Source organism: Modicisalibacter luteus DSM 23508 (assembly GCF_000378505.1).
In the GTDB taxonomy this organism is placed as follows: Bacteria; Pseudomonadota; Gammaproteobacteria; order Pseudomonadales; family Halomonadaceae; genus Modicisalibacter; species Modicisalibacter luteus.
Genome location: NZ_KB899994.1, coordinates 115,343 through 171,490 on the forward strand (window position 1 = coordinate 115,343; position 56,148 = coordinate 171,490).

At 58.8% G+C, this 56,148-nt stretch carries 53 protein-coding genes (2 of these 53 only partly in view); 44 read left to right on the forward strand and 9 right to left on the reverse strand.

Translation table 11 applies throughout. From position 1 onward, the window contains the following. The 3 genes in view from F568_RS0110315 to F568_RS22670 are tightly spaced (at most 14 nt apart) and all read left to right on the forward strand, a layout consistent with a single transcriptional unit that may run on beyond the window. Positions 1 to 689 carry the end of a cytochrome c oxidase subunit I gene (locus tag F568_RS0110315; RefSeq protein ID WP_019018643.1) on the forward strand. 925 nt of this gene lie to the left of the window's left edge, so 689 of the gene's 1,614 nt are visible here — the last part of the coding sequence; the start codon falls outside the window, past its left edge; it ends in the stop codon at positions 687 to 689. Continuing rightward, positions 661 to 1,323, forward strand: coding sequence for a cytochrome c oxidase subunit 3 (locus F568_RS0110320; RefSeq protein WP_019018644.1), 663 nt, complete (start codon positions 661 to 663; stop codon positions 1,321 to 1,323). The genes F568_RS0110315 and F568_RS0110320 overlap by 29 nt, the downstream gene beginning before the upstream one ends. Before the next feature lie 14 nt (positions 1,324 to 1,337). Beyond that, entirely contained in the window at positions 1,338 to 1,694 is a 357-nt protein-coding gene (locus F568_RS22670) for a cytochrome C oxidase subunit IV family protein (protein ID WP_019018645.1), read from the forward strand. On the opposite strand, the gene ligB is transcribed toward F568_RS22670, so the two are convergent. Both ligB and F568_RS0110335 read right to left on the reverse strand, forming a co-directional pair. After that, entirely contained in the window at positions 1,691 to 3,463 is a 1,773-nt protein-coding gene (gene ligB / locus F568_RS0110330) for an NAD-dependent DNA ligase LigB (protein WP_019018646.1), read from the reverse strand. The two genes, F568_RS22670 and ligB, sit on opposite strands and share 4 nt — an antisense overlap. Before the next feature lie 61 nt (positions 3,464 to 3,524). Continuing rightward, positions 3,525 to 5,588: a carboxy terminal-processing peptidase gene (locus F568_RS0110335; protein WP_026300470.1), complete on the reverse strand. Its 2,064-nt coding sequence runs from the start codon at positions 5,586 to 5,588 to the stop codon at positions 3,525 to 3,527. A gap of 125 nt (positions 5,589 to 5,713) precedes the next feature. On the opposite strand from F568_RS0110335, the gene F568_RS0110340 reads away from it, so the two are divergent. Further along, positions 5,714 to 7,012 carry a M18 family aminopeptidase gene (locus F568_RS0110340; protein ID WP_026300471.1) on the forward strand — a complete coding sequence of 433 codons (1,299 nt, stop codon included), beginning with the start codon at positions 5,714 to 5,716 and terminating at the stop codon, positions 7,010 to 7,012. A gap of 81 nt (positions 7,013 to 7,093) precedes the next feature. On the opposite strand, the gene rne is transcribed toward F568_RS0110340, so the two are convergent. Next, entirely contained in the window at positions 7,094 to 10,144 is a 3,051-nt protein-coding gene (rne, locus tag F568_RS0110345) for a ribonuclease E (RefSeq protein ID WP_040476168.1), read from the reverse strand. Between the two features lie 672 nt (positions 10,145 to 10,816). Between rne and F568_RS0110355 the strand changes: the two genes are divergently transcribed. The 3 genes from F568_RS0110355 to sppA are packed head-to-tail and all read left to right on the forward strand — an operon-like array spanning position 10,817 to position 13,537. Continuing rightward, on the forward strand, positions 10,817 to 11,761 hold the full coding sequence (locus tag F568_RS0110355) for an RluA family pseudouridine synthase (RefSeq protein ID WP_019018651.1): 945 nt from the start codon (positions 10,817 to 10,819) through the stop codon (positions 11,759 to 11,761). Between the two features lie 28 nt (positions 11,762 to 11,789). Then, on the forward strand, positions 11,790 to 12,440 hold the full coding sequence (locus F568_RS0110360; RefSeq protein ID WP_026300472.1) for an HAD-IA family hydrolase: 651 nt from the start codon (positions 11,790 to 11,792) through the stop codon (positions 12,438 to 12,440). Between the two features lie 20 nt (positions 12,441 to 12,460). Next, positions 12,461 to 13,537, forward strand: coding sequence for a signal peptide peptidase SppA (sppA, locus tag F568_RS0110365; protein ID WP_019018653.1), 1,077 nt, complete (start codon positions 12,461 to 12,463; stop codon positions 13,535 to 13,537). Between the two features lie 24 nt (positions 13,538 to 13,561). On the opposite strand, the gene F568_RS0110370 is transcribed toward sppA, so the two are convergent. Further along, entirely contained in the window at positions 13,562 to 14,152 is a 591-nt protein-coding gene (locus F568_RS0110370; protein ID WP_019018654.1) for a Maf family protein, read from the reverse strand. Between the two features lie 125 nt (positions 14,153 to 14,277). On the opposite strand from F568_RS0110370, the gene F568_RS0110375 reads away from it, so the two are divergent. The 16 genes from F568_RS0110375 to F568_RS0110450 all read left to right on the forward strand — a co-directional run bounded on the left by F568_RS0110375 (position 14,278) and on the right by F568_RS0110450 (position 28,080). Next, positions 14,278 to 14,805, forward strand: a complete 528-nt coding sequence (locus F568_RS0110375) for a YceD family protein (RefSeq protein WP_019018655.1) — start codon at positions 14,278 to 14,280, stop codon at positions 14,803 to 14,805. Positions 14,806 to 14,837: 32 nt separating this feature from the next. Then, positions 14,838 to 15,008, forward strand: coding sequence for a 50S ribosomal protein L32 (gene rpmF, locus F568_RS0110380; protein WP_019018656.1), 171 nt, complete (start codon positions 14,838 to 14,840; stop codon positions 15,006 to 15,008). A gap of 30 nt (positions 15,009 to 15,038) precedes the next feature. Then, positions 15,039 to 16,136 carry a phosphate acyltransferase PlsX gene (gene plsX / locus F568_RS0110385; protein ID WP_019018657.1) on the forward strand — a complete coding sequence of 366 codons (1,098 nt, stop codon included), beginning with the start codon at positions 15,039 to 15,041 and terminating at the stop codon, positions 16,134 to 16,136. A gap of 12 nt (positions 16,137 to 16,148) precedes the next feature. Beyond that, positions 16,149 to 17,102 (forward strand): ACP S-malonyltransferase, encoded by a 954-nt coding sequence (gene fabD, locus F568_RS0110390; protein WP_019018658.1) that lies wholly within the window; start codon positions 16,149 to 16,151, stop codon positions 17,100 to 17,102. A gap of 26 nt (positions 17,103 to 17,128) precedes the next feature. After that, the gene (fabG, locus tag F568_RS0110395; protein WP_019018659.1) at positions 17,129 to 17,872 is read left to right on the forward strand and encodes a 3-oxoacyl-ACP reductase FabG; all 744 of its coding nucleotides are present in this window, start codon (positions 17,129 to 17,131) and stop codon (positions 17,870 to 17,872) included. Positions 17,873 to 17,971: 99 nt separating this feature from the next. Next, positions 17,972 to 18,205, forward strand: coding sequence for an acyl carrier protein (gene acpP, locus F568_RS0110400; RefSeq protein WP_011506901.1), 234 nt, complete (start codon positions 17,972 to 17,974; stop codon positions 18,203 to 18,205). Between the two features lie 184 nt (positions 18,206 to 18,389). Next, complete coding sequence (gene fabF / locus F568_RS0110405) at positions 18,390 to 19,628, forward strand: beta-ketoacyl-ACP synthase II (RefSeq protein ID WP_019018660.1); 1,239 nt, start codon at positions 18,390 to 18,392, stop codon at positions 19,626 to 19,628. An 8-nt stretch (positions 19,629 to 19,636) separates the two neighbouring features. After that, on the forward strand, positions 19,637 to 20,440 hold the full coding sequence (gene pabC / locus F568_RS0110410; protein WP_019018661.1) for an aminodeoxychorismate lyase: 804 nt from the start codon (positions 19,637 to 19,639) through the stop codon (positions 20,438 to 20,440). A 16-nt stretch (positions 20,441 to 20,456) separates the two neighbouring features. After that, positions 20,457 to 21,458 carry an endolytic transglycosylase MltG gene (gene mltG, locus F568_RS0110415; protein ID WP_019018662.1) on the forward strand — a complete coding sequence of 334 codons (1,002 nt, stop codon included), beginning with the start codon at positions 20,457 to 20,459 and terminating at the stop codon, positions 21,456 to 21,458. Beyond that, on the forward strand, positions 21,458 to 22,129 hold the full coding sequence (tmk, locus tag F568_RS0110420) for a dTMP kinase (protein WP_019018663.1): 672 nt from the start codon (positions 21,458 to 21,460) through the stop codon (positions 22,127 to 22,129). Before mltG ends, tmk begins: the two co-directional genes overlap by 1 nt. Further along, positions 22,120 to 23,103: a DNA polymerase III subunit delta' gene (locus F568_RS0110425; RefSeq protein ID WP_019018664.1), complete on the forward strand. Its 984-nt coding sequence runs from the start codon at positions 22,120 to 22,122 to the stop codon at positions 23,101 to 23,103. Before tmk ends, F568_RS0110425 begins: the two co-directional genes overlap by 10 nt. An 84-nt stretch (positions 23,104 to 23,187) precedes the next feature. Further along, on the forward strand, positions 23,188 to 23,523 hold the full coding sequence (locus F568_RS0110430; protein ID WP_019018665.1) for a PilZ domain-containing protein: 336 nt from the start codon (positions 23,188 to 23,190) through the stop codon (positions 23,521 to 23,523). A 111-nt stretch (positions 23,524 to 23,634) separates the two neighbouring features. Further along, the gene (locus F568_RS0110435; RefSeq protein ID WP_019018666.1) at positions 23,635 to 24,462 is read left to right on the forward strand and encodes a TatD family hydrolase; all 828 of its coding nucleotides are present in this window, start codon (positions 23,635 to 23,637) and stop codon (positions 24,460 to 24,462) included. 23 nt (positions 24,463 to 24,485) lie between these two features. Continuing rightward, the gene (locus F568_RS0110440; RefSeq protein ID WP_019018667.1) at positions 24,486 to 25,046 is read left to right on the forward strand and encodes a DUF1285 domain-containing protein; all 561 of its coding nucleotides are present in this window, start codon (positions 24,486 to 24,488) and stop codon (positions 25,044 to 25,046) included. After that, entirely contained in the window at positions 25,043 to 27,226 is a 2,184-nt protein-coding gene (locus F568_RS0110445) for an ATP-dependent helicase (RefSeq protein WP_019018668.1), read from the forward strand. The genes F568_RS0110440 and F568_RS0110445 overlap by 4 nt, the downstream gene beginning before the upstream one ends. A 14-nt stretch (positions 27,227 to 27,240) precedes the next feature. Beyond that, entirely contained in the window at positions 27,241 to 28,080 is an 840-nt protein-coding gene (locus F568_RS0110450) for a sulfurtransferase (protein WP_019018669.1), read from the forward strand. Positions 28,081 to 28,148: 68 nt separating this feature from the next. On the opposite strand, the gene F568_RS0110455 is transcribed toward F568_RS0110450, so the two are convergent. Then, positions 28,149 to 29,804, reverse strand: coding sequence for an electron transfer flavoprotein-ubiquinone oxidoreductase (locus tag F568_RS0110455; RefSeq protein ID WP_040476205.1), 1,656 nt, complete (start codon positions 29,802 to 29,804; stop codon positions 28,149 to 28,151). A gap of 432 nt (positions 29,805 to 30,236) precedes the next feature. On the opposite strand from F568_RS0110455, the gene F568_RS0110460 reads away from it, so the two are divergent. The 8 genes from F568_RS0110460 to F568_RS0110495 all read left to right on the forward strand — a co-directional run bounded on the left by F568_RS0110460 (position 30,237) and on the right by F568_RS0110495 (position 37,243). Next, a complete protein-coding gene (locus F568_RS0110460; protein ID WP_019018671.1) occupies positions 30,237 to 30,989 on the forward strand; it encodes an electron transfer flavoprotein subunit beta/FixA family protein in 753 nt (250 codons plus the stop codon). Then, positions 30,986 to 31,915: an electron transfer flavoprotein subunit alpha/FixB family protein gene (locus F568_RS0110465; protein ID WP_019018672.1), complete on the forward strand. Its 930-nt coding sequence runs from the start codon at positions 30,986 to 30,988 to the stop codon at positions 31,913 to 31,915. Before F568_RS0110460 ends, F568_RS0110465 begins: the two co-directional genes overlap by 4 nt. 171 nt (positions 31,916 to 32,086) lie before the next feature. Next, entirely contained in the window at positions 32,087 to 32,896 is an 810-nt protein-coding gene (locus F568_RS0110470) for a DUF3450 domain-containing protein (RefSeq protein WP_244874808.1), read from the forward strand. After that, a complete protein-coding gene (locus F568_RS0110475; RefSeq protein ID WP_019018674.1) occupies positions 32,893 to 34,287 on the forward strand; it encodes a MotA/TolQ/ExbB proton channel family protein in 1,395 nt (464 codons plus the stop codon). The genes F568_RS0110470 and F568_RS0110475 overlap by 4 nt, the downstream gene beginning before the upstream one ends. Further along, positions 34,271 to 34,816 (forward strand): MotA/TolQ/ExbB proton channel family protein, encoded by a 546-nt coding sequence (locus F568_RS0110480; protein ID WP_019018675.1) that lies wholly within the window; start codon positions 34,271 to 34,273, stop codon positions 34,814 to 34,816. Before F568_RS0110475 ends, F568_RS0110480 begins: the two co-directional genes overlap by 17 nt. Further along, on the forward strand, positions 34,809 to 35,213 hold the full coding sequence (locus F568_RS0110485) for an ExbD/TolR family protein (RefSeq protein ID WP_026300474.1): 405 nt from the start codon (positions 34,809 to 34,811) through the stop codon (positions 35,211 to 35,213). The genes F568_RS0110480 and F568_RS0110485 overlap by 8 nt, the downstream gene beginning before the upstream one ends. Then, positions 35,213 to 35,977 (forward strand): energy transducer TonB, encoded by a 765-nt coding sequence (locus F568_RS0110490; RefSeq protein ID WP_019018677.1) that lies wholly within the window; start codon positions 35,213 to 35,215, stop codon positions 35,975 to 35,977. The genes F568_RS0110485 and F568_RS0110490 overlap by 1 nt, the downstream gene beginning before the upstream one ends. Before the next feature lie 3 nt (positions 35,978 to 35,980). Continuing rightward, a complete protein-coding gene (locus F568_RS0110495) occupies positions 35,981 to 37,243 on the forward strand; it encodes a tetratricopeptide repeat protein (protein WP_019018678.1) in 1,263 nt (420 codons plus the stop codon). Positions 37,244 to 37,246: 3 nt separating this feature from the next. On the opposite strand, the gene xthA is transcribed toward F568_RS0110495, so the two are convergent. Together xthA and F568_RS0110505 are read right to left on the reverse strand one after the other, a co-directional pair. Further along, positions 37,247 to 38,062, reverse strand: coding sequence for an exodeoxyribonuclease III (xthA, locus tag F568_RS0110500; protein ID WP_019018679.1), 816 nt, complete (start codon positions 38,060 to 38,062; stop codon positions 37,247 to 37,249). Further along, the gene (locus F568_RS0110505; protein ID WP_019018680.1) at positions 38,062 to 38,307 is read right to left on the reverse strand and encodes a hypothetical protein; all 246 of its coding nucleotides are present in this window, start codon (positions 38,305 to 38,307) and stop codon (positions 38,062 to 38,064) included. The genes xthA and F568_RS0110505 overlap by 1 nt, the downstream gene beginning before the upstream one ends. A 157-nt stretch (positions 38,308 to 38,464) precedes the next feature. Here F568_RS0110505 and rhlB point away from each other — a divergent pair, with 157 nt between their 5' ends. Both rhlB and dinG read left to right on the forward strand, forming a co-directional pair. After that, a complete protein-coding gene (gene rhlB, locus F568_RS0110510; RefSeq protein WP_019018681.1) occupies positions 38,465 to 39,739 on the forward strand; it encodes an ATP-dependent RNA helicase RhlB in 1,275 nt (424 codons plus the stop codon). An 8-nt stretch (positions 39,740 to 39,747) separates the two neighbouring features. Then, positions 39,748 to 41,886 carry an ATP-dependent DNA helicase DinG gene (dinG, locus tag F568_RS0110515; protein ID WP_019018682.1) on the forward strand — a complete coding sequence of 713 codons (2,139 nt, stop codon included), beginning with the start codon at positions 39,748 to 39,750 and terminating at the stop codon, positions 41,884 to 41,886. A 98-nt stretch (positions 41,887 to 41,984) separates the two neighbouring features. On the opposite strand, the gene F568_RS0110520 is transcribed toward dinG, so the two are convergent. Next, the gene (locus tag F568_RS0110520) at positions 41,985 to 43,061 is read right to left on the reverse strand and encodes a 3-deoxy-7-phosphoheptulonate synthase (protein ID WP_019018683.1); all 1,077 of its coding nucleotides are present in this window, start codon (positions 43,059 to 43,061) and stop codon (positions 41,985 to 41,987) included. Positions 43,062 to 43,347: 286 nt separating this feature from the next. Here F568_RS0110520 and rpoE point away from each other — a divergent pair, with 286 nt between their 5' ends. The 11 genes from rpoE to pdxJ all read left to right on the forward strand — a co-directional run bounded on the left by rpoE (position 43,348) and on the right by pdxJ (position 53,847). Then, on the forward strand, positions 43,348 to 43,953 hold the full coding sequence (gene rpoE / locus F568_RS0110525) for an RNA polymerase sigma factor RpoE (RefSeq protein ID WP_019018684.1): 606 nt from the start codon (positions 43,348 to 43,350) through the stop codon (positions 43,951 to 43,953). A 189-nt stretch (positions 43,954 to 44,142) separates the two neighbouring features. After that, a complete protein-coding gene (locus tag F568_RS0110530) occupies positions 44,143 to 44,841 on the forward strand; it encodes a sigma-E factor negative regulatory protein (RefSeq protein ID WP_019018685.1) in 699 nt (232 codons plus the stop codon). Between the two features lie 47 nt (positions 44,842 to 44,888). Next, a complete protein-coding gene (locus tag F568_RS0110535; protein ID WP_169338671.1) occupies positions 44,889 to 45,824 on the forward strand; it encodes a MucB/RseB C-terminal domain-containing protein in 936 nt (311 codons plus the stop codon). 4 nt (positions 45,825 to 45,828) lie between these two features. Further along, positions 45,829 to 46,284, forward strand: a complete 456-nt coding sequence (locus F568_RS22675; protein WP_019018687.1) for a SoxR reducing system RseC family protein — start codon at positions 45,829 to 45,831, stop codon at positions 46,282 to 46,284. A gap of 159 nt (positions 46,285 to 46,443) precedes the next feature. Next, positions 46,444 to 47,865 carry a DegQ family serine endoprotease gene (locus F568_RS0110545; protein ID WP_019018688.1) on the forward strand — a complete coding sequence of 474 codons (1,422 nt, stop codon included), beginning with the start codon at positions 46,444 to 46,446 and terminating at the stop codon, positions 47,863 to 47,865. 173 nt (positions 47,866 to 48,038) lie between these two features. Continuing rightward, positions 48,039 to 49,856: a translation elongation factor 4 gene (gene lepA, locus F568_RS0110550; RefSeq protein WP_019018689.1), complete on the forward strand. Its 1,818-nt coding sequence runs from the start codon at positions 48,039 to 48,041 to the stop codon at positions 49,854 to 49,856. Positions 49,857 to 49,870: 14 nt separating this feature from the next. After that, a complete protein-coding gene (lepB, locus tag F568_RS0110555; RefSeq protein WP_019018690.1) occupies positions 49,871 to 50,674 on the forward strand; it encodes a signal peptidase I in 804 nt (267 codons plus the stop codon). A 51-nt stretch (positions 50,675 to 50,725) separates the two neighbouring features. Next, complete coding sequence (gene rnc, locus F568_RS0110560; RefSeq protein WP_019018691.1) at positions 50,726 to 51,415, forward strand: ribonuclease III; 690 nt, start codon at positions 50,726 to 50,728, stop codon at positions 51,413 to 51,415. Beyond that, positions 51,412 to 52,311, forward strand: a complete 900-nt coding sequence (gene era / locus F568_RS0110565) for a GTPase Era (RefSeq protein WP_019018692.1) — start codon at positions 51,412 to 51,414, stop codon at positions 52,309 to 52,311. Before rnc ends, era begins: the two co-directional genes overlap by 4 nt. Positions 52,312 to 52,316: 5 nt before the next feature. Next, entirely contained in the window at positions 52,317 to 53,021 is a 705-nt protein-coding gene (recO, locus tag F568_RS0110570) for a DNA repair protein RecO (RefSeq protein ID WP_019018693.1), read from the forward strand. Positions 53,022 to 53,046: 25 nt separating this feature from the next. Next, positions 53,047 to 53,847, forward strand: coding sequence for a pyridoxine 5'-phosphate synthase (pdxJ, locus tag F568_RS0110575; protein WP_019018694.1), 801 nt, complete (start codon positions 53,047 to 53,049; stop codon positions 53,845 to 53,847). A 6-nt stretch (positions 53,848 to 53,853) separates the two neighbouring features. Here the strand turns inward: pdxJ and F568_RS22680 are convergent, their stop codons facing one another. Next, positions 53,854 to 56,148, reverse strand: partial view of an ATP-binding protein gene (locus F568_RS22680; protein ID WP_019018695.1) — the 3' portion only. 105 nt of this gene lie beyond the right edge of the window; only the last 2,295 of its 2,400 coding nucleotides appear in the window; its start codon lies beyond the right edge, outside the window — the gene reads right to left on this strand; the stop codon is at positions 53,854 to 53,856.

Consider the following 56,148-nt stretch of genomic DNA (forward strand, 5'->3'; position numbering starts at 1 on the left):
GCCAGAGCCTGTATGCCGGGCTGATGTTCTCGCTGTTCTCGTTTTTCGTGGCATTGCCATCCGCCATCAAGACCTTCAACTGGACAGCGACCCTGTACAAGGGAAAGCTGATTTTCTCGGCCGTCATGATCTATGCGCTGTCATTCGTCGGTTTGTTCACCATTGGCGGGTTCACGGGCATTTTTCTGGCCTCACTGGCCGTCGACGTTCACGTGCATGACACTTACTTCGTGGTCGCGCATTTCCATTACATCATGGTGGGTAGCATGGTCACGGCCTATATCGGTGGGCTTCACTTCTGGTGGCCAAAAATGACCGGGCGCATGTATCCCGAACTCTGGGCCAAAGTGGCAGCGCTGGCACTATTCATCGGCTTCAACCTGACGTTTTTCCCCCAGTACCTGATGGGGTATGCCGGTATGCCTCGACGTTACCAGACCTATCCCGAGGACTTTCAGATATTGCATGTCATGTCCTCGCTGGGTGCAGGGGTGCTGGCTATCGGCTACCTGCTGCCGTTGGTCTATCTGCTCTGGTCGCTGCGCTGGGGCAAGCGAGCGCCACCCAATCCATGGCGTGCCGCCGGTTTGGAGTGGCGTACGGACTCGCCACCGCCCAAGCACAATTTCCTGGAGCCGCAAACCGTGACAGGACCTCCTTATGACTACGACACCATCGACAACAAGTAAGGCGGTACCCGACGAGCAGTTCGACGACCTGACCCAGCAGCGTCAGGCAGTGTTGATGGGCATGTGGATTTTCCTGGCCACCGAGCTGATGTTATTTGGTGGCATATTCACGGCCTTCACCGTCTACCGTTTCGCCTATCCCGACGTATTCGCCGAAGCGGCAACACATCTGGATCTCAAGCTGGGCACCCTGAATACAGTGCTGCTTGTCACTAGCAGCCTGTTCATGGCGTTGGCGGAGCGGGCCGTCAACGCCGAGCGGCGTCGGCTGACCCTTACCTTCCTGCTCGTCACGATATCTATCGGTGTGATCTTTCTGGGTATCAAAGGCTACGAGTGGCATCACGAATACACTGAAAAGTTGATGCCGATCCTGGGGTTGGAGTTCATATATCCAGGTGCGAATCCTGACCGAGCGGAGATGTTCTTCAACTTCTATTACGTCCTGACTGGATTGCATGCCGTGCACATGAGCATGGGGCTCGTCATGCTGACCGTGCTGGTGGTATTCACCATGCGCTGGCGCGATCCCCCTCGGCTGGGTCGCCAGATTCAGATCAACGGGCTTTACTGGGCCTTCGTGGATGTCGTCTGGGTCTTCATATTCACGACTCAATATCTGCTGCGCGCATAAAGGAGGGCTGCACTATGAAGGATGTTAGGGCGCCAATCCTTGCTTGGGGGGCCTATCTGGTCGTGCTGGGGGCCAGTGTCGCCGCAACGCTTCTGGCGCCGGGTCTCATGGGGCATATATTCAGCTTGCTATGTGCCGCGATACTGGCCTCATTGATCCTGATGTTCTTCATGGGGCTCAGGGCGGCGGACAACCTGCTACGCGTCTTCGCACTGGCTGGACTTATGTGGCTGACGATCATGGTGTCACTGACCATGATGGACTACATATCACGCGATATTAACGAATGCCCCAATGCCCAAGCAGACGACGTGGCTATAAATACTCAGGAGTGCCCACTCGACAGTGCGCGTTCCTCCGATAAATCTTAACCGGCATCCTCAAGGAAATGAGTGATGCCCCTCGTCTGGAGCGAATGCCGCGTCAGGATCTGTTCGTTCTCCAGTCGACGAAGCATGGCTTTGACAGTAGAGTCAGCGAAGAACGCTTCGAGCTGCGCCGCGCGTACTTGTCCGATGCCTGGGTATTGCTGCCACTCTCGTGCCTTGCGTGCTTGCAGGGCTTGTACGTTGAGATCGGCGGGCCATGTTTCCTTCACGCTGGCAGGCAGCGGCGGCATGCCGAGGGCCAGCAGCCAGTCGATGTCGGACCCTTGACGCGCCCGGCTGAAGGCGGTGAGCCATGCCTCGGCTCTGGCATCGCCAACGCCGGGTAGCGAAATGAGCTGGGCTTTTTCCAATGCCAACCAATCCAGCAAGTCATCAATGATTCCGTGCTCCACCAATTGGCGCCAGGTCGCTGCTCCGATACCGGACATGTCGAGGCCGTGGTCGCTCCCCAGCCATTCCAGTCGGGCCAGAAACTGTGCTTTGCATGATTGCTTTACCAGGGCCAGGCAAGTCAGCGGACCATAATCAGCGTCGTTAGGGGGCTCGATATCCGGCCGGGAAGAAGCGGAAAGAACGACCGAGTCCAGATGGGGGATGGTCAGGCCGGCCAAGCGGACCAGTACTTGGTCGCCTGGGCGAACGTCGAGCTTTCGCCAGTGGCTCAGTGATCCCAGGCTGACTCGAGTGACCGTCCGGTCGTTCAACTCGACCGGCTGCAGCCTTGCCACTGGTGTAATGCGTCCCGTACGTCCTATGGAGAAGTCGATGGACTCGACCTGCGCCAGGCGTTGTTGGGCAGGATGTTTCCAGGCAATGGCCCAAGCAGGTGGTTGTGCCAGCCAAGTCTCGGGCGGTGGCCGTTGTGCCTGGCGTACGACGATGCCATCGGTAGCAAAGGGCAGAGCGCCGTGATACCAGGCATTTCGCTGCCTGGCGATCTCCTTGATAGTAGTGACCGGCAGAGTGTAAGCGGCGGTATCCAGTCCCCAGCCCGTGAGCATGGCCAGCCGGGCTGGCATGGTATCGGGGCCGTCGGGCCAGTCCCATACGAACAAACCGATACGCCGACCATCGCTGGCACGTAATGCATGGCGCGCCATGAGTCCGATCACGGCTGAACGAGCACCCGCCGTGCCATCCTCGGCTTGGATATGGTTCGGCCTCTCCAGGTAGAGTTCCCCCTGGAGCACTACGTGGGACGGCGCATTATCCAGTTGCTTGGGGATCGCCGGGATCTGTCCAGCTTGCATCGACCAATCCTGGCCCCGTTCACCGTCGCCACGACTGATGGCTGCCGTTAACACGCCCTGTTCATAGACCAGAGTGATTGCGACCCCATCGACCTTGGGCTGAACCCAAAGCGAATGTTGAAGATGGGCTGTCAGCCACTCGGCCAAAGCCTGGCGGGAGTCAGCCTTGGCCAAGCCGGTTTGAACGATGGGGTGAGTGATGCCGTCGTCTGCAGGAGTGGGTAGTGAGGGTGTTACTGTCGGCTGGTCTGTCAGGCCGAGGCAGGTGCGCCAATGCTGTTGGCGTCGCTTGGCGGCGTCGTAAACGCCGTCTTCTACCAGGCGTTCACCGCGCTGATAGTAGGCTTCATCCCAATGTTCGAGTTGTGCCTGCAGGCGGTCGAGAGCGAGGCGGAGGTGTTGTGGGCTTCCGGCGGGGCAGGTGGGAGGCGTTACCGAGAAGGCGGGAGGCGCCCAGGACAGTGCCAGCAGCACCAGGATGAATCGGTACCGGAAATACATTGACATTCCTGGCCAGCCTGGAAAAGGGCTCGCCCGGCCAGTTCACCGGGCGAGATGAACATTATGCCGCTTCGGTCTGTGATAGTCGGACGTAATCGAGCAGAATTTCGGCGCTTTCTACGATTTGTGCACGATCAATAGGCTCGCTGTCTTCACCTTCGGCAGTCTGTTCGGCCTCTTCTTCCCGGGCATCGATCCAGTTTTCCAGCGGGTCCAACCCCAGGGCCTGACGACGCTGGTTTTCCAGAGAAAGCTGCTCATTTTCCTGAGCATCCATTTCGCGCTGGCGCTGTTCGCGGTTGAGACTGATCGAGGTCTGCTGCTCACGAAGCTGCTTGATCAGTGCTGCTTGGCGTTCCAGGTAAGTGAAGTTGGGTTCGTTGGCGATGCGCGCTTCATGGAGGTTTTCCAGTGTTTCCAGATAGCGTTTGGGTTCACCGTATTGGCGATATTGCACGGAGCGAACCGTGTCCCAAGGCAGGGCATTTTCGAGACTACTTTCGCCGATCACGTCCGGATCGACCAGGCTGGGAAACAGCAAGTCGGGATAAACGCCACGGTGCTGGGTGCTTTCGCCAGTAATGCGATAGAACTTGGCCCGAGTCAGCTTGATTTGTCCATGGCTCAGGTCGTTCAGCGTCTGCACGGTGCCCTTCCCGAAAGTGCGGCTTCCGATGACGAGCCCGCGGCCATAGTCCTGAATGGCTCCGGCGAAGATTTCCGAAGCGGATGCCGACAGGCGATTGACCAGTACGGCCAAGGGGCCTGAGTACAAGCTGCCGCTGTCGGTATCGCCGTACAGGCTGATACGCCCCTGAGCATCCCGAACCTGGACGGTCGGGCCTCGGTCGATGAACAGACCGATCAGTGAATTGGCTTCCTGCAACGCGCCGCCGCCATTATTGCGCAGGTCCAGCACGATACCCTCGACACCGGCGGCCTTGAGCTTTTCGACTTCCTTGGCCACGTCGCGGGTAGTACTTCGGTAATCCTCTTCACCCGCCTGCCAGGCATCGAAATCGACGTAGAAGGTCGGAATGTCGATCACCCCGATACGATGCTCGCCATCGTCACGGGTCACTGTAATTATTTCGCTGTTGGCAGCCTGGTCTTCAAGCTTAACCGTGTCTCGCACGATCTTGACGACGTGGGAGCGAGTTACGTCAACAGCCTTGGCGGGAATAATATCCAGTCGGACAGTCGAGCCCTTGGGACCTCGGATCAGATCCACGACCTCATCGAGCCGCATGCCGACGACATTGGTAATTGGGCCTTCCTCGCCCTGACCCACGCCAACGATGCGATCCGCCGGTTGCAGCACGCCACTCTTGTCGGCCGGCCCTCCCGGGACCAGGCTGGAGACCTTCACATACTCGCCTTCGGCCTGTAGCAGGGCACCGATACCTTCGAGTGATAGACGCATCTGGATATCGAAGGACTCTCCCTGACGCGGCGACAGGTACTCGGTGTGAGGATCGGTGGTGCTGGTAACGCCTGCCATGAACAGACCGAACACGTCTTCGGAGTTGGTCTGGCGAATACGTGTCAATTGACTGGCGTAGCGATCATGTAGTGTCTCCTCGATCGCCTCCGGGGTCTGACCACTCAGCTCAAGCGACAGAGCGGCATTCTTGAGCCGTTTTGTCCAAAGCGTATCCAGTGCCGACTCGCTACCCGGCCAAGGTTCGTCGCTACGTTCGACGGCCAGCCGCTCGCTGGTGGTGTAATCGAAATTCAGGCCGGCATCAATCTCGTCGATGAGCCACTCCAGGCGACTCTCCACGCGCTGCTGGTAGACATTGTAGAACTCATAGACACGCTCCAGCTCGCCTTCCTCTAGGGCGTCATCGAGACTCGTCTGCAAATCGCTGAACCGGCTGATGTCTCGCTGGATCATATAGGCACGCTGGGAATCCAGGACCTCAAGGAACTGGTCGAATGCGCGCTCCGACCAAGCGTCGTTGAGGTCGACATCGGCATAGTGGCCATACCGAAGCGATTCTGCGACCTCGGTCGCGGCCTGACGCTGGTCATCGGTAGGGCTGAGATCCGCAAGTGCCGGAGCACTCAGCACGGCCAGAAACGAAACGAAGATAGCGCGCCGAGTGGCTGCTGTCAGGCTCATCAATAGAAGCACTCCCGGATTCATGTACACTCATTTCCCTAAGTGACCGACGCAGGCGATGCATGGACGCCGGCCAGCCATTGTAGCAGCCTGTGTCGCCATACACAGACCTTGCGAGGATAAACATGCCCCACGACCCTACTCTCGAACGGTTATTGTCTTTTCTTCAGCGCTCACCGACGCCATGGCACGCGACCCAGAACATGGTGCAGCGTCTTGAACAGGCCGGTTACCGTCATCTCGACGAGACCCAACCCTGGTCGCTCTCACCGGGAGATCGCATCGTCGTGACGCGAAACGACTCCTCGGTCATTGCGCTGCAGTTGCCCGAGAGTGGACTCGATGCATTGCGCATGATTGGCGCCCATACCGACAGCCCGGGGTTACGCCTCAAGCCCAATGCCCCGATTATCGGGCGCAACTGGTTGCAATTGGGCGTGGAAGTCTACGGTGGCGCATTGCTGGCACCCTGGTTTGACCGAGATCTCGGACTGGCCGGCCGCGTCCATGTGAGACGCAATGACGGTCGACTGCAGGGGGTGTTGATCAATGTCGACCGCCCCGTGGCGACCGTGCCCAGTCTGGCGATTCATCTGGACCGCGAAGCCAATAACGGGCGGGCCCTTAACGCCCAGACTCAGATGGCCCCAGTCTTCCTTCAAGGCGGCGAGCATAACGATCTACAGCGGCTAATCAAGCGTTGGCTATACGAACAGCATAAACTGGAAAACGTCGATATTCTCGATTTTGAGCTATGTCTCTACGATACGCAGCCCCCGGCCTGTATCGGGGTCGATGGCGAGCTTATCGCCAGTGCCCGCCTGGATAACCTGTTGTCCTGTTTCATTGGCATGGAAGCTTTGCTGGATTGCGATGGTTCCCAGGGAGCGGTACTCGTTGCCACCGATCATGAGGAGGTGGGTAGTGCCAGCACATCCGGGGCCCAAGGGCCGTTTCTTGCCGACGTTCTACGCCGTGTCCATGCTCAACTTGGCAGCGAGGGCGAAGAAGGGTGGATTCGTCTGATCCAATCCTCTCGCATGATCTCTTGCGATAATGCGCATGCCCTGCATCCCAATTTTGTCGATAAGCATGATCCGGCGCATGGTCCAGCCATTAATGGGGGCCCGGTCATCAAAGTCAATGCCAATCAGCGCTATGCGACCAACAGTACGACCTCGGCGCTATTCCGCGATATCTGTCATGAAGTCGGCGTACCGGTCCAAACGTTCGCGACCCGCGCCGACATGGGGTGTGGGAGTACGATTGGGCCGATCACGGCCACCCAGCTCGGCGTGCCCACCTTGGATGTCGGCGTACCACAATGGGCCATGCATTCGATTCGAGAAACCGCCGGGAGCAAGGACCCGGGCTACCTGATCCGAGCGCTGATTGCATTTCTGAATCGCCGCGCCCTTGACTGATCGGGCAATTCATTAGTCCATTCGTGCAAGCGCCCGCAGTAAATCTGCGGGCGCTTGGCGTTGGTTTCCTTGATAGCCTGGTTACTGGCTATTTTCGGTCTGGTTTTGCTGTTGGCGACGCTGCTCTCGGGGGTCGTTATGAGCACGACGGCGACGACGGCTGCTTTTCGCCTCTGCCGGTGTCTCTTCGGCAGCAGCTGGTTCATTTACGGGCAAGGCGCCGTCATCGTTGCTCTCCACCACCGGCAGCGACTCCGGAGGCTCGGCCTGGGAAACTCCGCCAGCATCCTCCTGGCTTGCGGATGCCTTGGGTTCTTCCGATTCTACCTGTTCCGAAGTCTTGGCATCGCTAACTGTCTGAGATGCGCCGCTATTGGTCTCCGAGGAGGATGGCTCGCTTGCGTCGGCGACAGTTGGCGTGACTTCGGTCTGCACTGGCGGGTTATTAGATATCTCCGCCTCTGTCGCGACAGGCAGCGTATCGCTCGCTGACGCTTGTGAATCGGCAGAGTCAGGTGTCGAAGCCGTGGTGACTTCCGTCATGCCGGCGGAATCGGAGGGGGACGCTGTTGCGCGCTCCTTTCGCTCGGCACGAGGGGCTTTTCTGCGGGAGTTACGTGGCTTGCTCTCGCCTCCAGTGGCCTGAGGCTTGGCAAAAGCAGCACGCTCAGCCGTGGCGGCTACCTTGGGTTCGTCGGCATCTTCGTCGCTCGCCTGTGGCTGAGGCGCAGGGGTCTCGGGCGTCTCGTCAGCCGGCTTCCGTCCCTTGGACTCCTGAGCAGGTGCCGCCGGTGTTTCGGCCGGGGCCGGTTCGGCATCTTTCTGTACACCGGTTTCCTGGGCGTCGGCTCCGGCCTGAGCTGCCTCGGCCTGCAGACGTTCCTGTTCGGTGACCGCTTGCGGGTTCAAGGCATGCTTGCGTGAACGCTGTCGTGGATTGTTGCGTGTACGCTTGGGCTTACCATCGCCATCCTCAGCCGTATCCTTGCCGACCTGTTCCGGAGCAGTCTGCGGCTTACGAGTGTCCTTGTCATCGCGGAGCTTGGTGTCTTCGCGCTGTGGCTTGGTGTCCTCGCGTTGCGGCTTGCCCTCAGGTTTGTCGCTCTTGCTCTTGGCGGGCTGACGGTTACCGTTCTGCGATTCCTCCTGGCGAGACTTGTTGCGCTGTGGTTTGCCTTCGGCTTTGCCACGGCTGGGCTTGCCGTTGCGGCTATCCTCGTCCTGGCGCGCGTTACTCCGTGACGCCGGCTTATCTTCACGTGTGTCGTCTCGGGTTTCATTTCGACGACGGCGGTTGCCTCCATTGCGGTTGGAGTGGCGGGCTTCGCTCTCCTCCTTGGAGGGGGTTGAGCGGTTCACATCCGATTCGGCTGTTGCCTCACGCTGTGCCGTGGATGCCGGAGCCCTTTCCTCGGTACCGCCAAGCAGCTTGCTGACGCCTTTGAAAAGGCGTGAGAGCAGTCCGTTCGGCGCTTGTTGCCCTGCGGCCGGAGCGGGATCGTTCGATTGTTGCAACGAGGCCGGTGCGGGTGCAGCGTGGGTCACCGTCTTGACGGCGGCTTCGGTGCGCTGAATCGGCTTGCCGAAGGTGCTTTCGGGTTCCTTGCCGACTTCGGTCTCGGTGGATATTTCGAAGCTGGACTTAGCTTCATCATCGTCTTCCAGATGATCGTCACGCAGACGCTGGACATCGTAATGCGGCGTGTCCATGTCCGGGCTGGGAAGCAGAACGACGCGAACCCCTTGGCGGCGTTCGATATCGGCCAGCGTGGCACGCTTCTCGTTGAGTAGGTAGGTAGCAACCGGAACCGGCAGTATGGCGCGAATCTGTGCGCTACGTTCCTTCATGGCCTCTTCTTCGATCAAGCGCATGATCGATAGCGACATGGAGCGAACGTCGCGAATGGTGCCTTGGCCATCGCAGCGCGGGCAGACCACACCGCTGGTTTCTCCCAGCGAAGGGCGCAGGCGTTGGCGAGACATTTCCATCAGGCCGAAGCGCGAAATGCGTCCGATCTGGACGCGAGCACGGTCCAGCTTGAGCGCATCGCGGACGCGATTCTCGACTTCACGCTGATTGCGGGCCGGCGACATGTCGATGAAGTCGATAACTACCAGGCCGCCGATGTCACGCAGGCGCAGCTGGCGGGCAATCTCATCGGCCGCTTCCAGGTTGGTCTGCAGGGCGGTTTCCTCGATATCGCTGCCGCGTGTGGCGCGTGCCGAGTTGATATCGATTGAGACCAGGGCCTCGGTGTGGTCAATCACTACTGAGCCACCGGAAGGTAGCTTGACTTCGCGCTGGTAGGCGGTCTCGATCTGGCTCTCGATCTGGAAGCGCGAGAACAGCGGTACGTCATCGGCGTACAGCTTGATCTTCTGCTGATAGGAGGGCATCACCTGGCGAATGAAGCCAAGAGCCTCCTGGTGTACCTCGGGGCTGTCGATCAAGACTTCGCCGATATCCTGGCGCAGGTAATCGCGCATGGCGCGAATAATGACATTGGATTCGCGGTAGATCAGGAATGGTGCGGGACGCTTGCCGGCTTCCTCGGTGATCGCCTCCCACACCTGGACCAAGTAGTCCAAGTCCCACTGGAGCTCTTCGGCACTGCGCCCAATGCCCGCTGTGCGCACGATGACACCCATGCGGTCGGGCAGGGTGAGCTGACCCATGGCATCCTTGAGCTGAGTGCGCTCTTCGCCTTCGATGCGCCGCGAGATGCCCCCGGCACGAGGGTTGTTGGGCATCAACACCAAGAAACGCCCGGCCAGGCTGATGAAGGTGGTCAGGGCCGCACCCTTGTTGCCGCGCTCTTCCTTGTCCACCTGGACAATGACTTCCTGGCCTTCCTTGATCACCTCTTTGATGTTGGGTCGGCCGTTGGGCTCTTTGCTGAAATACTCTCTGGCGATTTCCTTGAGAGGCAGGAATCCGTGGCGCTCGGCACCGAAGTCGACGAAGGCGGCTTCGAGAGAGGGTTCGACGCGGGTGATCTTGCCGCGATAGATATTGGCTTTTTTCTGTTCCCGGGCGCCGGATTCGATGTCCAGATCGTAAAGGCGTTGACCGTCGACCAGTGCGACGCGCAGCTCTTCGGGCTGGGTCGCATTGATGAGCATCCGTTTCATGTTGTCTCGCTATTCAGGGCGCCGGAAGGCGGCCTGAAGGAAGCGCTGCTGAATGACGAAGGGAAATGGGAGGGACGACAGTCGGCCTTTGGCTTATACCCACGGGGTGTATGCCTCCTGGCCTCGTGCCGCCTTGTGTCTCATTCCGCTCGCCGATCCAGTCAGCGACCCCTGGGCGTCGACGACGGCGAACCGCTTAGTGCTCGTGTTGTGCTCAGCGCATGTCGAGAATGCGTCATCCACGCACGGCATGGTGGCCGAGCGCTGCAAGATCATGTTGAGTACGCGGCGGTGGCAGGACGTGTTTCGGCGAGTTTTTTGGTTCTCGTCCGGCCCTGCGGACTACCGCCAGACACATGGCATTTTTCGATTCGCCGACGCCGGCCTCCGGCACGGTGTTTTATTCCCCGTAGTGCGTTGGTGGCTCATGGGAGCCGCCTGGAACCCGGGCGTGGCGTAATGTTCTACAGCGTGGCGGCACAGGGAATTCACCTTGCCGCCGTATCCTCCGCTCAGGCCTGCGTGTGTGACGTGCAGGCGCTATACACAGGCATTTCATGCCCATTTGAGCGAGTTCGGAATATAACAGTAAAGCAACATGGCAGCAATTGGCGCAGAGGCGGCTTCAGTGCGTTAACATGGCCGTTTACTGTGTCGTTCACGAGGATTGGGATGGCCGAGGGTCGAGAAGTTCAATGGGCCGAAATCGGCGATGCGCAGGCCGGGCAGCGTATCGACAATTTTTTGCATACGCGCCTCAAGGGGGCGCCGCGAGCGCTAATCTACCGCATCGTTCGCAAGGGCGAAGTGCGGGTGAACAAGAAACGCGTCAAGGTCGACTATCGTTTAATGGCTGGGGATCTTGTGCGGATACCTCCGTTGCGACTCGCCCCCGAAGAGGCGGTTCGTGAAGTGAGCGATAACCTGCGCAACCTGCTGGCGGGTAGTGTGCTGGTGGAGGGGCCGGGCTGGCTGGTAATCAACAAGCCGTCCGGGCTGGCGGTGCATGGGGGTAGTGGGGTCAAGATCGGTCTGATCGAGGCGCTGCGTCAGGTGCGTGAAGATCTCGACTTCCTTGAATTGGTACATCGGCTCGATCGTGATACGTCCGGTTGCCTGTTGCTGGCCAAGTCGCGTCAGTCTCTCTTGACGCTCAATAACGCCCTCAAGCAGCGCCAAATGGATAAGCAGTACTTGGCCTTGGTCCAGGGTCGCTGGCCGGCACGACGTGATTACGTCAGTGCCCGCCTGGACCGATTCGAGGCAGGTAACGGTGAGCGCCGGGTGCGCGTCGATCCTCAAGGCAAGGTCTCACGAACCCGCTTCGCTGTTCGCGAAACCTTCAGCAATGCCACCCTGGTCGAGGCTGAGCCGATCACCGGAAGAACGCACCAGATTCGTGTCCATGCCGCACATGCCGGACATCCCTTGTTGGGAGATGACAAGTACGGTACCCGGGAAGGACAGCGGCTAGCGGCAGGGTTTGGGCTGGAGCGCCTGTTCCTTCATGCTGTGGCGCTGACATTTCCTGAGCCTGATAGTGGGCGTCCGGTTCATGTCAAGGCGCCGCTAGGCGAACTCGAAGCCGTGCTGGAGCGAGCCCGTGTCCAGCGCTGATTTCCTTTTGTCGAAGCCCCAGGCCAAGCTGCGCTACCGGTTGGTGATTTTTGACTGGGATGGGACATTGATGGATTCCGAGCATCGTATCGTTGCCTGCATGCAGGCGGCTGCTCGCGATGTCGGTTGGCGCGCGCTGGAGCATGAGGCCGTGCGTGACATCATTGGCCTGGGGTTGCCCGAGGCCATCGTAAAGTTATGCCCAGGCATGCCGGCAGCGCAGGCGGAAGCGATGCGACAGCAATATTCCAAGCACTTCGTGGCCGCCGAGCAGACACCTCTGTCCTTCTTTGAGGGAGTCGAGGAGGGGATCCTTCGACTGCGAGACAATCCTGCTTTGCGGTTGGCCGTGGCTACCGGAAAAAGCCGCCGTGGCCTCAGGCGCGCCTTCGAGGCGACCGGGGCGGGGGCATGGTTCCATGCCAGTCGCACCGCGGATGAGACATTATCGAAACCTCATCCACGCATGCTTGAAGAGCTGCTTGCCGAGACGGGGGTACCTGCCGAGGAGGCACTGATGATTGGCGATAGCGAGTACGATATGGAAATGGCGCGTGCCTTGGGAATGGATCGACTGGCCGTTACCTACGGGGTGCATGCCGCCGAGCGCCTGGCGGTGAGCCGGCCGGTGTTCAGCGCCGGTAGTTTTTCCGAATTGGTCGAGTGGTTGCACTCTTGATGGATCTTGGTGAGACATAGATGAGCGACGATAGACGTTATGACCAATGGACCGAGGGGCCCGAGGTGAATCGCGAAGAGTCGCGCATGCCGCTTGAGCAGGGCGCGGTGCATGACGCAGAGAGTGAAGATGCCGATACTCTGCGTGAACGCCAGAGACTCGCGCAGTTGGAGATGATGGATCGCTGGATCAACGGTGTGCTGACTGAACAACGGCGCTCCCGACGTTGGAAGCTGTTCTTTCGCTTTCTGTTTGCCGCGCTGATCTTGGCCTCTCTCTCGTTGAGCATCTACAGTTTGTTCTTGGCTGACGTGACGCCGTCTCCAGTCGGCCATCACCTGGGAGTTGTGCGTGTCGAAGGCGTCATCGATGCCGAGGCAGAAGCCAACGCCGATCGTATCATCGAAGGATTGCAGCGCGCCTGGGACGCTCCTGAGACGGCAGCTGTCGTGTTGCGCATCAACAGTCCTGGTGGAAGCCCGGTACAGTCGCAACGGCTCTATCAAGAGATTCGACGCCTGCGAGAAGCTGGTGATAAGCCCATATATGCCGTGATTGAGGATATCGGTGCAAGTGGTGCCTATTACATCGCAGCGGCAGCCGACGATATTTATGCTGCGCCGGCCAGTATGGTGGGTTCGATTGGTGTAATTTATGCCGGCTTCGGGTTAGAGCAGGCGATTGAGCGTCTGGGCATTCAGAGGCGTGTTTTCACGGCAGGTGAGAACAAGGCGTTTCTCGATCCATTCAGCGAAATCGCGCCGGACCAGCGCCGCTTCTGGCAGCAAGTGTTGGAAACCACGCATCAGCAATTCATCTCTGACGTCAAGGCGGGTCGTGGGGAGAGGCTGGCCGATGAACCGGAACTTTTCAGTGGCCTGGTCTGGACCGGAGAGCAGGCGCGAGTGCTGGGCCTGGTCGATGGGCTGAAGAGTTTGGACCAATTGGCCAGGGAACGTTTGGGCGAGGTTCGTACGCGTGACTATACGCCAGGGCTCGATCCGTTCGAGAAGCTGTCGCGACAGCTGGGGCGTGTCGCGGCGCATTGGTTCGGTATTCCACAGGCGAACTCGCCTGTGCGCTATGAGCTGCCCTGAGTGGCCCTGGTTTTTGCGGTACCTTCAGGCCAGCGGATTCATTCCGGCCTCGCGCAGTAACTGGCAGAGCCGGATCAGTGGCAAGCCTATGAGGCTATTTGGGTCATCGCCTTCAAGGCGTTCGAAGAGGGCGATGCCCAGTCCTTCCATTCGGAAACTGCCGGCGCAGTCAAAGGGTTGTTCACGGACAATGTAGCGGTCGATTTCCTGCTGACTGAGTTGCCGAAAAATCACATCATAGGACTCATGGCATACGCGGTGTGTAGAGCGTGAAGTGTCGATCAAGGCCAGGCCGGTCAAGAAACGCACGCGCTGCCCCGAAAAGCGTGTGAGCTGACCGCGTGCTACTTGGGCATTGCCCGGCTTGCCCAGGATCTCCTCGTTGAATATGGCGACCTGGTCCGAGCCAATAATGAGGTGTTGCGGGTAGTCCTCTGCCAGGCGCTCCGCTTTGGCCAAGGCCAGGCGATGAACTAATGCCTCCGCCGTTTCTCCCGGCAAAGGCGTCTCGTTAATGTCGGGGCTAGCCCAAGTGTATGGGATCTGCAAGCGATCCAGGAGTTGGCGGCGCCATCGTGATCCTGACGCAAGTACCAGGCGTGGGGGTTCGGGCATGTCTTTCACAACTCCTTGCTCAGGCCGATTTGCAAGCCAGTTTGCCGTGCGTTGACGTGTGTTGTACAGAATGATGCGCCCATCACTTTGACAGTATCCGGGGGAATCCCTATTATTGCGCGCCTATGTTGACCACTAGACTTCCCCTACAGGTCGAGCCGTACCGGCTGGCCGCAAATGCCGAGCGTCTCGAGGGCTATGTTTCGCTCGCGGGAATGGTGCGGCTTGAAGAAGAGGCCGGAGAGCAGAAAGGTGTTTGCGAGGTCCGTCTGGATTTCGGTGTCGATGCTCAGGGCCGCCGCTTCATTGACGGCTGGCTCAGGGCGGATGTCGATCTGGCCTGCCGCCGATGCCTGGAGCCGCTGCCGGTGAATGTCGAGAGCCGTTTCCAGCTGGGTATCGTCACTAGCGACGTCGTTGCAGCGGACCTACCCAATGCCTACGAGCCGGTGGTGGTGGAAAACGAACAGCTCAACCTGCTGTCTGTGTTGGAGGACGAGTTGATCCTCAGCCTGCCGCAGGTGGTGTACCACGACGAAGCGGAATGTTCCGTTTCGCGCGATCAGCTGACCAGCGGCACGGATTCCGAAAGCTCGGGCACGCCGGCTGCAAGCCCCTTCGACGTATTGCGCAAGTTGAAGGACAAACAGTAAAGCAACCTCGATACACTCTGGAGTGATATCTCATGGCAGTTCAACAGAACCGCAAGACCCGTTCCAAGCGTGGCATGCGCCGTAGTCACGATGCCCTTTCTGCACCGACCCTGTCCCAGGACAAGGAGACCGGCACCACGCATCGTCGCCACCACGTTTCTCCGGATGGTTTCTATCGCGGTCGCAAGGTCGTCGACGCTTAAGTCGGCGCCTTCCCGGGCAAGGCTTGCAATATGGCCGTGCAGATCGCCGTTGATGTAATGGGCGGGGACTTAGGTCCCCGTGCTACCGTCAGGGGGGCTGCCGAAGCTCTGCAATTGCACTCCGGGTTAACGCTGCGTCTGTTCGGGCCCAGCGACATCCTAGAGGCCGAACTCGAGCATCTGCCCTCACGTCTGCGTAGGGCAGAATCTCGTTTGACGCTGATTCATTCGCCCAACGTTATCTCCCAAGCTCAGAAACCTTCTGCAGCGTTGCGATCAGCACGCGATACCAGTTTGGCTATGATGCTGGAAGATGTGGCCAAGGGCGAGTCAATGGCTGGCGTCAGTGCCGGTAACACCGGTGCGTTAATGGCGTTATCAAGACGTGCGCTGGGCACGGTGGCTGGTATCCCTCGGCCGGCCATCAGCACTGCCATCCCGACAAAGGGAGGTGGCCGCTGTTATATGCTCGATATGGGGGCGAACATCGAGTCATCCGCGCAGCGCCTTGTCGAGTTTGCCGTGATGGGTGAAGTGGCGGCGCGATGCGTCGATGGTTTGACCCGTCCTCGGGTCGCCTTGCTCAATATGGGCGTTGAAGCGACGAAAGGCCCGGCCAATGTGCGTCAGGCGGATGCCTTGTTGCGCAACCTCGGTGATGGCGTGAATTATGTCGGCTTCATCGAGGGGGACGGTCTATTCAATGGCGAAGCCGATGTCGTGGTCTGTGATGGTTTTGTAGGCAATATTGTCCTCAAGTCCAGTGAAGGCTTGGCGCGTATGCTCATCGAGCGTGTCCAGGCAACGTTTGGCGCACATTGGGGTAGCCGCTTGGTCGGAATGTTGGCAAAGCCTGCATTGTTGCGTCTGAAGCGGCAGCTCGATCCGGTGCGCTACAATGGGGCAAGCCTGCTCGGATTGTCCGGGATTGTTGTCAAGAGCCATGGCCGTGCCGATGCCCAAGGATTCGCCTGTGCCGTTTCTCGGGCGGTTCAGGAGGTCAGCATCAATTTACCTCGTTTGCTGGAGCGCGAACTGGGGCAGAGGACCTCTATCCCGTGGGTCGCGTGCGATCCACGGGATAGAGGTTTGCCGACTCCGTCGAGACCCGATGAATTTCCATCCTGAAAGGTGAATGTCATGACCCAATCCCTGGCCCTTGTATTTCCGGGACAGGGCTCCCAGCACATTGGAATGTTGCGGGAGCTGGCCGAGCGCTACAGCGTGGTACGGACGACCTTCGAAGAGGCGTCCGATGCGCTGGGGTACGACCTATGGAATGTGGTTCAGGAGGGGCCTGAGGAGGCCTTGAACGCGACTGCATGCACTCAGCCTGCTCTGTTAACCTCGAGCGTGGCTATTTGGCGCGTCTGGCAAGAACTCGAAGGCCCGCGCCCGATCGCGATGGCCGGACACAGCCTGGGTGAATACAGTGCTATGGTCTGTGCTGGCACGTTGGGCTTTGCCGAGGGTGTACGCTTGGTCAAACTGCGTGGCGAAGCCATGCAGGAAGCCGTGCCGGCAGGTCAGGGGGCTATGGCCGCCGTGCTCGGGCTTGACGATGAAGCCGTCGAAAAAGCCTGTCGTGACGCCGCACAGGGTGAAGTGGTTTCCGCCGTTAACTATAATGCACCCGGTCAAGTCGTCGTGGCCGGTCAAAAGGAAGCGGTCGATCGTGCCATTGCGCTTTGCCAGGAAGCTGGGGCCAAGCGAGCACTCCCGCTGCCGGTATCCGTACCGTCGCACTGTGCTCTGATGAGGCCTGCAGCCGAGAGGCTCGATCAGGCCATGGCAGACATCGAGTTAAAGGCGCCGCGCTATACGGTTATCCAGAATGTTGATGCCCAGGCACATGCCGATATCGAAACGCTGCGTACGCGTATGGTCGAACAGTTGTACCGGCCTGTACGTTGGACGAACTGCGTTGAGTCAATGATTGGTCTGGGGGCGCAAGTGTTTATAGAATGTGGGCCGGGTAAGGTGCTGACCGGGCTCAATAAACGGATCGCCCGCAGCGTAAAGGGGTTGGCAGTCAACGACCCGGATAGTCTGGCAGCCGCGCTTGATCTAGCGCGTGAATCCGCCAGCCAGTAAGATTCATGACTCATTCAGGAACGTTTATGACGAGCGAACGGAGAGTGGCGCTGGTCACTGGGGCGAGCCGAGGTATTGGTCGCGCCATCGCCCATGAGCTGGGCCGGCAGGGCCGGGTGGTGATCGGGACAGCGACCAGTGAGCAGGGAGCCGAGAGGATCGGTGCCGACCTCAGAGAGAATGGTATCGAGGGCGCCGGAAGGGTCCTCAACGTTAACGACCAGGCCAGCGTCGATGCCCTTATCAAGGCGGTAGGCGATGAGTTCGGCGCGCCGACTATTTTGGTTAACAACGCTGGCATTACACGCGACAATCTCTTGATGCGTATGAAAGAGGACGAGTGGGATGATGTCCTCGATACCAATCTCAAATCTGTCTATCGCGTTACCAAGGCTTGTGTCCGTGGCATGACCAAGGCTCGCTTTGGTCGTATCGTGAATATCAGTTCCGTCGTGGCTACCATGGGCAACCTTGGCCAAACCAACTATGCTGCCGCCAAGGCGGGCATGGAAGGCTTTACTCGAGCCCTGGCCCGCGAAGTGGCTTCGCGGGGAATCACGGCCAATGCCGTGGCTCCCGGGTTCATTGCCACCGACATGACGCAGGCGTTGCCGGAATCCCAGCATGAAGCCCTGCTGGGTCAGATTCCTCTATCCAGGCTGGGCAAGCCGGAGGAAATCGCTGCGGCAGTCGGATTCTTGACTAGTGACGCCGCCGGTTACATCACCGGCGAAACGCTGCAAGTCAACGGCGGCATGAATATGCGTTGAGGTCGCATGGGGCGCCTTGGTTGCGTCACATTGGGGCCGTCTATAAACTACCCGGCAGTTTTTAGCTGGCGGATATGTACCACTAGGAGTAACGACATAATGAGTACCATCGAAGAGCGCGTGAAGAAGGTTGTGGCCGAGCGCCTGAACGTCAAGGAAGAGGACATTCAGAACACGTCTTCCTTCACTGAAGATCTCGGCGCGGACTCCCTGGATACCGTCGAGCTGGTGATGGCGCTCGAAGAGGAATTCGATACTGAGATTCCCGACGAGGAAGCCGAGAAGATCACCACGGTTCAGGAAGCAATCGATTACGTCGTTGCTCACCAGTAAGGTGACATGAGTGCGGTCGCCGATTGACCGCCTCGCTGAAGTTCCAGAAAGCCGTTCTGCATTGCAGGACGGCTTTCGTTTTGTGCGTCAGTCCCACATAGCCGGTATGCTTCGGGTATAATGCGCGCAGCGCGGCAAGGTGCCCTCGGGTACGTGCCGAACATGGATATCTGGAGGAGAGCAGATGCCTCGTAGAAGGGTCGTGGTGACCGGGTTGGGCCTGGTGACGCCGGTAGGTAACACCGTCAATGAAAGCTGGGCCAATATCCTGGCAGGCAAGAGCGGCATTGCCCCTATCGAGCATTTCGATATCAGCGGCTTTAATACGCGCTTCGGTGGATCGATCAAGAATTTCGATATCAGCCCGTATTTGAACCCGAAAGACGCTCGTAAAATGGATCTTTTTATCCAGTACGGGATCGCCGCGGGCAGTCAGGCAATCGAAGACGCCGGTTTCGAGTGTAACGAACACAATGCTGACCGTATTGGTGTCGCGATCGGTTCGGGCATCGGTGGCTTACCGATGATCGAGCATAATCACAATGCGCTCAACAAGGGCGGGGCGCGACGCATCTCTCCCTTCTTCGTGCCAGGCTCAATTATCAACATGATCGCGGGCAACCTGGCCATCCAATATGGTTTCCGTGGCCCGAATATTGCCATTACCACTGCATGTACCACCGGTACCCATAATATCGGCTATGGGGCGCGCACCATCGCCTATGGCGATGCCGATATCATGCTCTGTGGTGGCTCTGAAATGGCAACCACGCCCTTGGGGCTCGGCGGGTTTTCCGCTGCGCGAGCTCTATCGACTCGTAACGACGATCCTGAAGCGGCGAGCCGCCCTTGGGACCGCGATCGTGATGGCTTCGTGCTGTCCGATGGCGCTGGCGTTCTCGTTCTCGAGGAGTATGAGCATGCCAAGCAGCGTGGGGCGACCATCTATGCCGAAATCAAGGGTTTCGGGATGAGCGACGATGCCTACCACATGACGGCGCCTCCCGAGGATGGCCGTGGAGCGGCTGCAGCCATGGCCAATGCTATCCGCGATGCGCAGATCGATCCGGCGCAGGTCGGGTATATCAATGCCCATGGCACGTCCACGCCGACCGGTGACTTGGCTGAAAGCAGGGCAATCGAGCGTGTCATGGGGTCTGCGGCGGCGTCGGTTGCGGTCAGTTCCACCAAGTCGATGATCGGTCATTTGCTGGGTGCGGCAGGCGCCGTCGAGGCAATCTTCAGTATCCTTGCTCTACGTGACCAGGTGGCTCCGCCAACTATCAACCTGGATAACCCTCAGGAAGGTTGCACGCTCGATTACGTGCCCCACACGGCGCGCCAGCTGGCGCTTGAATACACGCTATCCAACTCGTTCGGCTTCGGCGGGACCAATGGTTCGTTGGTCTTCGGGCGAGTCTGAGCAAGGCAATGAGCGACGAAGCGGTACCTTTCGACGACCGTGGCCTGGCCTATGGCGACGGTCTTTTCGAGACGGTTCTGGTACGCGATGGTCTTCCGCTGCTGTGGGACGAGCACATGGCTCGCTTACAGGAAGGGTGCCGTCGACTGGGGATCGCCTTCCCTGTTCGTCGATGTCTGGATGAGCTGCCTGCTCAATCCGGGGCAGGTTTACAGGTTCTCAAGCTTTTGCTGACTCGAGGTAGCGGTGGGCGAGGCTATCTGCCGCCTGCTGATGCCGAGCCTCGGTTGCGCTGGCGCTCGGCTCCTTTTGTGCCACAGCCGGCGCGCTGGGCTGATGGAGTTCGAGTACGGCTCTGTGATCTTACGCTGGGGAGTCAGCCTAGTCTGGCGGGAATCAAGCACCTGAATCGCTTGGAAAATGTGCTAGCCCGGCAGGAGTGGAGCGATCCCGAGATCGCCGAAGGATTATTGTGCGATTGCCGGGGGCATGTGATCGAGGCCACCAGCATGAATCTTTTTTGGTTTCGTGGCGGCCGGTGGGAAACGCCCAAACTCAAGGAGTGTGGTGTCGCCGGTACGTTGCGTGCTGGCTTGTTCGGCGTGCTCGAATTACACGAAGCCATGCACAAACAAGATGTTTTGTTCGAGGCGGAAAGCCTGTGGCTGGGTAATTCGGTGCAGGGTGTCTGGCCGATCGCTTCACTGGTGGATTCGGCGGGAACATTGCTGCGTAATTGGTCCGTGCCCTCGCTCGACCGTTCGCTGCAGGCTGAGGCTCACGCCTTGCTAGGATATCCGGTGCCGGCCTGATCGTTAAGGAAACCGCATGCGTCTGTTGAAATTATTTGTGACGATGACCGTCCTGGTGGCGGCGTTGGCGTACGGTGCCTATGCATACTGGCAATCACGCCTCGATGCGCCGGTGGCTATCGATGAACCTACACTCTATGAAGTGCCTCGTGGCGCTAGCTATCACCGGATCGTGAGGGAGCTGGCAGAGCGGGGGATCATTAGTGAAGATTGGCCGTTCAGGGTGTTGGCAAGGCTGTCACCTAACAGCTTGCCTCAGCTGCGTGCCGGAGAGTTCATGATAGAGCCGGGCATGAGCGGGCGTGAGCTTATTGCGCTGCTAAGCAGCGACCAGGTCGTAACGTATTCATTGACCATTCCTGAAGGCTGGACTTTCGACGACATGCGCGATGCGCTGGCTGATGCCTCCAAGCTTACCCAACTGACCAATGATATGAGCGACGAAGAGGTCATGGCCGAGCTGGGGCATCCCGAGCAGCATCCCGAAGGGCGCTTCTTCCCGGATACCTATCGTTATCATAAGGGAATCAGTGATCTGGACATCCTTCGTCAAGCCTATGATCGCATGCAGGCGGAACTGACCCGGGCGTGGGAAATGCGGGTGGAAGGCCTGCCACTAGATTCACCCTACGACGCGCTGATCATGGCCTCACTGATCGAACGCGAAACCGGTGTCGATGGCGAGCGTCGCCAGATTGCCGGTGTGTTCGTGCGTCGCCTCGAGCGTGGGATGCGGCTGCAGACCGACCCGACTGTCATTTACGGCATGGGGGATGCTTACGAAGGCAATATCACGCGTGCCGACCTGCGCCGTGCGACGCCATACAATACCTACGTGATCGATGGTTTGCCGCCTACTCCGATTGCCCTACCGGGACGTGCAGCCCTTCAGGCTGCCGTTGACCCGGCCGAGGGGGACAGCTTGTACTTTGTAGCCAAGGGAGACGGCAGTCACCATTTCTCGCGTACCTTAAACGAGCATAATGCCGCTGTACGGCGTTACATCCTGAGTCGCTGATGGCAGGACGCATGCATAACGACACGCAAGAATACCGCCATGGGTGCTTTATCACGCTTGAAGGTGGGGAGGGCGTCGGCAAGAGTACCAACCTGGCCATGGTCTGCGAATTTCTCGAGTCCCGAGGCATCGAGGTGGTAAAGACGCGCGAGCCGGGCGGAACCCCGCGCAGTGAGGCTATTCGTCACTTATTACTGGATCCGTCTGAAGTCGAACCGTTGTGCGACGATGCCGAGCTGTTACTGGTATTTGCCGCACGGGCCCAGCACCTCGCCTGCAAGATTCGTCCGGCGCTGGCGAGAGGCGCATGGGTAGTGTGTGATCGTTTCACCGATGCCACTTTCGCCTACCAAGGGGGAGGCCGGGGCATCGATAGCTCACGCATCTCACGTTTGGAAGATCTTGTCCAGCAAGGTCTGCAGCCTGACCTGACGCTTCTGCTGGATATGCCGGTCGATGCTGCGCAGCAGCGTGTCACTCAACGCGGCACTGAGCGTGACCGATTCGAACGAGAGCATGTGGCGTTTTTCAACGCGGTGCGCAATACCTATCTAGAGCGGGCTCGGTCGTCACCGGAGCGTTTTGCAATCATCGACGCTGCACGGCCATTGACGGAAGTTGAGACCGCTATTCGTAACTGTCTCGAACAAAGGCTAGCGTCATGGAAATGAGCCCTCTGCCTTGGCAGCGGGAGCTCTGGGGTCGCCTGATCGAGCTGCAGGACAGGGCGAAGTTGCCACACGCCTTGCTTATCTCTGGGGCTCATGGTGTCGGAAAGCAAGCATTTGCGGACGCCTTGGCCGCGCGCACCTTGTGCCGCAACCCGCAGGAGACGGCTTGCGGACAGTGCCATGGCTGCCAGATGCTGAAGTCAGGCTATCACCCCGATCTCATGCGGGTTTCACCGCAGGAGAAGAGCCGTCAGATCCGCATCGATCCGGTTCGTGAGGTCAATGCCTTCGTGACCCAGACGGCTCAGCAGGGGGGCTACCGGGTCGTGATCCTGCAGCCGGCCGAGGCAATGAACGTTGCCGCTGCCAATGCACTGCTGAAAAGCCTCGAGGAGCCTGGCGAGCGCACCTTGTTCCTGTTGCTCGCTGATGTTCCTTCACGCATGTTGGCGACCATACGGTCACGTTGCCAGCATTGGGCATTAGGAGTACCTGACAGCGAGGCCTGTCTGCCTTGGCTTAGTGACCTGCTGCAAGATAGCCATGAAGCGGCGTTCTGGCTGCGTGTCGCAGGTGGCTTGCCGATGCTCGCGCGTGAGTTCGCAGCACCTGAAGCGCGTGGGTTGCGTCAGGAACTTCAGGAATTGTTCGATGCGCTGGTACGTGGCGGCGAACCGGTTGCCGAAGCGGCTAGGCTTGAGCGCCAGGCTGTCGAGCGTATCCTGGGGTACGGTATCGCCTGGCTCGAGGACCTGATACGTCTGGGACTATCCGGTGACAGCGATCGGGTGCGCAATCCGGACTTATTGCCTCTCTACCGTCAGGCAGTAAAGAACGCTCGCGTTCGCGACTGGTTCCGGCTGCTGGACTACGCACGCGAGCAGCGTCGCCTGCTAGTGGCGGGGGGCAACCCCAACCCTCAGCTCGTGCTCGAAGCTTGGCTGGTGCGGTGGTCGGCGCTGCTGCGCTCCTGAAGCCCGGCGTTACTTGCCGCCGATGGGCAATCGTCATCGGTTTGCGTAAAGTAGGCCATCGCAAAGTTTACAAGAGGCGTACCAATGGTGGGCAAAAAAGCCATGTCTCTGGCCATTCGAGACACCCAAACGCTATTGTCCGCATATATGCCGAGCCTGGAACGTGGCGGTATTTTCGTACCTACCCAAGAGCGCTACTTGCTCGGGCAGGAAGTCTTTCTGTTACTGACTCTGCCTGACGAAAGTGAGCGCCTGCCGGTGACAGGTAATGTGGTTTGGCTTTCACCCCCCGGAGTGTCGGGACGTCGGGTTCCTGGCATCGGCATCCAGTTCAGCGCTGGGGATCAAGCAGTCCGCGACCGTATAGAAAATCACTTGGCCGGACAGCTCGACAAAGGTGCATCCACCTACACCCTATAATCGGCTTGTTCGGTGATGGGCCGGCTTGTCTCGCTGGTCGTGTGTCGCCGGTCGATGCCTTGGGCGAGCTGACGGTTTATCCTTCGATTCACTGATTTCCGAGCAAAATGCATGTTTGTCGATTCTCATTGCCACCTCGACCGTCTTGATCTAACCGCCTACGCAGGTAGCCTGGACAGGGCGCTCGATGCAGCCCGCGCTCGCGGTGTCCGTCAGTTTCTAGCCATCGCGGTGACCCTCGATGACGTCAAGCAACTGGCTGGTATCGCTCGTGTCCATGAGGATGTCGTCATTTCGGCGGGGGTTCATCCCATGCATCAGGTTGATGAGGAGCCGAGCGTCGAGGCCATTAAAGCCTGTGCTGAGCGCTTCGATGCCGTGGCGATCGGAGAAACCGGTCTCGACTATCATTACGATACGATTCCTCGGGAGAGTCAGCAGACGCGTTTCAAGCGGCACCTCCAGGCTGCTACCGAGCTTGAGCTGCCGGTCATTGTGCATACCCGAGACGCCCACGAGGAGACACTTCAACTGATCCGAGAGCATACGGACCCGGACATCGGCGGCGTACTGCATTGCTTCACAGAAGACTTAGACATGGCCCGTGAGGCGGTTCGACTGGGGTTCTTCATCTCCCTGTCGGGGATCGTGACATTCCGCAATGCCGAGTCGATCCGCGAACTGGCGAGGTCGGTTCCCTTGGATCGTCTGCTAATCGAGACGGACAGTCCTTATCTGGCTCCGGTGCCACATCGAGGTAAGCCCAACGAGCCGCAATGGGTCGTTGAAGTCGCCGAGTGCATTGCCCGCGAGCGAGGAATCAGCCTTGATGAAGTGGCCATGCAGACCACAGCGAACTTCTATCGCCTGTTCCGTGCCGCAGCGCCGCAGGCATCTGCTGAAATGCGCCAGATCCTCTCCGATGCCAAGCTGATCTGATACCCCTTGCAAGGAGCCCGATCATGTCGCTGGAACCGTTGTTGTCCCATATCGAAGCGAATGGGGAAGTTCCGCCGGTAGACCGTTGGAACCCCGATTTGTGTGGCGACATGGACCTGGTGATACGCAGTGATGGTGTCTGGGTGCATGAAGGTACGCCCATCGGTCGTCCCCGCTTGGTAAGGCTGCTGTCTACGGTTCTGCGCCGGGAAAGCGATGGCGACTACTATTTGGTAACGCCTGTCGAGAAGATGCGTGTTCGCGTCGAAGATCGTCCGTTTCTGGTCGTCGATGCCGAGCGTCACGATAAAGCGGGATCAGCCGTATGGTGGTTGACGACCAACGTGGGGGACAGGGTTTGTCTTGATGAGCAGCGTCGATTATTGGTGTCCATGACGCCTGACGGCGAACCGGTCCCGGAGGTGGCGATACGTTTTGGGCTGAGCGCGCGGCTCAATCGTAATGTCTTCTATCGCCTGGTCGATATTGCCGACCAGCGTCAGCAAGGGAAGGATATCGAACTCGGATTATCCAGTGCCGGATATTGGCAGCCATTGGGGCGGATCGATACGGAGCTGCTGTGAAGCTGACTTCCGAGCAGTGGGCTGTCGTACGTCATCGTAAAGGGCACGCGCGCGTGGCTGCGGTGGCCGGGGCTGGAAAGACCACCACCCTGGTCGCTCGCGTGCTGCACTTACTTCAGCGGGGCGTGCCGGCACGCCGCATTCTAGTGTTAATGTTCAACCGGGCCGCCCGAGAGGATTTCACCGCCAAGCTCGTTGCCATGGCGCCGCCCGGCCAACCATTGCCTGAGGTGCGCACGTTCCATTCCATTGGCCATCGCTTGACTCAGAGTCTCACGCGGTGGGGGTGGCTCTCGCCCAGGGAGTTATTGACCGCCGACTGGCAACGCGAGCGCCTGCTACGTCAAGCCGTGTATACCTGCCTGGAAACGGCGGACAATTCGACTCGCGACGCTGCGTTGGAAGCGGAGCGTCTTGAAGCGCTGGGAAATTTTTGCGATCTGGTCAAGGCGGAGATGGCGACGCCCGCCGAATTCTATGAGCGCTTGGACTATGGGCCCGACACCCTGCATTTCGTCGAGGCCTTCGATCATTATGAGGCGTTGCTCGAACAGCATGGACGTATGACCTATGCTGATCTTCTCTACCGTCCTCTTCGTTGTCTGGAGAATGAAGAGGAGGCCCGGGCCCGCGTTCAGGGATTTCTCGATCACGTCATAATCGATGAATACCAAGACATTAATGAAGCCCAGCAGCGATTGCTCTCTCTGTTGACGGGAGCGCGTGCTGAGGTCATGGCGGTCGGTGACGCCAACCAGTGTATCTACGAATGGCGAGGTGCACGTCCCGATTACATGCTCGAACGGTTCGAGGCGACCTTCGGTCAGGCCACGGATTATCCGCTATCGATGACGTTTCGTCATGGACACGCCCTGGCGCTGACAGCCAATCATGCCATTCGTAACAATCGGCGACGCCCCGACCAACTGTGTATAGCGGCGCCGCAAAATCCGCAGACGACTCTGGATGCGGGGCAGGGCGCCACTCGCCTCATCGAAGAACTTCAGGCCTGGCAACATCAAGCCCGGCCTCTCCAGCAGGCCTGTGTGTTGGTAAGGAACTGGGCGCTTTCGGTTGCCGTGCAATTACAGCTTTTGCGTGCCGGTATTCCTTTCCGGCTGGCTCGTGAGGAGCGCTTCGTGTTCCGCCTGCCGCTGGTCCAGGCTCTGGCCGGTTATTTACGTCTGAGCCGCGATGCCAGGCTGCTGCATGATCCTGCTCATCTTTTTTTGCTCTTGTCGCAACCGACATCCTTCGTGGCGCGTGAGCGACTCCAGACATTGTCGCTTCACTTGGCGCAAACACAGCATTGGCCCGACCGGCAGGATGCGCTTCTTGCTTCGCTCAAGCCTGCCCAGCGTCGTACGCTCAAGCGTCGTTGGGAGCTTCTCTGCGAGCTGCCCAGGCTGGCTAACCTGCCACCGGCGAAACTCTTGGAAATCGTGGTAGAACGCTTGGACGCCGAGAAGGTGCTGAAGCGAGCTGCAGCACGTCGTGAAAAAGGAGAGGAGGACGTCCGCTTGCTCGATGTGTTGATCGAGCAAGCGGACGAACTTGCTCTTGCGCCGGACGAGCTCATCGAGCGGCAGCAGCGACCCAAGGGAGAGCAAGACGACGGAGTGTTGATCACTACCGTGCATGGCGCCAAGGGGTTGGAATGGCCGCTAGTCGTACTGTGGGGAATGAACGAGGAAGATTTTCCTTACTACAGTAAAGATAATCCGTTGGATGAGGAGCGTCTCGAAGAAGAGCGGCGCCTATTCTACGTTGCCATCACGCGAGCGCAGGAGCGTTTGGTGATGTTGCACGACACTGGCGATCATCGCCCGAGTCGCTTCCTGGCTGAAAGTGCCTGGCAGGATGGGAATCTTGTTGCCCAGGCGCTAGCGAATAACGGACGAGACTCGCTTAGTGTGAAGGTGCCGGCACTCATAGAGCGCTATTTTGCTGCTTTAGGCGTTGAGCTACCCGTTGAGTGTTCGCTAAGCGCTGAAGCCGATACAGTAGCAGGAAGCCCGACGTATTATCGGCCGGGGCAGCAGGTTCGACATGACGTCTTCGGCCACGGGGAAATATTGATTGTCGAAGGGGATCCGGATAATCCGGTCATCGATGTCCGCTTTACGCATGCCGGCCGTCGTCGTTTGATCGCTCGCCGTTCACCGCTCGAACTGCTGTAGGGAGGGATGCCTGCATGAAACAAGACTGCCTAATTGATGTAAGCTCGCTGCGCACCTTGATGCGCGGCCCGATAGCGCCACGTATTTTGGATTGTCGGGCTCGTCTGGAGTCTGATCAGGCTGGTCAACATCTATGGGAGGCTGGCCACATTCCAGGCAGTGTTCATTTCGATCTAGAGCGTGATATGGCGGATAGGGCTGGTGAGGGCGGTCGGCACCCCTTGCCCTCGCAGACGGCTTGCACCCGCACTGTACAGCGATTGGGGCTGAGCGCGTCGGTGCCGGTCGTGGTCTACGATGACCGTGGAGGCCAACTGGCAGCGGCCCGGGCATGGTGGATGCTGGCCTGCTGGGCGGGCCACGCCGATGTCAAGGTACTTGATGGAGGCTTGCCAGCTTGGCTGGCTGCAGGAGGAGAGATGGCGGTCGAGCGGTTACCGGCCGAACGCCCCCCCGGGCCACCCGGAAGCTGGAAGCCTACCTTCGATAATGAGGTGTTGGTCGATGCAGAGGGAGTGACTGACTCATCGGTCATGAAAGTGGACGCACGTTCGCTGGAACGTTTTCGCGGCGAGAGCGAGCCCATCGATGCCGTGGCAGGCCATATCCCGGGGGCTATATGCCGACCTAGTTCGGCGAATCTAACTGAACAAGGAACCTTCAAGGCACCACAGCAACTCGACGCCGAGCTTCCGGGTTCCGATCATATCGTAAGTTACTGCGGCTCAGGGGTTACCGCCTGCCACAATATACTGGCTTACGCGATTGCCGGACGCCCCTTGCCCCGGCTTTACGCTGGGTCATGGAGCCATTGGATTTGCGATCCCAAGCGCCCAGTGGCTACCGGCAACTAACTGTCTGGAATCCATTCCGTTTCCTGTGAGGCGAAACATCGGCATGCCATGGCATGCCGATGCTAGCTTTACATATTCGGGTAGTTGGGCCCGCCGCCGCCTTCCGGCGCTACCCACTCGATATTCTGCGCCGGGTCCTTTATGTCGCATGTCTTGCAGTGGATGCAGTTCTGGAAGTTGATCTGAAACTTCGGCTGACCATCATCGCCTTCGACCACTTCGTAAACCCCCACCGGGCAGTAGCGCTGCGCAGGTTCGTCGAACTTCGGCAGGTTGTCGCGAATCGGGATGGCTGGGTCCTTGAGACGGAGGTGGCTGGGTTGGTCCTCTTCGTGATTGGTATTGGAGAGGAATACCGAGGACGGCTTATCGAAGGACAACTTACCGTCGGGCTTGGGATAGTCGGTCTTGTTGTACTTGGTGGCCAGTTCCAGCTTGGCGTGGTCAGGTGTTGTGTCGTGTACCGCTGGCAGTTTCCCTCCCAGCCACTGGTCGATGAAATTGTAGGCGCCCCCCAATATGGTGCCGTACTTGTGAATCGCTGGGCCGAAGTTAGCAGTCTCGCGAAGCTCCCGGTAGGCCCAGCTCTGCTCCCAGCGGGTTGTGAACGCGGTGAGTTCTCGTCCACCTTCATCGCCTTCATTGAGGGCCTCGAAAACCGTCTCTGCCGCGACCAGCCCTGACTTCATGGCTGTATGCAGCCCCTTGATCTTGGCGAAATTGAGGGTGCCGGCATCGCAGCCGATCAGCAGCCCGCCTGGAAATGTCATCTTCGGCAGGCAGTTGATGCCTCCCTTGGTGATCGCGCGCGCGCCGTAGGCCACCCGTGAACCGCTCTCAAGGTACTGCTTGATCAGCGGATGGTGCTTCATGCGCTGAAACTCGTCGAAGGGTGACAGGTAGGGATTCTGATAGGCGAGGTCCACGATCAGGCCGACGACTACCTGCTGGTTCTCGGCGTGATATAGGAAGAAGCCGCCATGGGTTTCCTTGTCGAGCGGCCAGCCGGAGCCGTGCAGGACCAGTCCAGGCTCGTGCCGTTCGGCGGGAACGTCCCACAGCTCCTTGAAACCGATCGCATAGTGCTGCGGATCACGCCCTTTGGCCAGGTCGAAGCGATCGATTAGGCGCTTGCCAAGGTGGCCCCGGGCGCCTTCGGCAAACAGGGTATATTTGGCGCGCAGTTCCATGCCCGGCATATAGCCATCCTTGGGCTCGCCGTTGGCACCGACACCCATGTCACCGGTAATAATGCCTCGTACCGTGCCGCTATCGTCGAGCAGGACCTCCTGAGCGGCGAAACCTGGAAATACTTCGACACCAAGTTCCTCTGCCTGTTCGCCCAGCCAGCGGCACAGGTTGCCGGCGCTGATCACGTAGTTCTGTTCATTGTCGGCGCCAGGTGTGCCGACATTGTGCATGGTCTTGGGGATCAGGGCATTGGGGAGTTTACGGGCGTTGTTTTCGTCCTTGAGGAGGTAGACTTCGTCGCGTATCGCGGGCGTATTCAAAGGCGCGCCACGTTCTGCCCAGTCGGGAAACAGCTCGTTGAGTGTCCGGGGCTCGAAGATGGCACCGGATAAAATATGCGCGCCGACTTCGGAACCCTTTTCGACCACACAGACGCTGAGTTCGCGTTCGGCTTCATTGGCCTGCTGCATCAGGCGGCAAGCAGCGGCCAAGCCGCTGGGGCCGGCACCGACGATGACTACATCGAAGTCCATGTGTTCGCGTTCCACGTCTTACTCTCCTCGGTCAAGCGGTGCTATCGCGCTGCAGCACCGTGTTTGGCTACCATTCTTATCGATCGGTGCAGGTTGGTAAAAATTCTATGCCCTGCATCGGAAGTCGTTTCACTGCGCCGTATCATATCGTGTATGGACGGGGTCAGGCACGTTGATGGTCCGCATCCATTCTGTCGTTTGGAAGCTTCTGTGACTAAATCACTATATTTAAAACGGTCGTTTGCTTCCACTCTGCTTTCATGCTAGTGATATGCTCCAGTCAATGGATGCCGCCCGCTTGGCGTTTGGCCGTATTGGGCCGCTTAACAAGCTGTGGCAAACTAGGTCCTTTTACGGCTTCGACTCCCTATCAAACGCTTGCATGAATATATAGCTGCTGGTTCTAACAAGCGAAAATCTAACGAGGACGCCATGAAAGTACTCGTCGCGGTTAAACGCGTCATTGACTACAACGTCAAGATCCGCGTCAAGGCGGATCATTCCGACGTCGACCTTACCAACGTCAAGATGGCCATGAACCCATTCTGTGAGATTGCCGTCGAAGAGGCGGTGCGTCTGAAAGAGAAGGGCGTTGCCACGGAAATCGTCGCTGTGACCGTCGGGCCCAAGGCTGCTCAGGAGCAGTTGCGTACTGCGCTAGCACTGGGGGCCGACCGGGCCATCCACGTCGCCACTGACGAGCGTGTCGAGTCGTTGGCGGTGGCCAAGCTGCTCAAGCAGGTCGTCGACGTGGAACAGCCGCAGCTTGTGATCCTCGGTAAGCAGGCCATCGACACTGATAACAACCAGACCGGGCAGATGCTGGCTGCGCTGACTGGCTGGGGACAGGGTACCTTCGCCTCGAAAGTGGATGTCCAGGAAGGCACCGTCAATGTCACCCGCGAGATTGATGGTGGCCTGCAGACCGTAGCGCTCAAGCTACCCGCCGTGGTCACTACTGACCTGCGTCTCAATGAGCCGCGCTATGCCAAGCTGCCCGACATCATGAAGGCCAAGAAGAAGCCGCTCGAGACTAAGACCCCCGAGGAGCTCGGCGTCGACATCGCCTCCAAGGTCACCCAGCTGCAGGTCGAGACCCCGGCCGAGCGCAAGGGAGGCATCAAGGTCGGCTCGGTGGACGAGCTAGTCGACAAACTCAAGAACGAAGCCAAGGTGATTTCATGAGCATCCTGATCCTCGCCGACCATCACGATGGCCATCTCTCCGGCGCCACCGCGCATGTAGTCGCCGCGGCGCAGCAGATCGGTGGCGGTGACATCGACCTCCTTGTTGCCGGTCAGGACGTGCAGGGCGTAGCCGAGCAGGCAGCTAAGCTCGATGGCGTGGCACGGGTGCGTGTCGCCGACCATGCAGCCTACGCTCACCAGCTTGCCGAGCCGCTGGCCGACCTGCTGGTGCGTCTTGCCGACGGCTATAGCCACGTGCTGGCCAGTTCCTCCACGACCGGCAAGAATGTGCTTCCGCGGCTGGCTGCACTCAAGGACGTCGCTGCCATTTCCGACATCCTCGACGTGGTGAGCACTGATACCTTCAAACGTCCGATTTACGCCGGCAATGCCATCGCCACTGTGCAGAGCGCCGATCCGCTCAAGGTGCTGACTGTGCGCAGCACGGCCTTCGACGCCATCAGCGAGAGTGGCAATGCCTCCATCGAGATGGTCGATGTGGCGGTCGATAATTCGCTGTCGAGCTTCGTCGACGAGCAACTCGAACAGAGCGAGCGGCCTGAGCTGGGCGCGGCGCGTGTGGTCATCTCCGGTGGCCGTGGCATGGGCAATGGCGAGAACTTCAAACTGCTCGACGGAATCGCCGACAAGCTGGGGGCAGCGATCGGTGCGTCGCGTGCGGCAGTGGACGCCGGCTTCGTGCCCAATGACATGCAAGTAGGGCAGACCGGCAAGATTGTCGCGCCGGAGCTCTACATCGCGGTGGGAATCAGCGGGGCAATCCAGCACTTGGCGGGGATGAAGGACTCCAAGGTGATCGTAGCGATCAACAAGGACGAGGAGGCGCCGATCTTCCAGGTGGCGGATTACGGCCTGGTAGGCGATCTATTCCAGATCCTGCCGGAGCTTGAACAGAAGCTGTAAGTACGGCACGGCGATTTATCGCAAAACCGGCTCCTGATGGGGCCGGTTTTTTCATGGAAGCGAAAGTATCTTTATTGATAATTGTTCTTGTTTGTATTAGCTTGGTCATTTGTTCTGATTGAAGCGCTGCGCGTGATCTCTGCTCCACGCCTAGCGCCAGTGAGGAAACTAATGAGCGCAAGTTACATGAAGCAAGGACTGTTGCGCCGTTCCTGCCGCCTATCTGTCGTCATGCTCCTGATGGGAGCCTGTACCTTGGCGTTGGCTCAGAACGACGTACGCGAGGAAAGCATCGAAGCGCAGCGAGAGCAGGCCGAACTGCAGGAAAAGATTGATGCGGCAGACGAGGCAACACGAGAGGCGCTACGTGAATTGCGTGCGGCGGAGCGCGAGGCCAACCGGCTCAGGGCCTATAATGCAGAGCTTGCCCCATTGGTCGAACGGCAATCCGACGCCATTGTGCAGCGTGAACAGGCGCTGAGCACCTTATCGGAAACTCGCGAAGCACTTCCGGTATTGATGCGTGACATGGTCGATAGACTGCGCCGGTGGGTGGAGGCGGACCTGCCATTCCTGCAGGAGGAGCGTCTGGCACGTGTCGACGAGCTTGAAAACATGCTTGCCGACGCCGAGATGAGCGCATCGGACAAACTGGATAGGGTCCTGGCCGCTTGGCGCACCGAACTCGATTACGGACGTGAAATGGATGCTTGGCGGGGGCAGCTCGTCGGAGCGGAAAATCGTGAAGTCGATTACTTGCGTCTGGGGCGTGTGGGTTGGTACTACGTCGCTCCCGATGGAAGCAAAGGGGGTGTCTGGAAAAGCCGTGCCAACCAGTGGCAGTCGCTTAACGATGAGCAATTGGCTGAGGTGCGCAAGGGCATACGTATTGCGCGAGAGCAGCGTGCCCCAGAATTGCTGGCTTTACCGACCTCGATCGAGGTATCTGTCAGCGGGCCGCAGAAAGAGGAAACGTCATGAAGTTCCGCGTGCTACTGACGTTTGGTCTGCTGTCCTGGTTACCGCTGGCGTTAGCCCAAAGCGGCGAGGACCTGTCCGGAACCGACGGCAGTCGGCCGTCCCCCGGTCAAATCTTGGAAACCCTGCGCGCCGACCATCAAGCTGCCGAGGCACGGGATAGTCAGCGCCTCGAGGCCCTGCTTAGCGATCAGCAGGCGCTTGACGCGGCACTCGCCGAGGCACGTGAGTCGCTGGCTCAAGCCCGGGAGCGCCAGGAATCTCTAGAAACCCAGCAATCCGAGCAACAGACACGTCTCGGTGAGTTGCGTGAACGCCGAAGCGAGGAAGCTGGCGATCTGGAAAGTGTTTATGACGTTGCACGACGCCATGCCAGCGATCTGCGTAACTCACTGAACGACAGTTGGCTCATCGTGGGTGGTCAAGCTCAATTACCTGCGCGTCTCGACGATGAAGGATTGCTGGACGTCGCCGCGCTTTCCGCCTTGGGCGACAACCTGATATCGCTCACGATCGAAAGCGGGCAGGGCATCGAGTTCACCGCGCCGGTTGCCGGTGCGGCCGGTGAGGTCACGTCCCGAGACGTCGTTCGGCTTGGCGATTATCTGGGCTTCAGCAACGGCCAGTTACTACGAGTGCCCACCGAGTCAGGGCCACTAAGCGTCGCTGAGCAGACACCGTCCTATGTCTCGGAGCTACTCGAAGCATACCAAGGTGGAATCGGCGAGGTGGTCGCCTTCGATCCGACCCGTGGTGTGGTGCTTGATGCTCTGGCACAGCAACCTGGCCTTTGGCAGCGTTTCCAACAGGGCGGTGCCGTAGGTTACGTCGTGGTAGCGCTGGGGGGCATCGGTCTCGCCATTGCCCTGGCGCAGTACGCCTACTTGCTGTTGGTCACGGTGCGTATGCGACGGCAACTGCGTGAGCCGAACTCCCTTCGTCAGGACAATCCCCTGGGGAGAGTCTTGATGCGGTTCAGTGCCTTGAACGAAGGACATGCCCCCGAGGCGCTGGAAGCGCGTCTCGACGAGGCGCTGCTGGCTGAGCAGCCACGCCTGGAGCGTGGCCAGCCTCTGGTCAAGCTACTGGCAGCCGTTGCGCCACTGCTGGGGCTGCTGGGGACTGTCACGGGGATGATCGTCACTTTCCAGTCGATCACCGTTTTCGGTACCGGCGACCCACAGCTGATGGCCGGCGGGATAAGCCAGGCCTTGGTGACGACCGTGTTGGGCTTGATCACGGCAGTACCTTTACTCTTTGCACAGACGGCTCTAGCCAGCCGCAGCCGTGATCTGATCGGAACCCTCGAAGGGCGAGCCAGCGCTGTACTGGCGGAGCATCTCGAATCCCGTCCGGCCGAGGTCAGTGAGCGTCGCCATGCCTCTCTTGCTTGAGCCGCTTTACCGTCTCGCCGAGTCCGGTGGGGCGGTGCTGGTCGTGATTGCAGTCGTGGCTACTGCCTTGTTCGCGTTAGGGCTTGAACGATGGTTTTATTGGCGTTTTACCCATCGTAGGGCGCGGCAGGCATTGGTGTCTCGGTGGACAGCGCGCCGCGACCACGCCAGCTGGAGCGCATTGACACTGCGTGAAGTTTGGACCCGGGATCTTATCGCGCGTTTGCGGCAGCCCCTGCCTTGGCTCAAGTTGCTGGTCTCGTTATGCCCGTTATTGGGTCTATTGGGAACGGTGACAGGGATGATCCATGTGTTCGATAGCTTGGCGATGACCGATGTTGGCCAAGCGAGAGCAATGGCCGACGGTGTAGCGCGAGCGACCCTGCCGACGCTGGCCGGTATGGCTGTCGCTGTCGTCGGCCTGCTCTTTACGACGCGCCTGGAGCAGGTGATCCGGCGCGAGGATCAGCGTTTGCACGATCGCATGGCTCGTGCCGCCGAGGAATATGTGGAGAGAACCCATGCGTAGACGTCGAATGCAAAGTGACGGTGAGGCGGCCGAGATCAATCTCACGCCGATGCTGGATGTCGTGTTCATCATGCTGATCTTTTTCATCGTCACGACCAGTTTCGTCAAAGAGAGCGGTATCGAGATTGATCGCCCCGAGTCTTCGGCTGCCTCACCGCGCCCTGATGCCCAGGTAATGGTTGCTATTAGTAATGAAGGTTCGGTCTGGGTTGACGGTAAACCGGTAGACACTCATCGAGTCGGGCCGGTCGTGGCCAGCATGGTGAGCGCCGAGGGAAGCGTCGTGATACAGGCTGACCGCAACTCGACGACAGGGTTGTTGGTAGAGGTCATGGATCGTATCCGCGAAGCTGGGGTCGACAACGTCGCGGTGGCTGCAACCAGAGGGAGTCGCTGATGCGTTACCTGCTGGGCACGGCGGGGGGTATCGTACTAGCGCTAGCGCTATTTTTTTTGCTGGCGTTGCTGGTAGCGCCGCCGGAAGACGAGCGACAGGTCATCGAGATGCCTCTGTCCGTATCCATGGTCGAGGCGCCGGCTGAGCAAGCTCCCGAGGGTGTCGCGAGTCCGGCAGAGTCGATGCCGCCCCCACCGGCCAGTGCACCGCCTCTGCCGCCTGCACCGATGCCGAGCCCGGCAATCGATAGCAATATTGCCATGCCGGAACCTGACTTGCCGGCGACGGAGGCGCCTGCAGCGCCTCAGGAAATGGAGCTGCCTGAACTGACGGAGATCAAGCCCCAGCCTGAGCCGACACCACGACCTGAGCCGCGCCCCGAGCCTGCCCCTGAACCCAAGCCTGTGTCAGCGCCAAGTTCGCAGCCTCAGTCAACGCCTACCGAGTCGTTGGTCGATAGTGGTCAGGCATCCACTGCCGCATCGGCGGCTAGTGGAGAAGTTGCCTCGCCTCAGCCGACGCGTCGGGTGCCTCCCGAGTATCCGCGGCGCGCCTTGAGGCGGGGAATCGAAGGATACGTCGAAGTGCGTTTCACCATTCAGCCCAATGGCAGGGTGGATCAAGGTTCTCTGCGCGTCGTCGAGGCTCGGCCACGCAATGTGTTCGAGCGCGCTGCCATGCGGGCTATCGCTGACTGGCATTTCCCTACTGCGTCGGCACCGCGCGAAGCGCGTCAGCGTCTTGAATTCAAGCTCGAGGGGTAAGGCATGGTGACGCATAGGCAGCTTCGTGCGCTTGTGTGCGGTAGCGGAATTATCGCAGTCGTCCTCTTTCCTATGATCGGCCAAGCAGCGCCCGCGTTGCGCCCCGATATGGTGCGCAGTCTTGAGGCCATGCAGCAACGTTTGTCCGAAGGTGATACCGCCAATGTGGCAAGTCGGTCCAAGAGTGCGGCTGAGCGGCTCGAAGGCGGTAATGCGTCCGATCGTTGGGCCAGGGCACTCTTTTTGCAGTTGGCCGCTACGGCTGAGGCGCGCATGGGTAATGACGCGAAGGCGGCCGACCTGTTTGCCACGGCGCGTGGCATCGACGGGGTCGAAGCTGCACAGCGCCTCCAGTGGCTAAATCATGAGGCGCGCTTGCGGCTGCGTGCCGGGCAAAGCGAAAGAGGCTCTGAGCTCCTTGATCGATGGCTCAGCCAAGCCGGAGGGCAGGCCGGGGCTGAGGACTACTGGCTGATGGCCCAGAGCCTGGCCAGTCAGTCGCAATGGCAGGCCGCGGCGAGCTGGGTGGACCGTGCCCGCCGGGACGATGCGTCGACGACGGACGAGCGTCTCGGCCTGGCGGCGAGCGTCTATCAACGTGCCGGGCGCAACGATGCCGCCTTTGCCATCCTGGATCAGCTACTGTCTGGGGGCAGTAACAATCCTGACGCTTGGCGTCGTGCTGCGGCACTGGCTCAGCGCTTGGGGGATACCGGGCGCGCAGCTGCGCTCTGGGATGCCGCCTGGCGTCAAGGTGTGCTGGCCACCCAAGACGACTTGCGTCAGTTGGTGAAGCTGCATATGGCGGGGGGTACCCCGGCGAGAGCAGCAGAATATCTGGAAGAGGCACTGAAAAAGGGCGAGCTGGCACGTAACGAGGCCAATCAGCGGTTATTGGCCGAGGCATGGGCGGCAGCGAAGGATCGTGATCGCGCTCTTCAGGCATGGCGGCACTTGGCCGAACAGACTCAGGCAGGGCAGGACTGGCGCCGGCTCGTTGAACTGGCTTATGGCTGGGGATATTGGCGAGCTGTTATCGACGCTTCGGTCAAGGCGCGTGAAGCCGGGGAGAATTCGGCGCGTTCTTGGTTGCTCGAAGGCATTGCTTATGTCGAACTTGGCGAGCGGGAAAAGGCCCGACAGGCGTTCATGTCAGCACAAAAAGCCGGTGCCGATCAGGCCGAGGCCTGGCTGGTCACACTCGATAGCGCAAGCGAGGGGGCAGTTCCGCCCCCCACCCAGGTCGATGTTCGCAGCGAAAGCTGATAGCTATAGGTCGAGTTCGGCCCATACCGGCGCGTGATCCGAGGGCCGCTCCATGCCACGCAACACATAGTCGATGCCTGAATCCGTGACAAGCTCGGCCAAGGGCTGGCTCACCAGGATGTAATCGATGCGAAGGCCGCGTTTAGGGTCGCGCTCGAACCCTCGCGAGCGATAGTCGAACCAGCTGAAAAGATCATGTCTATCCGGATAGCAAAGCCGGTAACAGTCATGCATTCCCCATGATTTGATACGTCCCAGCCATTCTCGCTCGATCGGCTGAAAGCTGGTCTTGCCCTCACGCAACCAACGCTTGCGACTGGGTTCGCCAATGCCGATGTCGATATCTTCCGGTGAGATATTGAAGTCGCCCATGACCGCGATGCGTTCCTCGGGGCGATGCGTATCTTCAAGGAGGCGCTGCATCTGGTTATAGAAACGCTCCTTGTTCGGGAATTTTGTCGGGTGGCTGATATTTTCGCCTTGAGGGAAATAACCGTTCCAGACGGTCATTGACTGGCCATCAGCTCCTGTGAGGCGGACACCAATCAGGCGGCGCTGGGCTTCTTCCCCATCGTCTGGAAATCCGTAGAAAACTTCCTCGGGTTCCTCGCGGCAGAGCAGGGCAACGCCGTAATGGCCCTTCTGGCCATGGAAGTGCACGTGGTAACCCAGCGCCCGCACGGCATCGGCAGGAAAATCGTCGTCCTGTACCTTGGTTTCCTGTAGACCAATCACATCCGGTGAATGAGTGGTCACAAGTGCTTCCAACTGGTGGAGCCGCGCACGAATACCGTTGATGTTGAAGGACACCAAGCGCATTACTCGTCTCCGTTTCTGTCGGTATTCCCTGGGCGGCCGTTGAGATCCAACAGAGGCGCTTCCTTTTGGCGGGCCTGCTTGCGAGCAGCTTGTGCCTTCCGCTGCTGCCGCTTTTTCTGGACGAACCGCCGTGAAGAGGTCACCTCGTCGGGATTTTCATGGCGCCACTTGCGATAGTCTTTGCGCCGACCGGTACGCAGGGTCACCTTGTCGGCCAGTGAGCGCGTCTTCTTCTTGCGTGTCATAGAGCTTTCCTGTGTTGGATGAGGGCGATTCTAACAGCTAGGCAGGAATGGCCGACAGTCACCTGCAAGTGTCGGGGACGCGCCCTGATTGCCAATGGCTGTTACAATGGCGGCTTGTTTCTCCATCCATCGAATTCCGGAATAGAATCTCAAGCCTATGAGTGAGTCGGAAAAGACACCAGCGCCGGCCCAGAACCGCAAACCCAAGCGTCGCCGGCGGAAGCCGCGCAGATCGCAGCCCAGCTGGGACTTGCGACAATTTCAGGTGGCGCCGGTTGCAGGCAAGTGGCGGTTCCATGACTTCGATCTACCGTTGCCGCTGATGCGGGCGATCCATGCCCTGGGGTTCGAATACTGCACGCCGATTCAGGCAGAGGCGTTGGCCCATACATTGCTGGGTGGCGATGTGGTGGGCAAGGCCCAGACAGGTACCGGCAAGACGGCGGCCTTCCTGATTTCCATGTTGGCCTACTTCCTCGAAGAGGAAGTCCCTGACGGGCAATTGCCGGGTGCGCCGCGCGCATTGATCGTGGCACCGACACGGGAACTGGCCCTGCAGATTGAAAAGGATGCCAAGGCCCTGGCGCGCTTCACGTCACTTAACGTGGCCAGCGTGGTTGGTGGCATGGACTACCAGAAGCAGCGCGACAGCCTGGGGAAGAAGCTCGATATCCTCGTGGCTACGCCTGGAAGATTGCTGGATTTCCATCAGAAGCGTGACATCGACTTGAGCCAGGTCGAAGTGCTAGTGCTCGACGAAGCGGATCGCATGTTGTCGATGGGTTTCATCCCGGACGTCAAGCGCATCATCCGCTACACGCCCAAAAAGGAAGAACGTCAGACCTTCCTATTCTCGGCAACGTTTACCCCGGATATCCTCAATCTCGCTAGCCAGTGGACGCATCAGCCAGCCCACGTCGAAATCGAGGTGACCGTTGATAACGCAGCGCACATCGATCAGCGGGTTTACCTCGTCAGCGATGATGACAAGCAGCGTTTACTGGTAAACCTGCTCAAGCAAGAGGACTTCGAGCGCGTTATGGTGTTCGGCAATCGCCGTGATCTGGTTCGTAAGCTGGACGATCTACTGCGCAAGGCCGATATCAATGTAGCAATGCTGTCCGGGGATGTACCTCAGAATCAGCGCATCAAGACTCTCGAGCGTTTTCGCGAAGGTGAGGTATCGGTACTGGTTGCTACCGATGTGGCCGGTCGCGGCATTCATATCGATGATGTCAGTCATGTCATCAATTACACGCTGCCGGAAGATCCCGAAGACTACGTTCATCGCATCGGGCGTACCGGGCGAGCCGGGGCCAAGGGTGTGTCGATCAGCTTCGTGGGTGAGGAGGATGCCTTTTCGCTTCCCGAAATCGAGAGCTACATCAATGACAAGCTTCCCTGCGAGCATCCGCCCGAAGGGATGCTCTGAGAAAAGCCATGCTCAAAGAGTCCCTGAAGGACGAGATCCAAACCGCGTATCGTCGGGTCCTGGAGGGGCTCGAGCTGACTCCGCGCTACGGACAGCGGCTGATGATCGCCGAGATTGCACGGACCCTGGCATCCATAGAGACAGACGATAGCGGGCGCCGCCTATCCAATGAGCATATCTGCGTGCTCGAAGCCGGGACGGGGACAGGCAAGACGCTGGCCTACCTGTTGTCGGCACTACCGGTGGCTCAGGCGCGCGGCAAACGGCTCGTTGTTTCGACAGCCACGGTGGCGCTGCAGGAACAGGTGCTGTATCAGGATTTGCCTGCGCTCAAGAAGCATAGCGGCCTGTCGTTCAACTATGCCTTGGCCAAGGGCCGAGGACGCTATCTGTGTGTAGCCAAGCTGGATCAGGCCATGGACGGCGTCGAGGAAAACCCCACGCTGTCTCTGTTCGAACAGGCGCTCGAATCCCGCGACGGGGACGATTTTCATGTATTGGTGCAGGAACTGGCGGAAGCGTACGGCAATGGCCGCTGGGAAGGAGATCGAGACAGTTGGCCTGGTGCCATCGAGAATGGCCAGTGGCGACGCCTGACGACCGATCATCGGCAGTGTACCAATCGCCGCTGTAGCCATTTCAGTGCCTGTGCCTTCTTCCGGGCACGACGGCATCTCGATCAAGCTGATGTCATCGTTGCCAACCATGACCTGGTCCTGGCGGATCTGGCGTTGGGCGGTGGCATCGTGCTGCCGTCGCCCAAAGACTGTATCTATGTCTTCGATGAAGGGCACCATCTGCCGGACAAGGCGCTCGAACATTTCTACCATCGCTTTGGTGTCAATGCCACGTTGCGCTGGTTGCGTACCCTCAAGAAATCGCTGACCGAGTTGAACGCGGCGCTTGCCTCCCAGCCAACGCTGGCACGGCTGTTGGCGGGTTTCCCCGAGCTGATTGCAGCGCTTGAGCCTCGCCTCGGAGAGGCCTATGCGCTAGGGCACCAGATTGCCGAGCTACCCCATGGCTCGGGAGAAGAATCCCGGCATCATCGTTTCGCGATGGGGCGAGCGCCTGAGCCGCTGCGTGAGCTGGCATCGGCCTTGGTCGTGCCGTTTGCCGAGCTGTCGCGCAACATGGAAACCATGGCCGATATCCTGCGTGAAAGCCTCGATCCGGACAAGTCGACCGGGCTGGCAAAAGAGCAGGCCGAGCCTTGGTTGCCATTGGTGGCCCTGTTGCATGGACGTGCCCTGGAAGCCCATGCCTTGTGGCAGGCCATGGCCGCGGATGACAGGGAGGGAGAGCCACCGCAGGCCCGATGGATGACCTTCGAGCAGCAAGGGGGGGATAATGAGCTGACTTTTTCGGCCAGCCCCGTCTCGGCGGCAGAAACCCTGGCTCGCTATCTGTGGGGCAGCTGCTTTGGGGCAGTCATTACTTCTGCGACGCTGACGGCACTAGGCCGGTTCGAGCGCCTCCAGGAGCGTGCCGGGCTGGCCAATCGCTATCGCTACCAGCGGTTGCCGAGCCCTTTCGACTATTCCAAGGCTGTACTGAGTATCCCTCAGATAGCTGTCGACCCAGTGGATCGCGAATCCCATGAGCGGGCCATAGTTGACTTCGTCAGCTCGTTGGAAGCGACCGAAGCGGTACTGATGCTGTTCTCCTCGCGGGCGCAAATGCGTGCCGTGGAGAAGGCATTGTCTCGTACGCAACAGGAGGATCGAGTCCTTTCCCAGGATCGGCTTCCAAAGCGCGAACTCATCGAGCGTCATCGTAAGCGAGTCGATGCTGGCGAGGGCAGCATCATCTTTGGCCTCGCCAGCTTCGCTGAGGGTATTGATCTGCCTGGGGATTATCTGACCCATGTGGTCATCACACGGTTGCCTTTTGCCGTACCTGACGATCCGGTCGGCGCCACCATGGCCGAATGGATCGAGAGTCGAGGCGGGAATCCATTCATGCGCATTTCGGTACCTGATGCTTCGATCAAACTGGTTCAGGCTTGTGGTCGGTTGATCCGCAAGGAAGCCGATCAAGGACGTATCACGCTATTGGATCGACGCGTACTTACGCGTCGTTATGGTCGGGCTTTACTCGATTCATTGCCTCCATTCCAGCGCGAGATCGATGGTGTGATGCAGTGATCGTTGCCGCTGGTTATGGCTAGCGAGTAAAGGTGCAGATACGTAGAAGGCCTGCCATTTCTGGCAGGCCTTTTGGGTTTGGTCGGCCCTGGTTTGCGTTATACGCTACGGCGCTGGGCCAGGACCGGCTTGAGCTTTTCTGCCATCTGATGGAAGGTTTTCTCTGTCGTTTCCCAGTCGATGCATGCATCGGTAATCGAAACGCCGTATTTCAGTTGGCTGCGGTCCTCGGGAATTTTCTGGTTCCCCCAGCCGAGGTGGGACTCGACCATCAATCCCATGATGGATCGATTGCCTTCGAGGATCTGGTTGGTGACGTTTTCCAGGACCAGAGGTTGTAACGCAGGATCCTTGTTGGAGTTGGCATGCGAGCAGTCGATCATGATGTTGGCGCCGAGGCCGGCCTTGTTGAGTTCCTGCTCCGCCAGCGCCACGCTGACGCTATCGTAATTGGGCTTGCCGTTGCCACCCCGCAAGACGACATGGCCGTATGCATTGCCGCGGGTGCGGATGATGGCGACTTTGCCGGTCTGGTCGATCCCCAGAAAATTGTGAGGATGGGCGACGGACTGCAGGGCATTGACAGCGACATCGAGACTGCCATCGGTGCCGTTCTTGAAGCCGACCGGGGAAGACAGGCCGGACGCCATCTCGCGGTGGGTTTGTGACTCGGTGGTACGTGCACCGACGGCCGACCAACTGATACAGTCCTGTAAATACTGCGGAGAGATCGGATCAAGGGCTTCGGTCGCGAGTGGAAGGCCCATTTCGGCCAACTCTACCAGCAGTCCGCGCGCGATATGTAAGCCTTCCTCGATCTCGAAGGAATCGTTAAGGTGCGGGTCATTGATCAACCCCTTCCAGCCGACAGTAGTGCGCGGCTTTTCGAAGTAGACGCGCATGACGATGTACAGCGAATCCTTTACCTCGTCGGCCAGGACCCTCAGGCGACGGGCATACTCCTTGGCGGCTTCCACGTCATGGATCGAGCAGGGGCCCACCACTACGATCAGGCGGGGGTCATCGCCATCGAGAATGCGCTGGATGGTCTGCCGGCCCTCGAGGACCGTTGTTTCCGCTGCTTCGGTCAAGGGGATCTCACGCTTCAGATCTTCTGGCGTGATCAGGACGTCCTGGGCCAGGACGTTGATGTTATTAACTTGCTGTTCTGACATTCAGCTACCTGTAACTGTTCGCGCTGGAAGGGAATGTTGTCTACTATCGCGCGTTGGCTAACAAGAAATCAATGCCGGTGGAGTGAAAGCGGTCCGGTCGGTGCTTGCTGGGCGCGGTCTACCGACAAACTTGAAGGCATTTCAATAAACAGGAACACTTGTGTTAACGATGACCAGCACGGGGCCGCAGACTGACTCCATGATCCTGAAGCGAACCATGTCACTCATGAATGACCCCCAGTGCGCTGTGCACGCGCCCCGTCCAGCCCGCAAAGGGAGAGGGTGAATGGGCAATAGGGAAACCGATCAACAACTTGTGGAAAGGGCTCAGCAAGGGGATACGCGAGCATTCGACCTGCTGGTAAAGAAGTATCAACACAAGATTATTGGCCTGATCGGTCGCTACGTGCATGACCATGCCGAGGTGCAGGACGTTGCCCAGGAAGCTTTCATCAAGGCCTACCGGGCGTTGGACAAGTTTCGCTCCGAAAGCGCCTTTTATACCTGGATGTACCGAATTGCCATCAACACGGCCAAGAACCACCTGGTCTCCAAGGGGCGTCGTCCACCCGGCAGTGACCTGGACATTGGCGATGCAGAAGTCCTTGACCAGAGCGGTCGCCTATCGGACATCGAGACACCCGAAGCGTCTGCGTCACGCGACCAGCTTGAGGCGGCTGTTTTCGAGGCGCTTGAGAATCTGCCCGAGGATTTACGCACAGCGATTACGCTTCGTGAACTCGATGGTCTGTCGTACGAAGATATCGCTAACATCATGCAGTGCCCTGTGGGTACGGTTCGTTCGCGTATTTTTCGCGCACGTGAAGCCGTGGATAAGCATATCCAACCCTACGTAAGTACAGCGCGTACCAAGGATGCGATACAGGAATGACGGTGAAATTTTTTCGTGCCATAAATGAACTGTCCAGAGCTAAAGACGTCTCAAGAGTGTTCGTACCTCACGGTGCGAGGGAGAGGGTGCCAGCATCCTGAGGGTGCTCGGGCATGGTTCGTATCATGTTGATAATAATGGATCGGAGTGACTCCGACCGATCGCATTGGCGAGTATGAGGGTGTGAGGATGAAGGACAATCTGCGTGAATCACTGTCCGCGTTGATGGACAATGAAGGCGATGAGCTCGAATTGCGGCGCGTACTAAGGGTTCTCGACGATTCGCCTGATACCGCTGAGCACTGGCGCCGCTATCATCTGGCCCGCAGTCTCATGCAGCGTGATCGCGACATAGATGTCAGCACCGATCTGTCAGCGGGCATCATGGCTCGCATCAAGGATGAACCTGTTCCCCGCGCTGCCAATACTTCCCGGCAGGTGCGTCGTCAAGGCTCGCTCTCCTTTGCAGGGAGCGCTGCAGTCGCCGCGACTGTCTCTCTGATGGTAATTACCGGCGTCCAGTTTTATAACGGGATGGACGTTGCTGGAACATCCGAAGTGGCAAGCCGCAACATCGAGAACGCACCGTCTTCGACGATAGCGCCCGCGTCCATGGGGGCGGATTCATTGAGTACACCGGTTGACATGCCACTGTTCCAGACTTCGCCGATGCTAGGCAACGGCCTCATGTCAGTTGGTGCCGGTGATGACAGTGCGCCCTTGTTCATGTCCCCGAATCAGCGCCAGTCTCAACGTGCAGATCTCGAACAGGCCCGGCTTCTTCAGTCTTACCTTGATCGCCATGCCGATGGGGCCGCCTATCGCTCCGGAGAAGCCTGGATGCCGCTGCTGCGGGCATCTGCACAGGAATCGCTGAGTACCCGTTGATGGTCAGGTCGCGCTTCGTTGCCTGTACGGCTGTGACGATATGCTTGATGTTCCTTGCGGTATCGGCCAGTGCCGAGTCCAGTAAGGGCTTCGATTGTCCGCAACTCGCTGATAAGCCCGCGCCATCCACGGCAACCGAATGGTTGAAGCGGAGTATGCTGGCGGGACATTGTTATATCTTTCAGGCACGTGCCGTTCGCATAAGTCGCGAAGGTGTCAGGACGCTGGCGCTTTCCCATGATGTTCGCAATGGGGTTGTCCGTGAGGTGGCCAGCTATCTTGATGGCCCACCCGTGGTTTATGAGAGACATGGCAAGATCGTCGGGAGCGGAAATAGCAGCAGAAAGGGGATAAATCCAACCGCGCCGTTATTAGATGCTGAGCGTGTCGGGCAATTTTATCGTTTGACGCTGGGGGGCGAAGAGAGGATTGCGGGAAGGCGTAGTATCCGCTTGGATATAGAGCCCTTGGATAGTCTTCGTTATGGCCATCGTTTGTGGTTGGACATTCAGACTGGGCTTCCCCTGAAACAGGTATTGCTCGATATCGATGGCCGCATTCTTGAGACTTTTCAGATGACCGAGCTTGTCGATCCGACGCTTTACGATCAATCGGTCTCTTTCGAAACATTGGGTTCCCGTCCAGAAGGGCCATGGCAGCCTGGCTGGTTGCCCTCGGGATACCAACTTTCGCCTCTCCCCGATAGCGGGGAGGCGCCAGGGAGTGCTCTGTCGCATCGCCTGTTTAGCGATGGCCTGTCGAGTTTTAGCCTGTTCATCGAGCCATTGTCTGGCAATTCGCCTGCCTTACGACCAGGTCTGCATCGTCTCGGTATTTCCTACGCTGCTGTCCGACATCTGCCCTTTAATGGCCGCTTGATGCAAATCGTGGTGATGGGGGAGTTGCCCCCGCAGGTCCTGGTGCGTGTTGCGGCGGAGTTGCAGTTCCAGCCTGATTCCTCGGACATAGAGCCTGAGTCGTGACACTGTGACGGAGCGTGGTGCGGATGCAGCCTGGTTGGACACGCCTGCCTTGGTGGTGGATGTGTTTGCCGGTGGCGTCTGGGTCGAAACGTTGCAGCAGGCAAGTTGCCATGGCTGTACCGGGCGCACTTCTTGCGGTATGGGATTACTGTCTCGCTGGCGATCCCATCCTCGGCTGCAGATTGCTACTCCGGGTACGTATCAGGTTGGCGATATCGTGCGCGTCAGGATTCCTGTGCGCGGATTCTTGAGTGCCGCCCTCACGGTGTACGCATGGCCGCTAGGTCTTGCCCTGGTGTCGGGAGGGGTGGCAGAAACATTATCCACGCCGGGGCATGTCATCGTACCGCTGGTGTTCGTTGGCGGGCTCTTGTTCGGTGTGTGTATTGCTCGATGGATTGGCTGGCGCTGGAGTCATCGTTATCGACCGCACCTACTGGTGGACAAGGCGTCGACTTGATCAGACATTTATGATTTTGCCCGCCATGATGAACTCTTTTCTTGCCTTGCTATCAAACGTGGCGTTCCGAGCGTTAACGAGTCGTTCCGGGCTCGCCAACCTCTGGTAATGACAAGAGTGTAATTAGCTAAGCTCAAGAGCACGAAGCAGGAGTACCCAATGCAACGCATCAAACGACAGTTCTCCGTGTGGCTGTTGCTGCTGGTCGCTACGCTCGGTGTGCAAGCTGCACAGGCGCGAGAGTTGCCCGACTTTACCGAGCTGGTCAAGCAGGCGGCACCGGGGGTAGTCAACATTTCCACAACGCGTCAGGTCGAGCGTCGTAGCATGCCTTTTTCCGGCCCGCAGGGTCAGGAAATTCCAGAAATCTTCCGTCATTTCTTCGGTGACCAGATACCCTTCGGGCAGGAAGGCATTCCTGGCGGGTCGGAAGAGCGCCACTCACTGGGTTCCGGCTTCATCATCGACAAGGATGGCTACATCCTGACTAATGCGCATGTCGTCGACGGTGCTGACGAGGTCGTGGTGCGACTGAATGATCGTCGTGAACTCGGTGCCGAAGTCATCGGTTCCGATACCAAGACCGACGTGGCCTTGTTGAAAGTGGATGCCAATGACCTGCCGACACTCAATATCGGCGACTCCAATCAGCTAGAGGTTGGCGAATGGGTGGCGGCCATCGGTTCTCCGTTCGGCTTCGACCACTCGGTAACGTCCGGTATCGTCAGTGCCATTGACCGTACCCTACCGAGCGATGCCTATGTACCCTTCATTCAGACTGACGTAGCGATCAATCCGGGTAATTCCGGTGGTCCGCTGTTCAACCTCGACGGGGAAGTAGTGGGAATCAACTCCCAGATATTCACCCGTAGCGGTGGCTTCATGGGGCTGTCTTTCGCCATTCCCATCAATGTGGCTATGGATATTGCCGACCAGTTGCGTTCGGAAGGCCGCGTCAGCCGTGGTTGGCTGGGGGTGGTGATCCAGCCGGTATCACGTGACCTGGCGGAGTCTTTTGGTCTGGACGGTGCCAAGGGGGCCCTGATCGCAGAGGTTGCTCCCAACACGCCGGCTGCCGACGCCGGGCTCAAGGCAGGGGATATCATCCTGTCGGTGAATGGTGAAGAGGTCGATCGCTCCACCACGCTGCCGCGACTGATCGGGCGCGTCAATCCCGGAAGTGAGGCCAAGCTCGAAGTGCTACGCAATGGGGAGCGTGTCGAGAACACCGTGACCGTGGGTGACTGGCCGGAAGAGGCCCGGGCCGGCACTTCCAGTAGTGCGCGTGATCCGCAGAGCCGTTTGGGTGTCAGTGTCGCGCCGCTCGAGCAGGAGCAGCTACAGCGTCTCGACCTCGATTCCGGTGTGCGTGTGGTTCAGGTCGATCCTGCCGGAGTTGCTGCCAAGGCGGGAGTGCGTGCCGGCGATATCATCGTATCGCTGGATCAGCAGAACATCAGCTCGCCTGAGCAATTGGCCGAAGTCATCCGCAAGGTAGAAGGCAACCGGGCCGTGCCGATGCGTCTGTATCGTGATGGTCGCTCGCTGTTCGTTGCCCTGCGCCTGGGTAAAGGAGAGTAAGGCGCCATTAGCGACGTGCCGGTATTAGCGACGGGGCCATGCGGCCCCGTCGCTGTTTCGTCAGCACATGGCCGGCTTGCTGTCCTTGATGCCGGCTTGTCGGTACAATGGCCGGAAAATTTGCCCGTTGCGCCTGGACAAGGCGCACAAACAGTATGGCGGATATAGGATAAATGACAGACAAGGCAAGTCCCGGTCGCATCAAGCACATTCGAAACTTCTCAATCATCGCGCATATCGACCACGGTAAGTCGACGCTAGCCGATCGCATTATTCAGCTTTGCGGTGGCCTGACCGAGCGCGAATTGAAAGAGCAGGTGCTCGACTCGATGGACATCGAGCGCGAACGGGGCATCACCATCAAGGCTCAGTCGGTCACGCTCGACTATCGGGCCGAGAACGGCGAAACCTATCAGCTCAATTTCATCGACACGCCCGGGCATGTCGATTTCTCCTATGAAGTTTCACGCTCGCTTTATGCCTGTGAAGGCGCGTTGTTAGTCGTCGATGCGGCCCAGGGCGTCGAAGCTCAGTCGGTGGCCAATTGCTACACGGCTATCGCTCAGAATCTTGAAGTACTGCCGGTGCTCAACAAGATCGACCTGCCCCAGGCCGATCCGGATCGAGTCGCTCAGGAAATCGAGGAAATCATTGGTCTCGATGCAGTTGACGCCTGTCAGGTCTCGGCCAAGACGGGGCTCGGGATGGAAGGGCTTCTCGAGCGCTTGGTGCGCGATATCCCGCCACCCAAGGGTGATGCCGATGGTCCGCTTCAGGCCTTGATTGTCGACTCCTGGTTCGATAACTATCTCGGCGTAGTGTCATTAGTGCGAATCTTCGATGGCACCCTGAAAAAGGGTGACAAGATTCGCATGAAGTCCACAGGTCGCGATTGGGAAGCCACCGAGATTGGCATTTTTAATCCCAAGCGTCATCAAACCGGTATGCTGCGTGCCGGTGAAGTCGGCTTCGTGGTTGCCGGTATCAAGGATATCCATGGCGCGCCAGTGGGCGATACTATAACGCACGCCAAGACTCCGGATGTGCCTCGCCTGCCTGGTTTCCAGAAGGTCAAGCCTCAGGTCTATGCCGGCATGTTCCCGGTGAGTGCCGATGACTATGAAGATTTCCGCGATGCGCTGGAGAAGCTGGCGCTGAACGATGCCTCGCTGGATTACGAGCCGGAAAATTCCGACGCCCTCGGCTTCGGTTTCCGGGTCGGGTTCCTCGGCACGCTACACATGGAGATCATCCAGGAGCGCCTTGAGCGAGAGTACGATCTCGATCTGCTTACCACGGCACCGACGGTTGTGTATGAATTGGCCATGGACAATGGCGAGATACGCTACGTCTCCAACCCTTCCAAATTGCCCGATATGGCTAACGTCGACGAAATGCGTGAGCCCATCGTGCGTGCCAGTATCCTCGTGCCGCAAGAATTCGTGGGTAATGTCATCGCCGAGTGCGAGCAGCGGCGGGGCGTTCAGCTCGACATGCAATTCCTGGGCAATCAAATCCAGCTAACTTACGAATTGCCGATGAGTGAAGTCGTCATGGACTTCTTCGATCGGCTGAAGTCGATCTCGCGTGGCTATGCTTCTCTCGATTACAGTTTCGAGCGCTTCCAGGCAGCCAAGCTGGTACGCCTGGATGTGCTGATTAACGGCGATAAGGTCGATGCGTTGGCTGCCATTATTCACCGTGATCATGCCCATGGCCGTGGACGTCTCCTGGTCGAGAAAATGAAAGAGCTGATCCCGCGCCAGATGTTCGATGTCGCGATCCAGGCCGCCATTGGTGGGCAGGTCGTGGCCCGGTCGACCGTGAAGGCGTTACGCAAGAACGTGACAGCCAAGTGTTATGGCGGTGATGTCTCGCGTAAGAAGAAGCTCCTCGAGAAGCAGAAGGCAGGCAAGAAGCGCATGAAGCAGGTTGGTAGAGTGGAGATTCCTCAGGATGCCTTCCTTGCCGTGCTCAAGGTGAACGACTAGGAAATACGAGACTCATGGATTTTTCGCTGCTTTTGGTGGTGGCTGTTGCCGTCACGGGGTTGGTTTGGCTATTGGATGCCCTGTGGTGGCGTCGTCATCGTCAGGCTAAATTGGCCACGGCCGAGGCAAGTGCGGGAGGGCCACTGGAACCCAAGGTCCGCCACAAGTTGGCCAAGGAACCCTGGCCGGTCGATTATGCACGCTCCTTCTTTCCAGTTCTGCTCGTTGTACTGGTGCTGCGCAGCTTTGTCATTGAACCGTTTCAGATTCCTTCCGGATCAATGCGGCCAACGCTGAAAGTGGGCGATTTCATCCTGGTAAACAAGTTTACCTATGGCTTGCGTCTGCCGGTGTTGCATACCGAGGTCGTCGATCTCGGCGAGCCCGAGCGGGGGGACGTCATGGTATTTCGCTTCCCGGAAGAGCCTTCGGTCAACTTTATCAAACGCGTAATCGGATTGCCTGGCGACCATATCCGCTACGAGGACAAGCAGTTGTATATCAATGGCGAGCCTGTTCCCAAGCAATTGGTCGATGCGACGCCGGCAGCGGTACCGGGAGAGTTGCTGTTTGAGGAAGAGATGGGTGGCCATGTCCATGGTATCTACAACAATCCCCGGGATCCCGGCCCTCAGGTACGTGAGCTGGTCGTTCCCGATGGACATTATTTCATGATGGGCGATAACCGTGACCATTCGAACGATAGCCGATACTGGGGTTTCGTTCCGGAAGAGAACATTGTCGGTAAGGCGTTTGCCGTATGGATGCATTGGGATGGCGGCCTGCCGAGCTTCTCGACGGTACGTGCCATTGAATGAACCGGCCGGCTTTACCCGGCACGCCAAGCCAACACATAAAGCAGGTGTTTTGTGAGTACCTCCCATCAAGCCTTCAGCCGACGGATCGGCCATTCTTTCCGCGATCCTTCTCTATTGGAGCTGGCATTAACCCACCGCAGCTACGGGGGGGATAATAACGAGCGGCTGGAGTTTCTGGGTGATTCCATCGTCAACTTCGTTATTGGGGAGGCGCTTTTTCAGCGTTTTCCCCAGGCGCGAGAAGGCCAGCTTTCGCGGTTGCGTGCCCGTCTGGTCAAGGGCCAGACTTTGGCGGAGCTGGCACGTGAATTCGTCGTGGGCGAGCAGTTGCGTCTCGGTTCCGGCGAAATGAAGAGCGGTGGCTTTCGGCGCGACTCGATTCTGGCGGATGCCGTCGAGGCCCTGATTGGCGCCATCTATCTGGATGCCGGTATGGACGTGGCCAAGGCACGAGTTCTGTCATGGTACGGTACTCGGCTCGAGTCGATCGATTTGCAGGACACCCAGAAGGACCCGAAGACTCGGTTGCAGGAGTTTCTTCAATCGCGCCAGGCCGCGTTGCCTCGCTATGAAGTGACTAGCGTAGAAGGAGAGGCCCATGCCCAGACTTTTACGGTCGAGTGTCATGTCGACATGATCGATAAATTTACGCTCGGCGTCGGCACCAGTCGCCGCCATGCCGAGCAAGAAGCGGCTGAGAAAGCATTATTGCTGCTTGAGCCGAAAGGAGGGCGAGCATGACCCAGACTTGTGGTTTCGTGGCGATTGTCGGGCGCCCCAATGTCGGCAAGTCGACCTTGATGAATCGAATCCTCGGGCAAAAGATATCGATCACCTCCCGCCGGCCCCAGACGACGCGGCATCAGGTGATGGGCATCAAGACCGAGGGGGATGCGCAGTTCATCTATGTCGATACCCCCGGCATGCATATCCAGAGCAAGGATCGCAACAAGGCCATCAACCGCTTCATGAACCAGGCTGCAACCCACGCTCTGCGCGATGTGGATTGCGTGGTATTTCTGGTCGATCGGACCCGTTGGACCAAGGAAGATGATAACGTGCTCGACAAGCTGTCGCACGTCGAAGCGCCGGTCATCCTTGCAGTCAATAAGGTCGACTGGGTCGAGAACAAGCAGGAACTATTGCCTTGGCTCGAGCAGTTGCAGGCCAAGCGAACGTTTGCTGCCATTCTGCCGATTTCAGCCAAGCATGGAACCAACGTGCCTGAGCTGGAAACGGAAGTCGGCAAGTACCTGCCCGAGAGTATCCATTATTTCCCTGACGACCAGGTCACTGATCGTAGCCAGCGTTTTCTCGCGGCCGAGCTGGTGCGCGAGAAGGTCATGCGGCAGCTCGGTGACGAGCTGCCTTATCAAATGACGGTTGAAATCGAGGAGTTTCGGGACGAAGGGCGAATCATTCATATCAGCGCGCTGATGCTGGTCGAGCGGCCGGGACAAAAGAAGATCCTGATTGGCGAAAACGGTGAGCGTATCAAGAAGGTCGGTCGTGAGGCTCGCCTGGATATGGAGAAGGCCTTCGGCGCCAAGGTCATGCTTAACTTATGGGTCAAGGTCAAGCGTGGCTGGTCGGATGACGATCGCGCCCTGAAAAGTCTCGGTTACGATCTCGAGTAGCCTGAATGCAGCCGCAGCCGGCTTACTTGCTTCATAAGCGGCCCTATCGGGAAACCAGCGCGCTGATAGAACTTATCACGCTCGATCACGGCCGGGTACGGGCAGTCGCTCAAGGCGTGCAGCGTGCGGGAAGCAAAAGTCGCTCGCGTCTGCAGCCGTTCGCCCCTTTGCACGTCACCTGGACTGGCACAAACGATCTCAAGCGGCTGCGCCTCATGGAGTCGCGAGGCGCGTCGGCATTGCTGGCCGGCGAGGGCCTTCTGTGCGGGCTTTATGCCAATGAGTTGTTGAGCCGTGTTTTGCCGGCAATGTTTCCTGTACCAGAGGTGTTTGCATTCTATGCGTCGCTGATGGAGGAATTGCCTGTGCCTGAGCGTCGTGCACCGGGCTTGCGACGCCTCGAACTCGCAGTGCTGGAAGCACTGGACGCTGACCCGGTCTTTCGCGATCTGCATGATCGCGAATTGGATCATCATGGCCGCTACGTCTATCGTGCCGGCTCTCGTCGCTTCGTGATGGCGCCCGAAGGGCAAATCGGCGTCGATGGCCGCAGTCTTCGCCTGTTGGAACAGGGGGACTGGACTCAGCCGGGGCTGGCAGGAGTTGCCAAGGTGTTGACCCGCGCAGCATTGTCGCCTTTGCTGGGAGACAAGCCGCTACGCTCGCGTGAATTGATGTATCAGTTGGCAGCACGCCGTCGTCCTTCCTGACATTCTACGTTTGCATGGAGTTGCTATGAACCCGCCGCGTATCCTATTGGGCGTCAACATCGACCACATTGCTACCCTGCGTCAGGCCAGGGGAACCCGCTACCCCGATCCCGTCCAAGCTGCCCTTATGGCTGAAGAGGCCGGGGCGGATGGAATAACGGTGCACTTGCGTGAGGATCGCCGGCATATCCAGGATCGCGATATCCAGATTCTTGCTGATGTGCTGAATACACGCATGAACTTGGAGATGGCGGTCACTGACGAGATGATCGAGTTGGCTGAGAGGATCCGGCCGGCCCATGTATGCTTGGTGCCGGAAAAACGTGAGGAACTCACGACCGAGGGTGGGCTCGACGTGATTGGTGGACGTGAGCGGGTTGCAGAAGCCTGTCAAAGACTGGCAGCGGCCGGTTGTGATGTCTCGTTGTTCATCGATCCGGACCCTGACCAGATTCGTGCTGCGCTCGACGCAGGAGCGCCCACGATAGAGTTGCATACAGGTGCCTATGCGGAGGCTAGCGGTGATGCGATGCGAGTCGAATACGAACGCATTGCCGCCGCAGCTGAACTGGCTAATGAGCTCGGCCTAACCGTCAACGCCGGCCATGGCCTGCATTATCATAACGTCGAGGCCATCGCTGCGATTCCTGGCGTGAACGAACTGAACATTGGTCACGCCATCGTTGCGCGAGCCTTGTTCGTCGGCTTGAAGGAAGCCGTCGCCGAGATGAAACGCCTTGTAATTGCTGGTCAGGAGGCTGGGTTCGTGGCCTCTCTGGAGAGCCATGACCACATTCACGAAGAAGACAGTGGCTGCTGTCATTGAAGCGCATTAGTTGGTTTGTGACGCCTGCCAATCCCGCAGGCGTTGCATAGCCTCGAATACTTCCTCGAGCAGGTCGCCAACAGCCGATATGCCTTGAGCGCGAAGTCGCGTTTCCAGGGACTCACAAAGCAGCGCCAATTGCGGCACGCCGCAATAGCGGCAAGCACCGTTCAAGTAATGGACGGCGTCGAGAAACGCTTCCGCGTCTCCCTGGGAATACGTCTGGTGTAGTTTCTTCTCGCTATCGTCAAGACTGTCGAGAAGCATCCTCAACGTATCCTTGGCCAGTTCCGGGTTACCTCCAGCCATGGCGCGCCCCAGATCCATATCCACGACCGGCAGCTCATCTTCTGAGTAATGCCGCTCATGCTTCGTCCGCAGCTTCAGTTTGATGTCCAGGTAGGTTTCCAACACTTTGGTGAGTGAGTGCTCTTCCAAGGGCTTGGTCAATACTTTGTTCATGCCGGCATCAAGCAGCTTGCGAGTTTCATCTTCCAGCGCATGGGCCGTCAGCGCGATATACGGGCAATTCGCCCAGCTGCCTCCCAAGCGGCGCAAGGACTGCATGGCTTCGACGCCATTCATGCCGGGCATACGTATATCCATGAGCACGAGTCCGGCCGAATGCTCATGGGCTAGAGCGATTGCCTCCTCGCCGCTGGCAGCAAGGAGGCAATCGAGGCCGGCTTGGTCGAGAAGCTCCTTGACTAACAGGCGGTTGGACAGGATGTCATCGACTACCATGACACTACGATCACTAAGGCTGGGGCTGGGCCTGGCAGTTCCGAAGCTGTCATCCTCGGGGCTATTGGCTTCGCTCCGACCCAGTAGTCGCCGTACGCAATCCGCCAGTTTTCCTCGTCCGAACGGCTTGGGCAAAATATCGCTCCGAGGCGGTAAGCGAAGTTCGGTTACGTCATAAGGGTTGGTATTGACCAGAGCCAGAACCGGGCAGGTCAGGCCAGAAAAGCAGGCGTTCCAGCTGCGCAAGGCCTCTCCTTGTAGCTCATCCCGGCTAAGTCCCACGAGTATTAGGTCGTAGCAGGCTGTGTGCAGGGCATGTCCTCCGTCCACGACATGCACCTCGGCGCCCCAACACTCGAAGAGGTGAGTCAGGGCGCGGCGTGTTGCCTCATGAGGCTCATGAATGGCTATTTGGGGATTGTCCAGCTGTATTTCGGGTTGCCGCTCCGTCTGGTGCAGGCCAGTCAGCCGTAGCGGTAGCGTGAAGCTGAACTCGCTGCCATGCCCGGGGTGGCTGGAGACAGCGATCTGGCCTCCCATCTGTTCGACAAGCTGCTTGCATATCATCAGGCCCAGACCCGACCCTCCATGATGGCGTGTGCGTGCGGTGGAGACCTGGCTGAAGGGCTGAAAAAGGCGTTGCTGAAGATCGGCGGAGAGACCAATGCCCGTATCACTGACCTTGACGCCGAGTATCGGTTCGCCATTGTCCGATTCCTCGACAAGCACACGCACGATGACTTCACCTGATTCGGTGAATTTCACGGCGTTGTGCACCAGGTTGGTCAGGACCTGCTTGATGCGCAGAGGATCACCGACCAGTTCGCTGGGTACGTCGTCATAGACCAGGCCAAGTAATTGCAAATCCTTTTGCTGTGACGAGGGCGCCTGAAGCATCAGGACTTCGTCCACCATCGAGACCATGTCGATAGGAACGGATTCCAGCTCCATCTTGCCGGCCTCGATCTTGGAAAAGTCCAAGATGTCGTTGATTAGTGAGAGTAAATTATCCGAGGCGGTTTCCACATGGCCGAGCCATTCGCGCTGACGAGCATCGAGACGACTCCGCCCAAGCAGGCGGCAGAACCCGATAATGCCATTCAACGGCGTGCGGATTTCATGACTCATGTTGGCGAGAAATTCTGACTTGATGCGGTTGGCTTGCTGAGCACGGCGGCGAGCCATGTCTAGCTCAATGTTCTGGATTTCGATCGTTTCCATCGATTCCTGCAGGTCTGCGGTAGTCTGCTCGATCTGCTGGCGCATATTGTTGCGACTATTGAGCAAATGCTGCCCAATGTCATTGATTGCCCGGGTCAAGGGCGCCAGTTCTTGGGGCCCCCGCGTGGGGAGCCGGTATTCGTAGTCGCCGGCGTTGAGCCTGGCCAGTGCGTCCCGCTGTGCGGATAGCACCGGAAAGAACCTGCGCTTGATGATATAAGCCAGGGCCAGCAATAACAGGGCCATGCCAATCCAGGCCAAGGCATGGCTGGCCAACTGGCGATAGGTCATGAGTTCCAGTTCGTTATTGCTGATGGACAGATCCATCCAATACTG

Excerpts from the sequence above, each read along its gene's own strand:
- F568_RS0110320 (WP_019018644.1), top strand. The coding sequence starts at position 661 with ATGACTACGACACCATCGACAACAAGTAAGGCGGTACCCGACGAGCAG.
- F568_RS22670 (WP_019018645.1), top strand. The coding sequence starts at position 1,338 with ATGAAGGATGTTAGGGCGCCAATCCTTGCTTGGGGGGCCTATCTGGTC.
- ligB (WP_019018646.1), bottom strand. The coding sequence starts at position 3,463 with ATGTATTTCCGGTACCGATTCATCCTGGTGCTGCTGGCACTGTCCTGG.
- F568_RS0110335 (WP_026300470.1), bottom strand. The coding sequence starts at position 5,588 with ATGAGCCTGACAGCAGCCACTCGGCGCGCTATCTTCGTTTCGTTTCTG.
- F568_RS0110340 (WP_026300471.1), top strand. The coding sequence starts at position 5,714 with ATGCCCCACGACCCTACTCTCGAACGGTTATTGTCTTTTCTTCAGCGC.
- rne (WP_040476168.1), bottom strand. The coding sequence starts at position 10,144 with ATGAAACGGATGCTCATCAATGCGACCCAGCCCGAAGAGCTGCGCGTC.
- F568_RS0110355 (WP_019018651.1), top strand. The coding sequence starts at position 10,817 with ATGGCCGAGGGTCGAGAAGTTCAATGGGCCGAAATCGGCGATGCGCAG.
- sppA (WP_019018653.1), top strand. The coding sequence starts at position 12,461 with ATGAGCGACGATAGACGTTATGACCAATGGACCGAGGGGCCCGAGGTG.
- F568_RS0110370 (WP_019018654.1), bottom strand. The coding sequence starts at position 14,152 with ATGCCCGAACCCCCACGCCTGGTACTTGCGTCAGGATCACGATGGCGC.
- F568_RS0110375 (WP_019018655.1), top strand. The coding sequence starts at position 14,278 with ATGTTGACCACTAGACTTCCCCTACAGGTCGAGCCGTACCGGCTGGCC.
- rpmF (WP_019018656.1), top strand. The coding sequence starts at position 14,838 with ATGGCAGTTCAACAGAACCGCAAGACCCGTTCCAAGCGTGGCATGCGC.
- plsX (WP_019018657.1), top strand. The coding sequence starts at position 15,039 with ATGGCCGTGCAGATCGCCGTTGATGTAATGGGCGGGGACTTAGGTCCC.
- fabD (WP_019018658.1), top strand. The coding sequence starts at position 16,149 with ATGACCCAATCCCTGGCCCTTGTATTTCCGGGACAGGGCTCCCAGCAC.
- fabG (WP_019018659.1), top strand. The coding sequence starts at position 17,129 with ATGACGAGCGAACGGAGAGTGGCGCTGGTCACTGGGGCGAGCCGAGGT.
- acpP (WP_011506901.1), top strand. The coding sequence starts at position 17,972 with ATGAGTACCATCGAAGAGCGCGTGAAGAAGGTTGTGGCCGAGCGCCTG.
- fabF (WP_019018660.1), top strand. The coding sequence starts at position 18,390 with ATGCCTCGTAGAAGGGTCGTGGTGACCGGGTTGGGCCTGGTGACGCCG.
- pabC (WP_019018661.1), top strand. The coding sequence starts at position 19,637 with ATGAGCGACGAAGCGGTACCTTTCGACGACCGTGGCCTGGCCTATGGC.
- mltG (WP_019018662.1), top strand. The coding sequence starts at position 20,457 with ATGCGTCTGTTGAAATTATTTGTGACGATGACCGTCCTGGTGGCGGCG.
- tmk (WP_019018663.1), top strand. The coding sequence starts at position 21,458 with ATGGCAGGACGCATGCATAACGACACGCAAGAATACCGCCATGGGTGC.
- F568_RS0110425 (WP_019018664.1), top strand. The coding sequence starts at position 22,120 with ATGGAAATGAGCCCTCTGCCTTGGCAGCGGGAGCTCTGGGGTCGCCTG.
- F568_RS0110430 (WP_019018665.1), top strand. The coding sequence starts at position 23,188 with ATGGTGGGCAAAAAAGCCATGTCTCTGGCCATTCGAGACACCCAAACG.
- F568_RS0110435 (WP_019018666.1), top strand. The coding sequence starts at position 23,635 with ATGTTTGTCGATTCTCATTGCCACCTCGACCGTCTTGATCTAACCGCC.
- F568_RS0110440 (WP_019018667.1), top strand. The coding sequence starts at position 24,486 with ATGTCGCTGGAACCGTTGTTGTCCCATATCGAAGCGAATGGGGAAGTT.
- F568_RS0110450 (WP_019018669.1), top strand. The coding sequence starts at position 27,241 with ATGAAACAAGACTGCCTAATTGATGTAAGCTCGCTGCGCACCTTGATG.
- F568_RS0110455 (WP_040476205.1), bottom strand. The coding sequence starts at position 29,804 with ATGGACTTCGATGTAGTCATCGTCGGTGCCGGCCCCAGCGGCTTGGCC.
- F568_RS0110460 (WP_019018671.1), top strand. The coding sequence starts at position 30,237 with ATGAAAGTACTCGTCGCGGTTAAACGCGTCATTGACTACAACGTCAAG.
- F568_RS0110465 (WP_019018672.1), top strand. The coding sequence starts at position 30,986 with ATGAGCATCCTGATCCTCGCCGACCATCACGATGGCCATCTCTCCGGC.
- F568_RS0110470 (WP_244874808.1), top strand. The coding sequence starts at position 32,087 with ATGAGCGCAAGTTACATGAAGCAAGGACTGTTGCGCCGTTCCTGCCGC.
- F568_RS0110475 (WP_019018674.1), top strand. The coding sequence starts at position 32,893 with ATGAAGTTCCGCGTGCTACTGACGTTTGGTCTGCTGTCCTGGTTACCG.
- F568_RS0110480 (WP_019018675.1), top strand. The coding sequence starts at position 34,271 with ATGCCTCTCTTGCTTGAGCCGCTTTACCGTCTCGCCGAGTCCGGTGGG.
- F568_RS0110485 (WP_026300474.1), top strand. The coding sequence starts at position 34,809 with ATGCGTAGACGTCGAATGCAAAGTGACGGTGAGGCGGCCGAGATCAAT.
- F568_RS0110490 (WP_019018677.1), top strand. The coding sequence starts at position 35,213 with ATGCGTTACCTGCTGGGCACGGCGGGGGGTATCGTACTAGCGCTAGCG.
- F568_RS0110495 (WP_019018678.1), top strand. The coding sequence starts at position 35,981 with ATGGTGACGCATAGGCAGCTTCGTGCGCTTGTGTGCGGTAGCGGAATT.
- xthA (WP_019018679.1), bottom strand. The coding sequence starts at position 38,062 with ATGCGCTTGGTGTCCTTCAACATCAACGGTATTCGTGCGCGGCTCCAC.
- F568_RS0110505 (WP_019018680.1), bottom strand. The coding sequence starts at position 38,307 with ATGACACGCAAGAAGAAGACGCGCTCACTGGCCGACAAGGTGACCCTG.
- rhlB (WP_019018681.1), top strand. The coding sequence starts at position 38,465 with ATGAGTGAGTCGGAAAAGACACCAGCGCCGGCCCAGAACCGCAAACCC.
- dinG (WP_019018682.1), top strand. The coding sequence starts at position 39,748 with ATGCTCAAAGAGTCCCTGAAGGACGAGATCCAAACCGCGTATCGTCGG.
- F568_RS0110520 (WP_019018683.1), bottom strand. The coding sequence starts at position 43,061 with ATGTCAGAACAGCAAGTTAATAACATCAACGTCCTGGCCCAGGACGTC.
- rpoE (WP_019018684.1), top strand. The coding sequence starts at position 43,348 with ATGGGCAATAGGGAAACCGATCAACAACTTGTGGAAAGGGCTCAGCAA.
- F568_RS0110530 (WP_019018685.1), top strand. The coding sequence starts at position 44,143 with ATGAAGGACAATCTGCGTGAATCACTGTCCGCGTTGATGGACAATGAA.
- F568_RS0110535 (WP_169338671.1), top strand. The coding sequence starts at position 44,889 with ATGTTCCTTGCGGTATCGGCCAGTGCCGAGTCCAGTAAGGGCTTCGAT.
- F568_RS0110545 (WP_019018688.1), top strand. The coding sequence starts at position 46,444 with ATGCAACGCATCAAACGACAGTTCTCCGTGTGGCTGTTGCTGCTGGTC.
- lepA (WP_019018689.1), top strand. The coding sequence starts at position 48,039 with ATGACAGACAAGGCAAGTCCCGGTCGCATCAAGCACATTCGAAACTTC.
- lepB (WP_019018690.1), top strand. The coding sequence starts at position 49,871 with ATGGATTTTTCGCTGCTTTTGGTGGTGGCTGTTGCCGTCACGGGGTTG.
- era (WP_019018692.1), top strand. The coding sequence starts at position 51,412 with ATGACCCAGACTTGTGGTTTCGTGGCGATTGTCGGGCGCCCCAATGTC.
- recO (WP_019018693.1), top strand. The coding sequence starts at position 52,317 with ATGCAGCCGCAGCCGGCTTACTTGCTTCATAAGCGGCCCTATCGGGAA.
- pdxJ (WP_019018694.1), top strand. The coding sequence starts at position 53,047 with ATGAACCCGCCGCGTATCCTATTGGGCGTCAACATCGACCACATTGCT.